The organism is Streptomyces sp. NBC_01454, from assembly GCF_036227565.1.
Taxonomy (GTDB): Bacteria; Actinomycetota; Actinomycetes; order Streptomycetales; family Streptomycetaceae; genus Streptomyces.
This window is the reverse complement of sequence record NZ_CP109460.1, coordinates 3,476,959-3,533,154: the sequence shown is the minus strand read 5'-3', so window position 1 is coordinate 3,533,154 and position 56,196 is coordinate 3,476,959. Positions and strand designations below refer to the sequence as shown.

The 56,196-nt window shown below is 71.8% G+C and carries 51 protein-coding genes and 1 pseudogene (2 of these 52 cut by a window edge); 28 read left to right on the top strand and 24 right to left on the bottom strand.

The genetic code is table 11. The annotated features are described in order from the left end of the window. Nucleotides 1–1,067, bottom strand: the 5' portion of a protein-coding gene (locus OIU81_RS15435; protein ID WP_329148082.1) for an NADH-quinone oxidoreductase subunit D. 76 nt of this gene lie to the left of the window's left edge; 1,067 of the gene's 1,143 nt are visible here — the first part of the coding sequence; the start codon lies at nt 1,065–1,067; its stop codon lies beyond the left edge, outside the window. Between the two features lie 44 nt (nt 1,068–1,111). Beyond that, nucleotides 1,112–2,134 carry an SAM-dependent methyltransferase gene (locus OIU81_RS15430; protein WP_329155178.1) on the bottom strand — a complete coding sequence of 341 codons (1,023 nt, stop codon included), beginning with the start codon at nt 2,132–2,134 and terminating at the stop codon, nt 1,112–1,114. Nucleotides 2,135–2,307: 173 nt separating this feature from the next. On the opposite strand from OIU81_RS15430, the gene OIU81_RS15425 reads away from it, so the two are divergent. Both OIU81_RS15425 and OIU81_RS15420 read left to right on the top strand, forming a co-directional pair. Then, entirely contained in the window at nt 2,308–3,513 is a 1,206-nt protein-coding gene (locus OIU81_RS15425; protein WP_329148079.1) for a sensor histidine kinase, read from the top strand. Nucleotides 3,514–3,668: 155 nt separating this feature from the next. Then, on the top strand, nt 3,669–4,367 hold the full coding sequence (locus OIU81_RS15420) for a response regulator transcription factor (protein WP_329148077.1): 699 nt from the start codon (nt 3,669–3,671) through the stop codon (nt 4,365–4,367). 82 nt (nt 4,368–4,449) lie between these two features. Here the strand turns inward: OIU81_RS15420 and OIU81_RS15415 are convergent, their stop codons facing one another. Further along, nucleotides 4,450–5,559, bottom strand: coding sequence for a DUF5937 family protein (locus OIU81_RS15415; protein ID WP_329148075.1), 1,110 nt, complete (start codon nt 5,557–5,559; stop codon nt 4,450–4,452). Between the two features lie 100 nt (nt 5,560–5,659). Here OIU81_RS15415 and OIU81_RS15410 point away from each other — a divergent pair, with 100 nt between their 5' ends. Then, nucleotides 5,660–5,926: a hypothetical protein gene (locus tag OIU81_RS15410; protein ID WP_329148073.1), complete on the top strand. Its 267-nt coding sequence runs from the start codon at nt 5,660–5,662 to the stop codon at nt 5,924–5,926. Nucleotides 5,927–6,180: 254 nt separating this feature from the next. Here OIU81_RS15410 and OIU81_RS15405 read toward each other — a convergent pair whose 3' ends face one another. Continuing rightward, entirely contained in the window at nt 6,181–7,410 is a 1,230-nt protein-coding gene (locus tag OIU81_RS15405; protein ID WP_443073995.1) for a threonine aldolase family protein, read from the bottom strand. A gap of 343 nt (nt 7,411–7,753) precedes the next feature. On the opposite strand from OIU81_RS15405, the gene OIU81_RS15400 reads away from it, so the two are divergent. From OIU81_RS15400 to OIU81_RS15355, 10 genes are all read left to right on the top strand, one after another. Further along, a complete protein-coding gene (locus OIU81_RS15400; protein WP_329148071.1) occupies nt 7,754–8,731 on the top strand; it encodes a Rossmann-like and DUF2520 domain-containing protein in 978 nt (325 codons plus the stop codon). Between the two features lie 23 nt (nt 8,732–8,754). Then, complete coding sequence (gene panC / locus OIU81_RS15395; RefSeq protein WP_329155173.1) at nt 8,755–9,909, top strand: pantoate--beta-alanine ligase; 1,155 nt, start codon at nt 8,755–8,757, stop codon at nt 9,907–9,909. After that, the gene (locus OIU81_RS15390; RefSeq protein WP_329148069.1) at nt 9,906–11,681 is read left to right on the top strand and encodes an L-aspartate oxidase; all 1,776 of its coding nucleotides are present in this window, start codon (nt 9,906–9,908) and stop codon (nt 11,679–11,681) included. Before panC ends, OIU81_RS15390 begins: the two co-directional genes overlap by 4 nt. A 68-nt stretch (nt 11,682–11,749) precedes the next feature. Further along, entirely contained in the window at nt 11,750–12,814 is a 1,065-nt protein-coding gene (gene nadC / locus OIU81_RS15385; RefSeq protein WP_329148067.1) for a carboxylating nicotinate-nucleotide diphosphorylase, read from the top strand. Nucleotides 12,815–12,819: 5 nt separating this feature from the next. Then, entirely contained in the window at nt 12,820–13,617 is a 798-nt protein-coding gene (locus tag OIU81_RS15380) for a type III pantothenate kinase (RefSeq protein WP_329148063.1), read from the top strand. A gap of 186 nt (nt 13,618–13,803) precedes the next feature. After that, nucleotides 13,804–14,433 (top strand): hypothetical protein, encoded by a 630-nt coding sequence (locus tag OIU81_RS15375; RefSeq protein WP_329155172.1) that lies wholly within the window; start codon nt 13,804–13,806, stop codon nt 14,431–14,433. Between the two features lie 48 nt (nt 14,434–14,481). After that, nucleotides 14,482–14,658, top strand: a complete 177-nt coding sequence (locus OIU81_RS15370) for a hypothetical protein (protein WP_329148062.1) — start codon at nt 14,482–14,484, stop codon at nt 14,656–14,658. A 169-nt stretch (nt 14,659–14,827) separates the two neighbouring features. Further along, nucleotides 14,828–15,307, top strand: a complete 480-nt coding sequence (locus tag OIU81_RS15365) for a BlaI/MecI/CopY family transcriptional regulator (RefSeq protein ID WP_443074143.1) — start codon at nt 14,828–14,830, stop codon at nt 15,305–15,307. Between the two features lie 9 nt (nt 15,308–15,316). Next, the gene (locus tag OIU81_RS15360; RefSeq protein ID WP_329148058.1) at nt 15,317–15,835 is read left to right on the top strand and encodes an amino-acid N-acetyltransferase; all 519 of its coding nucleotides are present in this window, start codon (nt 15,317–15,319) and stop codon (nt 15,833–15,835) included. Nucleotides 15,836–15,991: 156 nt separating this feature from the next. After that, entirely contained in the window at nt 15,992–16,330 is a 339-nt protein-coding gene (locus OIU81_RS15355; RefSeq protein ID WP_006604017.1) for a histone-like nucleoid-structuring protein Lsr2, read from the top strand. Here the strand turns inward: OIU81_RS15355 and OIU81_RS15350 are convergent. Next, entirely contained in the window at nt 16,261–16,875 is a 615-nt protein-coding gene (locus OIU81_RS15350; RefSeq protein ID WP_329155170.1) for an SCO3374 family protein, read from the bottom strand. The two genes, OIU81_RS15355 and OIU81_RS15350, sit on opposite strands and share 70 nt — an antisense overlap. Before the next feature lie 564 nt (nt 16,876–17,439). Here OIU81_RS15350 and OIU81_RS15345 point away from each other — a divergent pair. Then, nucleotides 17,440–19,965: an ATP-dependent Clp protease ATP-binding subunit gene (locus OIU81_RS15345; protein WP_329148056.1), complete on the top strand. Its 2,526-nt coding sequence runs from the start codon at nt 17,440–17,442 to the stop codon at nt 19,963–19,965. A 99-nt stretch (nt 19,966–20,064) separates the two neighbouring features. Here OIU81_RS15345 and OIU81_RS15340 read toward each other — a convergent pair whose 3' ends face one another. Next, the gene (locus OIU81_RS15340; protein ID WP_329148054.1) at nt 20,065–23,301 is read right to left on the bottom strand and encodes an NACHT domain-containing protein; all 3,237 of its coding nucleotides are present in this window, start codon (nt 23,299–23,301) and stop codon (nt 20,065–20,067) included. A gap of 628 nt (nt 23,302–23,929) precedes the next feature. On the opposite strand from OIU81_RS15340, the gene OIU81_RS15335 reads away from it, so the two are divergent. After that, entirely contained in the window at nt 23,930–24,601 is a 672-nt protein-coding gene (locus OIU81_RS15335; RefSeq protein WP_329148052.1) for a M23 family metallopeptidase, read from the top strand. On the opposite strand, the gene OIU81_RS15330 is transcribed toward OIU81_RS15335, so the two are convergent. Next, nucleotides 24,583–25,194 (bottom strand): TetR/AcrR family transcriptional regulator, encoded by a 612-nt coding sequence (locus tag OIU81_RS15330; protein WP_329148050.1) that lies wholly within the window; start codon nt 25,192–25,194, stop codon nt 24,583–24,585. The genes OIU81_RS15335 and OIU81_RS15330 overlap by 19 nt on opposite strands. A 141-nt stretch (nt 25,195–25,335) precedes the next feature. On the opposite strand from OIU81_RS15330, the gene OIU81_RS15325 reads away from it, so the two are divergent. Further along, nucleotides 25,336–26,976: an MDR family MFS transporter gene (locus OIU81_RS15325; RefSeq protein WP_329148048.1), complete on the top strand. Its 1,641-nt coding sequence runs from the start codon at nt 25,336–25,338 to the stop codon at nt 26,974–26,976. A gap of 140 nt (nt 26,977–27,116) precedes the next feature. On the opposite strand, the gene cseC is transcribed toward OIU81_RS15325, so the two are convergent. The 5 genes from cseC to OIU81_RS15300 form a co-directional block, all read right to left on the bottom strand. Further along, nucleotides 27,117–28,421, bottom strand: a complete 1,305-nt coding sequence (gene cseC, locus OIU81_RS15320) for a two-component system sensor histidine kinase CseC (RefSeq protein ID WP_329148046.1) — start codon at nt 28,419–28,421, stop codon at nt 27,117–27,119. A gap of 8 nt (nt 28,422–28,429) precedes the next feature. Next, nucleotides 28,430–29,140 (bottom strand): two-component system response regulator CseB, encoded by a 711-nt coding sequence (cseB, locus tag OIU81_RS15315; protein ID WP_329148043.1) that lies wholly within the window; start codon nt 29,138–29,140, stop codon nt 28,430–28,432. Nucleotides 29,141–29,149: 9 nt separating this feature from the next. Further along, nucleotides 29,150–29,743 carry a hypothetical protein gene (locus OIU81_RS15310; protein ID WP_329331139.1) on the bottom strand — a complete coding sequence of 198 codons (594 nt, stop codon included), beginning with the start codon at nt 29,741–29,743 and terminating at the stop codon, nt 29,150–29,152. 253 nt (nt 29,744–29,996) lie between these two features. Then, a complete protein-coding gene (locus tag OIU81_RS15305; protein WP_388087667.1) occupies nt 29,997–30,608 on the bottom strand; it encodes a SigE family RNA polymerase sigma factor in 612 nt (203 codons plus the stop codon). Nucleotides 30,609–30,990: 382 nt separating this feature from the next. Beyond that, nucleotides 30,991–31,950, bottom strand: a complete 960-nt coding sequence (locus tag OIU81_RS15300) for an A/G-specific adenine glycosylase (RefSeq protein WP_329148037.1) — start codon at nt 31,948–31,950, stop codon at nt 30,991–30,993. A 192-nt stretch (nt 31,951–32,142) separates the two neighbouring features. On the opposite strand from OIU81_RS15300, the gene OIU81_RS15295 reads away from it, so the two are divergent. The 3 genes from OIU81_RS15295 to OIU81_RS15285 all read left to right on the top strand — a co-directional run bounded on the left by OIU81_RS15295 (nt 32,143) and on the right by OIU81_RS15285 (nt 34,834). Then, entirely contained in the window at nt 32,143–32,661 is a 519-nt protein-coding gene (locus tag OIU81_RS15295; protein WP_329148036.1) for a pyridoxamine 5'-phosphate oxidase family protein, read from the top strand. Nucleotides 32,662–32,912: 251 nt separating this feature from the next. Beyond that, nucleotides 32,913–33,713, top strand: a complete 801-nt coding sequence (locus OIU81_RS15290) for a hypothetical protein (RefSeq protein WP_329148034.1) — start codon at nt 32,913–32,915, stop codon at nt 33,711–33,713. Between the two features lie 137 nt (nt 33,714–33,850). Further along, a complete protein-coding gene (locus OIU81_RS15285; protein ID WP_329148032.1) occupies nt 33,851–34,834 on the top strand; it encodes an SDR family oxidoreductase in 984 nt (327 codons plus the stop codon). Nucleotides 34,835–34,870: 36 nt separating this feature from the next. On the opposite strand, the gene disA is transcribed toward OIU81_RS15285, so the two are convergent. Together disA and radA are read right to left on the bottom strand one after the other, a co-directional pair. Continuing rightward, nucleotides 34,871–35,995 carry a DNA integrity scanning diadenylate cyclase DisA gene (disA, locus tag OIU81_RS15280; RefSeq protein ID WP_329148030.1) on the bottom strand — a complete coding sequence of 375 codons (1,125 nt, stop codon included), beginning with the start codon at nt 35,993–35,995 and terminating at the stop codon, nt 34,871–34,873. A gap of 124 nt (nt 35,996–36,119) precedes the next feature. Then, nucleotides 36,120–37,532, bottom strand: coding sequence for a DNA repair protein RadA (radA, locus tag OIU81_RS15275; protein ID WP_329148028.1), 1,413 nt, complete (start codon nt 37,530–37,532; stop codon nt 36,120–36,122). Nucleotides 37,533–37,772: 240 nt separating this feature from the next. On the opposite strand from radA, the gene OIU81_RS15270 reads away from it, so the two are divergent. After that, nucleotides 37,773–39,560, top strand: a complete 1,788-nt coding sequence (locus OIU81_RS15270) for an RNA polymerase sigma factor (protein WP_329148026.1) — start codon at nt 37,773–37,775, stop codon at nt 39,558–39,560. A gap of 46 nt (nt 39,561–39,606) precedes the next feature. Here OIU81_RS15270 and OIU81_RS15265 read toward each other — a convergent pair whose 3' ends face one another. After that, nucleotides 39,607–40,467 (bottom strand): hypothetical protein, encoded by an 861-nt coding sequence (locus tag OIU81_RS15265; protein WP_329148025.1) that lies wholly within the window; start codon nt 40,465–40,467, stop codon nt 39,607–39,609. A 75-nt stretch (nt 40,468–40,542) separates the two neighbouring features. Here OIU81_RS15265 and OIU81_RS15260 point away from each other — a divergent pair, with 75 nt between their 5' ends. From OIU81_RS15260 to ilvD, 4 genes are all read left to right on the top strand, one after another. After that, a complete protein-coding gene (locus OIU81_RS15260; protein WP_329148023.1) occupies nt 40,543–41,469 on the top strand; it encodes a Ppx/GppA phosphatase family protein in 927 nt (308 codons plus the stop codon). 111 nt (nt 41,470–41,580) lie between these two features. After that, nucleotides 41,581–42,405: a sugar phosphate isomerase/epimerase family protein gene (locus tag OIU81_RS15255; protein ID WP_329148021.1), complete on the top strand. Its 825-nt coding sequence runs from the start codon at nt 41,581–41,583 to the stop codon at nt 42,403–42,405. Then, nucleotides 42,402–43,061 carry a TetR/AcrR family transcriptional regulator gene (locus OIU81_RS15250; RefSeq protein WP_329148019.1) on the top strand — a complete coding sequence of 220 codons (660 nt, stop codon included), beginning with the start codon at nt 42,402–42,404 and terminating at the stop codon, nt 43,059–43,061. Before OIU81_RS15255 ends, OIU81_RS15250 begins: the two co-directional genes overlap by 4 nt. Before the next feature lie 270 nt (nt 43,062–43,331). Further along, nucleotides 43,332–45,182 (top strand): dihydroxy-acid dehydratase, encoded by a 1,851-nt coding sequence (ilvD, locus tag OIU81_RS15245; protein ID WP_329148017.1) that lies wholly within the window; start codon nt 43,332–43,334, stop codon nt 45,180–45,182. Between the two features lie 85 nt (nt 45,183–45,267). Here ilvD and OIU81_RS15240 read toward each other — a convergent pair whose 3' ends face one another. The 6 genes and pseudogenes from OIU81_RS15240 to OIU81_RS15215 form a co-directional block, all read right to left on the bottom strand. Next, nucleotides 45,268–45,819: a hypothetical protein gene (locus tag OIU81_RS15240; RefSeq protein WP_329148016.1), complete on the bottom strand. Its 552-nt coding sequence runs from the start codon at nt 45,817–45,819 to the stop codon at nt 45,268–45,270. A gap of 10 nt (nt 45,820–45,829) precedes the next feature. After that, nucleotides 45,830–47,425, bottom strand: a complete 1,596-nt coding sequence (locus tag OIU81_RS15235) for an alpha/beta hydrolase (protein WP_329148014.1) — start codon at nt 47,423–47,425, stop codon at nt 45,830–45,832. Between the two features lie 3 nt (nt 47,426–47,428). Next, entirely contained in the window at nt 47,429–48,007 is a 579-nt protein-coding gene (locus OIU81_RS15230; protein ID WP_329148013.1) for a type VII secretion target, read from the bottom strand. 138 nt (nt 48,008–48,145) lie between these two features. Next, nucleotides 48,146–48,350: pseudogene (locus tag OIU81_RS15225) on the bottom strand (DUF397 domain-containing protein). Between the two features lie 157 nt (nt 48,351–48,507). Continuing rightward, nucleotides 48,508–48,720, bottom strand: coding sequence for a DUF397 domain-containing protein (locus tag OIU81_RS15220; RefSeq protein WP_329148010.1), 213 nt, complete (start codon nt 48,718–48,720; stop codon nt 48,508–48,510). After that, on the bottom strand, nt 48,702–49,544 hold the full coding sequence (locus OIU81_RS15215) for a helix-turn-helix domain-containing protein (RefSeq protein ID WP_329148008.1): 843 nt from the start codon (nt 49,542–49,544) through the stop codon (nt 48,702–48,704). Before OIU81_RS15215 ends, OIU81_RS15220 begins: the two co-directional genes overlap by 19 nt. A 170-nt stretch (nt 49,545–49,714) precedes the next feature. Here OIU81_RS15215 and OIU81_RS15210 point away from each other — a divergent pair, with 170 nt between their 5' ends. Further along, the gene (locus tag OIU81_RS15210; protein WP_329148007.1) at nt 49,715–49,939 is read left to right on the top strand and encodes a hypothetical protein; all 225 of its coding nucleotides are present in this window, start codon (nt 49,715–49,717) and stop codon (nt 49,937–49,939) included. Between the two features lie 160 nt (nt 49,940–50,099). On the opposite strand, the gene OIU81_RS15205 is transcribed toward OIU81_RS15210, so the two are convergent. After that, entirely contained in the window at nt 50,100–52,295 is a 2,196-nt protein-coding gene (locus OIU81_RS15205) for a serine/threonine-protein kinase (RefSeq protein ID WP_329148004.1), read from the bottom strand. Nucleotides 52,296–52,529: 234 nt separating this feature from the next. On the opposite strand from OIU81_RS15205, the gene OIU81_RS15200 reads away from it, so the two are divergent. Both OIU81_RS15200 and OIU81_RS15195 read left to right on the top strand, forming a co-directional pair. Then, nucleotides 52,530–52,847: a peptidase gene (locus tag OIU81_RS15200; RefSeq protein WP_329148003.1), complete on the top strand. Its 318-nt coding sequence runs from the start codon at nt 52,530–52,532 to the stop codon at nt 52,845–52,847. A 92-nt stretch (nt 52,848–52,939) separates the two neighbouring features. After that, nucleotides 52,940–53,497, top strand: a complete 558-nt coding sequence (locus OIU81_RS15195) for a hypothetical protein (protein WP_329148001.1) — start codon at nt 52,940–52,942, stop codon at nt 53,495–53,497. Nucleotides 53,498–53,530: 33 nt separating this feature from the next. Here the strand turns inward: OIU81_RS15195 and OIU81_RS15190 are convergent, their stop codons facing one another. After that, entirely contained in the window at nt 53,531–54,514 is a 984-nt protein-coding gene (locus OIU81_RS15190) for a hypothetical protein (protein WP_329147998.1), read from the bottom strand. A gap of 8 nt (nt 54,515–54,522) precedes the next feature. Continuing rightward, complete coding sequence (locus tag OIU81_RS15185; protein ID WP_329147996.1) at nt 54,523–55,272, bottom strand: TetR/AcrR family transcriptional regulator; 750 nt, start codon at nt 55,270–55,272, stop codon at nt 54,523–54,525. Nucleotides 55,273–55,368: 96 nt separating this feature from the next. Between OIU81_RS15185 and OIU81_RS15180 the strand changes: the two genes are divergently transcribed. Then, on the top strand, nt 55,369–56,196 hold the 5' portion of the coding sequence (locus tag OIU81_RS15180) for a class I SAM-dependent methyltransferase (RefSeq protein ID WP_329147994.1). It continues 33 nt past the right edge of the window; 828 of the gene's 861 nt are visible here — the first part of the coding sequence; it begins with the start codon at nt 55,369–55,371; its stop codon lies off the right edge, out of view.

The window sequence follows — 56,196 nt, the reverse complement described above, 5'->3', positions numbered from 1 at the left end:
AGCAGCTCCACCAGCGCCTGGATGTTGTTGAAGGACGCCGAGCGCAGCTTGAGGCGGTAGGGCGTCTTCTCGCCCTTGGAGACGAGGTAATAGCCGTTGATGCCCAGGGGGTTCTCGGTCCAGGCGTACGTCGCGCCCTCGGGGGCCTTCAGCACCTTCGGCAGACGCTGATTCACCGGCCCCGGCGGCAGCTCCGCGATCCGGTCCAGGCAGGCGTCCGCGAGATCGAGCGCGTTGTGGCTCTGCTCCAGCAGGCACTCGAAGCGGGCCAGACAGTCGCCCTCCCCGCGGGTGACGACCTTCAGCGTGGACTGCAGCTCCCCGTAAGCCAGATACGGCTCGTCGCGCCGCAGATCGAAGTCCACGCCGGAGGCACGGGCGATCGGTCCGGAGACGCCGTACCCGTGCACCGTCTCCGGCGCGAGCACACCGACCCCGCGGGTACGGCCGCGGAAGATCTCGTTGCCCAGGACCAGATTGTCGAAGACGTCCATGCGGGAGCGCACCTCGGCGACGGCGTGCCGGGCCCGGCCCAGCCAGCCCGCCGGCAGGTCCTCCTTGAGGCCGCCGACGCGGTTGAACATGTAGTGCATCCGGCCGCCGGAGATCTCCTCCATGACGGCCTGGAGCTCCTCCCGCTCCCGGAAGGCATGGAAGACGGGCGTGATGCCGCCGAGTTCCAGGGGGTAGGAGCCGAGGAACATCAGATGGTTCAGCACGCGGTTCAGCTCGGCGAGCAGCGTCCGCAACCAGACGGCGCGCTCGGGCACCTCCATGCCCAGCATCCGCTCGACGGCCAGCACCACGCCCAGCTCGTTGGAGAACGCCGACAGCCAGTCGTGCCGGTTGGCGAGCATGATGATCTGGCGGTAGTCGCGCGCCTCGAAGAGCTTCTCGGCGCCGCGGTGCATGTAGCCGATCACCGGCTCGGCGTGCTGGATGCGCTCGCCGTCCAGGACCAGGCGCAGCCGCAGCACGCCGTGCGTCGAGGGATGCTGCGGGCCGATGTTCAGCACCATGTCGGTGCTCTCGGCCGCGCCGCCGATGCCGACCGTCGTCTCCGTCATGGGAACAGTCTCGCAGGACGCCCTGACGGCGGACCCCGGAGCCCTCAGCCGTCCCACTCCCTGAGAAGCCCCGCGTACGCGCCGCCCACCGGCTCCACCAGCCAGCCGAAGCCGCCGAGGCCGCCCGGATCCGTCAGCTCCGCCGCCGCCCCGGCCGTGCTGAGGGCCCGTACGTACCCCGCCGGGTCGGCGGCGGCCAGCGTGAGCGGCGGGCGCCGGCCGTCCACGCCCAGGGCGTGCAGCGCCTCGCGCTGGGTCAGCCGCTCCGCCCGCGGCCCGGCACAGGAGTCCAGCGCCACATGCGCCGTGATGTCGCAGCTGCCGTCCGGCACGGGAGGCACCTCACGGCCGTCACGGAAGCCGGTGAGCGTGCCGAAGGGCGGACGGTCGTCCCGCTCGTGCGCATAGTCGGCGGCGACCGCCAGCCCGGCGCGCAGCGTGCCCACGGCCCGCGCCCAGGCCTCGTCCCGGGGACGGCCGATCTCGGCGCGCAGCCCGGGGGAGGCGGCGGAGTCCGGGGCCGGCGGCCACCAGCGGCCCAGCCATTCCGCGTCCGCGCCGTCCACCGGCCCGCCCAGCCGCTCCGTGCCGTCGGCCCGTACCAGCACCCGGCGCGGCACCCCGTCCGCATCCGTCTCGACGACATCGACCGGCACGTTGTCGAGCCACTCGTTCGCGAACAGCAGCCCGCTGACCGAGCCCGGCACGGGCAGCTCGCCGTGCCAGCCGATCCGCGGATCGAGGCCCTCGGGGCGCGCGGCGCGCTCGACCGCGTACGGACGCAGCCGGGCCGCCACCTCGCCCGGCAGCGCGGCCAGCACCCCCGTCAGCAGCTCACCGCGCCCCGCGCCCACATCGACCAGCGCCAGCTCCGCGGGATGACCGAGCGCCGCGTCGACCCGGCACAGCAGGGTGGCGACGGCGCCCGCGTAGAGCGGGGAGACATGCACCGACGTCCGGAAGTGCCCGGCCGGTCCGGGGCCCCCGGCCCGGGTGTAGAAGCCCTCGCCCGGGCCGTACAGCGCCCGCTCCGTGGCCTCGCGCCACCCGCACCACTCGTTCCTCATCTGCCCCACGCTACGGGCCCGCACCGGCCGCCCGTACGGGAAGCCGCGCAGGTGGGGCCGCTGCCCGCCGCAGGTGGCGAGCCGGATCTCCACCTTGGGGAGTAGACCCGCCGCAACAGGATCGCTCCTCCGGTTGACCCGTACACCTATACAGGCTGCCTACGCTGGGTTACGTGCAGCGTCTCTACGACTTCCTCCGCAGACACCCGACGGGAGTGGACTCCTTCTGGGCGGTCGTGCTCCTCGGGTTCAGCAGCCTGCCGCTCGTGCTCGACGGTGTCGGAAGCATGCACCTGGCCGCAACCGTGCTCTTCACCCTGGGCCTCTGCCTGGTGGTGGCGCTGCGCCGCAAGGCCCCCGTGAAGATGCTGCTGCTGACGGCCGCCATCGGCGTGGGGCAACTGATCGTCGGCGTCAAGCCCAACCTCAGCGACTTCGGGATGCTCGTGATCGCCTACACCGTGGCGTCCGCACCTGCCGCCCCCCGCTGGGCCTCCCGCTGTGCCCTGGCCGGTGCCGTCGTCGGTCCCGCCCTGTCGTTCTGGCGTTATTCGGGTGACGACGGCCAGTCGCTGAGGATGAGCATCCTCTCCGCCGTCCTGCTCACCGTGCCGTTCATCCTGGCCTGGGTGCTCGGCGACTCCATGCGCACCCGCCGCGCCTACTGGGCGCAGCTGGAGGAGCGGGCCGCACGGCTGGAGAAGGAGCGCGAGGCACAGTCCCGGATCGCGGTCGCGGCCGAGCGCGCCCGTATCGCCCGCGAACTGCACGATGTCGTCGCCCACAACGTCTCGGTGATGGTCGTCCAGGCCGACGGCGCCGCGTACGTCCTCGACGCCGCCCCCGAACAGACCCGGCAGGCCCTGGAGACGATCTCCGGCACGGGGCGCCAGGCGCTGGCCGAGATGCGCCGGCTGCTCGGGGTCCTGCGCACCGGCGAACAGTCCGAGAGCGGCGAATATGTGCCGCAGCCCGGCGTCGAGCAGCTCAGCGACCTCATGGACCAGGTGCGCGGCGCGGGGCTGCCGGTCGACTTCCGGGTCGAGGGCGAGCCGCGGGAGCTGCCCAGCAGCGTGGAGCTGACCGTCTACCGCATCGCCCAGGAAGCCCTCACCAACACCCGCAAACACGGCGGCCCCCACGTCCGCGCGACCGTCCGCGTCTCCTACCGGGACGAGGACCTCGAACTCCTCGTCGAGGACGACGGACGCGGCGCGCAGCAGGAGTGCTACGAGGAGGGCGGCGCGGACGGCCTTGGCCACGGCCTGATCGGCATGCGGGAACGCGTCGGCATGGTCGGCGGCAGCCTGACCGCGGGGCCACGGCCGGGCGGCGGCTTCCGGATCGTCGCCGTACTCCCGCTCAAACCCGCCCGATGAACGCCACCGCGCCCCTGCCTCCCCGGTACGGCCCCCGGGCCGGCCCCGACGACCACCACCGCCCCCCACCACACCGCTCCGCCCCACCCCACCACACCGCTCCGTACGCCCCGCCCCGTCCCGCCCCCGCCCGTGCACGAAGGGAACCCCCTGCCATGACCATCCGAGTGATGCTCGTCGACGACCAGGTGCTGCTGCGCACCGGATTCCGGATGGTGCTGGCCGCACAGCCGGACATGGAAGTCGTCGCGGAGGCGGGGAACGGGGTGGAGGCGCTGGAGGTACTGCGCGCCACCCAGGTCGACGTGATCCTCATGGACGTCCGTATGCCGCATCTGGACGGGGTGGAGACCACCCGCCGGATCTGCGCCGGCGGACAGCCGGAAGGCGGCCCGAAGGTGCTCATCCTGACCACCTTCGACCTGGACGAATACGCCTTCTCCGCGCTGAAGGCCGGGGCCAGCGGCTTCATGCTCAAGGACGTGCCGCCCGGTGACCTGCTCGCCGCGATCCGTGCCGTGCAGAGCGGCGACGCGGTCGTCGCCCCGTCCACCACCCGCCGGCTCCTCGACCGCTTCACGCCGATGCTGCCCGCCAGCTCCGCCGAGCCCTCCCGGCCCGAGCTGGGACGGCTGACGGACCGGGAGCGGGAGGTGCTGCTGCTGGTCGCCCAGGGCCTGTCGAACGGGGAGATCGCGGCGCGGCTGGTTCTCTCCGAGGCCACGGTCAAGACGCATGTGGGCCGCATCCTCACCAAGCTGAACCTCCGGGACCGCGTCCAGGCGGTGGTTCTCGCCTACGAGACGGGAGTGGTGCGGGCCGGGGGAGCGGGGGCTCAGGGGGAGCGGGGCTGATCCGGCTCGGGGGCGTGGGGGAGAGCGGGGACCGGTCCGGGGACCGGTCCGGGGGCTGCTCCGGCTCGGTGCCGGCCCGGCCTCAACGCAGTACGCCCTCAAGGAAGTCGCTGCCCAGCCTGGCCACCGTCTGGAGATTCAGCTGGTGCAGTACATAGCGCCCACGGCGCCGCGTCTGGATCAGCCCGGCCTTCTTCAGCGTGGCGATGTGCCGTGACACCTCCGGCGGGGTGATCCCGTACGCGTGCGCCAGCTCCCCCGTCGTATGCGGCCCCCGCGACAGCGAACGGCACAGCTGCATCCGCATCGGATGCGCCAGGGCCTCCAGCCGCTGCTGCACCAGCTCCAGTGCGGCCGGCGCCGGCAACTCCGTTCCGGCGACCGGGTACTGGAGCACCGGGCGCCATCCCGGGGCATGGCTGAACAGCAGATGCGGCCAGCCGAACGACGTCGGCAGGAAGGTGACGCCCGGATCCGCGGGGTTCGCGAACGCCGTCGTACGCCCTTGGGCCAGCTTGTCGACCAGGATGCGGGTGGCGCCGCCGCCGTCCCGGTCGACCTCCAGGGTCAGCGCGCGCGAGGTCTCGGACAGCGTCTCGGCCAGGCCCTTGTGGCGCAGCAGTTCGGTCTTGTGCCGGGCGTCGGCCGCCAGCTGGATGCCCACCCGGCGCCAGATGTCCCCGAAGAACGCCTCCTCGCAGTCCTCGAACAGCCGGCGCAGCCACCGCCGCAGGCCGTCGGGATCGGTGAGCATCCGGTCGGTGAAGGCCGCCTGCCGAGGGCCGCGTGCGGCGGCCATCTCCCGTACCCGCGCCCGCTCGTCCGGGTCGACCAGGGGCGAGGGCGTGCAGCGGGTGTAGGACGCCGAGCAGGTGATCTCGAACGCCGCGGCCACGAACCGTTCGTCGTCGATGGTGTCCAGCTCGTCCAGCTCCCCGGCCAGCGTCGCCCCGGGCCGGGCCGGCAGCAGGATGTCGGAGCGGGAGGAGCGCCACAGGAAGTCCGCCTCGCACAGCCGGTCGGCGAGGTCGGTGTGCAGTGCCGCGGTGGTGGCGGTGACCCAGCCGTGCAGCCCGGGGTGGTGCCCGGGCTCGGACAGCGCGTGCAGCGCGGCGCCCAGTTCCGCCAGCGGGGACGGGGAGAAGACGACGCGCTCCGGCGGGAGCCCGGTGATGTCGATGACGTTGGCCATGCGCACATCATGCGCGAGCGCGCCACCTGCGCGAACGTCGATTGACGGCTCTGGTCAATCGACGCGCGGCGGGCCGGGGGAGCGCCGCACAGTGAGGGACATGAACGCCGCCCAGCAGCACCTTCTCGACACCTACCGCGCCACCCGACGAGGCGAGGCCACCCCGCCCGCCCCGGGCACGCACACCGTCCGCACCGCACACGAGATCCGCCAGTGGTACCGCTTCCGGGCCGTCGTCACCGACCCCACCGACCGGCTCGCGGGCCGGCTCGCGAGCCGGGCGAGGCGATACGCACGAGGGGTGGGGCGGCGGGGACGTGCGGCGGCGGGTGCGGTGCAGCGGGTCGTTCGTCTGCTGCATGTGTAGGGGGAGGGGTGCGCCGGCGCAGCCGTGCCGTCACCTGTCGGCCTCCTCCCGTCCCCCGCCTCCCCCCCCGGGGGGCCCGCCCCCCCGCCTCCCCTCACCCCCCGCCGGCCTCACCCCGTCCAGCCCAGCCCAGCCCAACCCCGCACGCCCCCGCCAGGCCGAGCTCAGCCCAGCCCAGCCCAGCCCCCTCACCCCACCCCACGGGCCCAACCCCCGCCACGCTCAACCCAGTCGGCCCCCCCGACGCCCTCGGCCTAAACGCGCTCCTCCCTCACGCGTTCCACGAATGCCACGAACTCCCCGACCGCCGCGCGTACTTCTCCCGCCGTCCACTCCACGGCGGAGGCGGATATCGTCAGCTCCGTGATCGCCACCCCGGGTGGGCCGCCGAGGGTCGGCTCGGACCACCAGCGGAACAGTGTGGTCCCGGTTTCCTCCGCCTGGCGTACGGCGGCCTCGTTCAGCAGCTCGGGCGGGTGCGGGAGCCACACCTGGAACTGATGGGTGTGCGGCACCTCCGGATGCACCCGGAACCACGGCACACCGGCACCGGCCAGGCCCTCGCCCAGCGCGCGGGCCACGGTCTTCGCGTGCGCCACGTACTCCGGCAGCCGGGGCAGCTCACGGTCCAGGCCGGTCAGGGCGGTCAGGGCGGCCGGCCACTGCTGGAACAGCTGGCCGCCGTACCGGTGCCGCCAGGCCCGCGCCTCGTCGATGAAGTCCTCGGTGCCCGCGAGCGCGGCGCCCGATATGCCGTTCAGCGTCTTGTAGAAGGAGACGTACACGCTGTCCGCGAGGGCCGCGATCTCCGGGAGCGAGCGGCCGAAGTGCGGGCCGCACTCCCACAGCCGGGCGCCGTCGAAGTGCACCACCGCATCACGGTCCCGCGCCGCTGCCACGACCGCGGTCAGCTCGTCCCATGTCGGCAGGACGAATCCGGCATCGCGCAGCGGCAGTTCGAGTGCGAGCGTGCCGAACGGCTCGGCCAGGCCGGATATCTCCGCGGCGGTCGGCGGCCGCGCGGCGCTCGTCGGATGCACCATGCGCAGCCCGCTGACCGCCGCATAGGCATCGCGCTCGTGCACCTCCATGTGCGACATCGGATGGCCGGCGACCGTGGCGTTGCCCGTTCGCCCCGCCCAGCAGCGCAGCGCGACCTGCTGGGCCATCGTGCCGGTCGGGAAGAAGGCGGCCGCCTCGGTGCCCAGGGCGTCGGCGGTCCGGCGCTCCAGCTCGCCGATGATGCTGTCGTCGTTGCCGTAGACGTCGGTCCAGCCGTCCAGGTCGTAGGCGGCCGGGGCGTCGGCCGTCAGGCGGTCCAGCCGGTCGCGGATCGTCTTGGCCCCTCCCGCGCTGCCGGCCAGCACGCGCTTCGAGGCCCGGATCGCCGCGAACATCCGCTCCCGCTCGACCGCGGGGCCACGCGCCGCGGCCGGAGCGCCGCCCGGGACGTCCCCCCTGCCGCCGGCTGATCCACTCCGCACGGCCCCAGGGATCGAACTGTCCCGCGCCTGCCCGCCCGAGCCCTCCCCCACAGCGTCCGGTGAGCCCCCGCCCGCGCTCCCCGCGCCGTCCTTGCTTGCGTTTCCCATACGCCTCACACGCCCCCTACCTGGTATTTCTCCGCGCTGTCGTTTCGTGCGTTTCGCGCGGCGTCGCACTGATCATTGCCCAGCCCGGCGCGGGCCCGCGACCCCTGTGGATAACTCGTGTGCGAGACCCCGTCTCACCTTGTGCACAACTCTGAAGGCCGCCGGAAACACTCGCGTAGCATGGCGAAGAATCGTCCGGTACCCCCCGCGGACTGGAACGGAAGGCCATCGCCGCGTGAATGCACACCCACCCACCGAGGCCCAGGACCGACCCGCCCGGCTGACCGTCGGAGTCGTCGGCGCCGGCCGTGTCGGGCCCGCCCTCGCCGCCGCGTTGCAGCTCGCGGGGCATCGCCCGGTTGCCGTGTCGGGAGTCTCCGACGCCTCCGTGCGCCGCGCCGCCGAGCTGCTGCCCGACGTTCCGCTGGTCACCCCCGCCGAGGTGTTCGCCCGCGCCGACCTCGTCTTGCTGACCGTCCCCGACGACGCCCTGGCCGGCCTGGTGAGCGGCCTCGCGGAGACCGGCGCCGTGCGGCCCGGCCAGCTGCTGGTGCACACCTCCGGGCGGTACGGCACCGCGGTGCTGGACCCGGCCACCCGCGCCGGGGCCCTGCCGCTGGCCCTGCATCCGGCGATGACCTTCACCGGCACCTCCGTGGACGTCCAGCGGCTGGCCGGCTGCTCGTTCGGGGTGACCTCGCCCGACGAGCTGCGGATGGCGGCGGAAGCGCTGGTCATCGAGATGGGCGGGGAGCCCGAGTGGATCGCGGAATCGGCCCGTCCGCTCTATCACGCGGCGCTCGCCATCGGCGCGAACCATCTGGTCACGCTCGTCGCCCAGGCCATGGAGCTGCTGCACGACGCGGGGGTGCAGGCCCCCGACCGAATGCTGGGCCCGCTGCTCGGCGCCGCCCTGGACAACGCGCTCCGGTCCGGTGACGCCGCGCTGACCGGCCCGGTCGCCCGGGGCGACGCCGGCACCGTCGCCGTCCATATCGCCGAGCTGCGCCGGCACGCACCGCAGAGCGTCGCCGGCTACCTCGCCATGGCCCGGACGACCGCGGACCGCGCGCTGTCCCACGGTCTGCTCAAGCCCGAACTGGCCGAGGACCTGCTCGATGTCCTCGCCGGCTCCGACGACGGTTCCGGCACCGCCCCCGGCTCCAGGGGCCCGGGCCCCGACGCCGCCGGCCCCGGGGGAGGCGACCGGTGAAGCACCAGGAACCGCAGCCGCCCATGGACCCGGCCCTCCCCGCCGAGCAGGCCCGGCCCGGCCCCGGCCACCTCCTCCACACCGCCGCGGCCCTGCGCGATCTGCCCCGCCGCTCCGGTGGCGAGCGCGCGGTCGTGATGACCATGGGCGCGCTGCACGAGGGCCACGCCACCCTGATCCGCGCCGCCCGCCGCCGCGTCGGCCCCCAGGGGCAGGTCGTCGTCACGGTCTTCGTCAATCCGCTGCAGTTCGGCGCCGGCGAGGACCTGGACCGCTATCCGCGCACCCTGGAGGCGGATGTCGAACTGGCGGCCGCGGCCGGTGCGGACGTGGTCTTCGCGCCGTCCGCCGACGAGGTCTACCCGGGCGGGGAACCGCAGATCCGGATCGCCGCCGGCCCCATGGGCGGCCTCCTGGAGGGCGCCAGCCGCCCCGGTCACTTCGACGGCGTCCTGACCGTCGTCGCCAAGCTGCTGCATCTGACCGCCCCGGACTGCGCGTTCTACGGGCAGAAGGACGCCCAGCAGCTCGCGGTCATCACGAGGATGGCCGCCGACCTCAACTTCCCCGTCGAGATCGTCGGTGTCCCCACGGTCCGCGAGGAGGACGGGCTCGCCCTGTCCAGCCGTAACCGCTACCTCTCCGCCCCGGAGCGGCACACCGCGCTCGCGCTGTCGGGGGCGCTGTTCGCGGCCCGCGACCGGCTCGCCGCCGAGGAGGCGCTGCGCGCCCGCGCCGCCTGCGCCGGCCACCCCGCCCAGGACCGCGCGGCGGCCCTGGCCGCCCTCGGCGAGGACCGGGCCGCCGCCGACGCGCACGCCGTCGCCTACGCCGCCGCGGTGCCCCCGCACGGGCCCTCGGTGGCACGCGCCGCGGCCCGCGCGGTGCTGGAGGACGCGGCCCTGCTCGACCCGCCGCTGGCGCTCGACTATCTGGCGCTGGTCGATCCGTGCGACTTCACCGAGGTCCCGGACTCCTACGAGGGCGAGGCCATCCTGGCCGTCGCCGCCAAGGTCGGCACCACCCGGCTCATCGACAACATCCGTCTCCTCTTCGGGGCCCGGGACACCACGCCCGCCGACGCGGGCGGAGCCACCCCGCACACCGCCGGCTCCGGCCCGCCCGCCGAAGACCCGGCCGCCTCCCACCACCACGGCCCCCTCGGAGCGAGCAGATGACCGCCACCGGAACAGGTACCGGACCCGGACCCCTCCCGGGCACCGGCATACGTCTGACGGCCCCCGCCCCCGGCTGGTCCATCGAGGCCGACGTCGTCGTCGTGGGCTCCGGGGTGGCCGGGCTGACCGCCGCGCTGCGCTGCGCCGCGGCCGGCCGCCGGACCGTCGTCGTCACCAAGGCCCGCCTGGACGACGGCTCCACCCGCTGGGCGCAGGGCGGTATCGCCGCGGCGCTCGGCGAGGGCGACACCCCCGAGCAGCATCTGGCCGACACCCTCGTGGCGGGCGCCGGACTGTGCGACGAGGAGGCCGTGCGGGCCCTGGTCACCGAGGGCCCCGACGCCGTCCACCGCCTCATCCGGACCGGCGCGCGCTTCGACACCGCACCGGACAGCGAGGAGATCGCGCTCACCCGCGAAGGCGGCCACCACCGCCGCCGTATCGCGCACGCCGGCGGCGACGCCACCGGGGCGGAGATCTCCCGCGCGCTCGTCGAGGCGGTCCGCGCCGCCGGCCTGCGCACCGTCGAGAACGCCCTGGTCCTCGACCTGCTCACGGACGCCGACGGCCATGCCTGCGGGGTCACCCTGCACGTGATGGGGGAGGGCCAGCACGACGGCGTCGGGGCCGTGCACGCCCCGGCGGTGGTGCTCGCCACCGGCGGCATGGGGCAGGTCTTCTCCGCGACCACCAACCCGCCGGTCTCCACCGGCGACGGGGTGGCGCTGGCGCTGCGCGCCGGCGCGGAGGTCTCCGACCTGGAATTCGTCCAGTTCCACCCCACCGTCCTGTATCTGGGCCCGGAAGCCGAGGGCCAGCAGCCGCTGATCTCCGAGGCCGTGCGGGGCGAGGGCGCCCATCTCGTCGACGCCGGCGGGACCCGCTTCATGGTGGGGCAGCACGAACTCGCCGAACTGGCGCCGCGCGACATCGTCGCCAAGGCGATCACGCGCCGGGCGCACGAACAGGGCGCCGAGCACATGTATCTGGACGGCCGGCACTTCGGCGCGCAGATGTGGGAGAGCCGCTTCCCGACCATCCTCGCCGCCTGCCGCAGCCATGGCCTCGACCCGGTCAGCGAGCCGATACCGGTCGCCCCGGCCGCGCACTACGCCTCCGGCGGCGTGCGCACCGATCTGCGCGGGCGCACCACCGTCCCCGGCCTCTACGCCTGCGGAGAGGTCGCCTGCACCGGCGTGCACGGTGCCAACCGTCTCGCCTCCAACTCCCTCCTGGAGGGCCTGGTCTTCGCGGAGCGGATCGCCGCGGACATCGCCGGAGGCCCCGCAACGCGCCCCGCCCCGGCGCCCGGGGCACACCCCGCGCCGGCGCCCGCGCCCCGTACCACCCTCCCACTCCTCGCCCCCGAGACCCGCGGTGCCGTGCAGCGGATCATGACCGCCGGTGCCGGGGTGCTGCGCAGCGCCGAGAGCCTCGCGCAGGCCGCCGCCGCCCTCGACCGCCTTCACCGCGAGGCGACGGAGACGAGCGCCCAGGCTTCCGCGCACAAGGCCCCCGAGCCCGGCGTGGAAGCATGGGAAGCCACCAACCTCCTGTGCGTCGCACGGGTACTGGTCGCCGCGGCACAGCGCCGTACGGAGACCCGCGGCTGCCATTGGCGCGAGGACCACCCGGAGCGGGACGATGCCTCCTGGCGCCGGCACTTCCGCATCACCCTGGGTGCGGACCGGGCGCTGGCCCTCCGTACGACGGAGACCGCCGGATTCCCGCCGACCGCCGACGACGGCCCCCGGGCCACCGCCACCCCGTAACCACCGATCGACCGCAACGACAGACCCCCGGGGTACCCCACCCCCCTCCCCGAATACGGAGCCACCCCGTGAGCAGCACCCGCGACGACCTCCCCCTCCTTCAGATCGGCGGGCCCACCGGCGACACCCCCGGCGGTGGCTGCGGCGACGCCTGCGGCTGCGGCGGCGACGACGGCTCGTATGAACTCGACCCGCTGAGCTGCGGCCTGGATCCCGATCTGGCCGCGCTCCTGGTGGCCGCCGGGCTCGACCCCGTGCAGGTCGAGGACATCGCCCACCTCGCCCTCGAGGAGGACCTCGACCAGGGCGTGGACGTCACGACCGTGGCGACCGTCCCCGAAGACGCCGTCGCCACCGGCGACTTCACCGCCCGTGAGGCCGGTACGGTCGCCGGGCTGCGGATCGCCGAGGCGGTGCTGTCCATGGTGTGCACCGCCGAGTTCGCCGTCGAGCGGCACGTCGAGGACGGCGACCGGGTCGAGGCCGGCACCCCGCTGCTGAGCGTCACCACCCGCACCCGCGATCTGCTCACCGCCGAGCGCAGCGCGCTGAACCTCCTGTGCCGCCTGTCGGGCATCGCGACCACGACCCGGCGCTGGGCGGACGCGCTGGAGGGGACCAAGGCCAAGGTCCGCGACACCCGCAAGACGACGCCGGGGCTGCGCGCCCTGGAGAAGTTCGCGGTGCGCTGCGGCGGCGGCGTCAACCACCGGATGTCGCTGTCGGACGCGGCGCTGATCAAGGACAACCACGTGGTCGCGGCCGGTGGCGTGGCCGCGGCCTTCCAGGCCGTACGGACCGAGTTCCCCGGGGTGCCCATCGAGGTGGAGGTCGACCGCCTCGACCAGATCCCGCCGATCCTCGCCCAGGGCGCCGACCTGATCCTGCTGGACAACTTCACGCCGGAGCAGACCCGCGAGGCCGTCGAGCTGGTCGCCGGCCGCGCCATGCTGGAGTCGTCGGGCCGGCTGACGCTCGACAACGCCCGGCCCTACGCCGAGACCGGCGTCGACTACCTCGCGGTGGGGGCGCTCACGCACTCCTCCCCGATCCTCGACATCGGCCTCGACCTGCGCGAGGACGCGGACCACGCGGCGCTCGCCCCGGACACCGCCGCGCGCGAGGACGGCTGACCACCATGCTGTTGACCATCGACGTGGGCAACACCCACTCCGTCCTCGGCCTGTTCGACGGCGAGGAGATCGTCGAGCACTGGCGGATCTCCACCGACGCCCGCCGCACCGCCGACGAGCTCGCCGTCCTGCTCCAGGGCCTGATGGGGATGCATCCGCTGCTCGGCGACGACCTGGGCGACGGCATCGAGGGCATCTCGATCTGCTCCACGGTGCCCTCCGTGCTCCACGAGCTGCGCGAGGTCACCCGCCGCTACTACGGCGACGTCCCGGCCGTCCTGGTGGAGCCGGGCGTCAAGACCGGCGTGCCGATCCTCATGGACAACCCCAAGGAGGTCGGCGCCGACCGGATCATCAACGCCCTGGCGGCCGTCGAGCTCTACGGCGGTCCCGCGGTGGTCGTCGACTTCGGCACGGCCACCACCTTCGACGCGGTCAGCGCGCGCGGTGAGTACGTCGGCGGCGTGATCGCGCCGGGCATCGAGATCTCCGTCGACGCGCTGGGCGTCAAGGGCGCCCAGCTCCGCAAGATCGAACTGGCCCGGCCGCGCAGCGTCATCGGCAAGAACACCGTCGAGGCCATGCAGTCCGGCATCCTCTACGGCTTCGCGGGCCAGGTCGACGGTGTGGTGCAGCGAATGGCACGGGAGCTGGCCGACGACCCGGAGGAGGTGACCGTGATCGCCACCGGCGGGCTGGCCCCGATGGTGCTCGGTGAGTCGTCGGTGATCGACGCGCACGAGCCGTGGCTCACCCTCATCGGTCTGCGGCTGGTCTACGAGCGCAATATCGCCCGCTCGTAATCGCTCGCTCGTAGGGGAGCGGCGCCCGTCCGCCGCGGGTCCCCGGCCGGTCCTCGCCGGCCGGCGGTACGCCGAGCGCCCGGTGGCGCGGCTCGCTGCCGCGCCACCGTTCACGAATTAAGCGGCTTTTGTCGAAATCGGTCGTAAAGTCGCCATATGCCAATGCCAAACGGAACCCGCGGCGGCATGGCGTTCAGCGCCGATGAGTTGCGTGTGCTCCGTCGCGCCCTCGCCCATGCCCTTGAGTCGACGTCCCACCCCGCCCCGCTCCAGGCCCCCGTGCCCGAGTGGTCACAGGACATCCAGGAATATCTCCGGCTGGCCGAGGCGGTGGACGAGGCGGTCCGCGAAAGCGGCCGGCTGCGCGCCTTCCTCCTCGCCGACCTCGCCCGATACCGCGAAGCCCTGCCCGGCTCGGCGGTCGGCTACCTCGCGCAGCTGACCGAGGCGCTGGCCGCGGGGCACGTCCCCGGGCCCGACGACCTCGCCGCCCTGCGCGACCTGAGCGCCCGGCCGGCCACGATGGCCGAATGCGAACGCCGCAAAGCCCTGCTGCGGCACTGCGAGCAGCTGGCCGAGCACTCCGTACGGGCCCGGCTGCGCGCGCTCCCGGGCGGCCGCTCGGCGGCCCTCGACGGGCGGGAGCGCGAGCCCGACCGGGAGCCGAAACCGGACCGCAAACCGGAACGCAAACCGGAACCCGCCCCGTCGCCGCAGCCGAAGACGCCCCGTCCGGACCGGCCGATCCCCACGCCGGGCGAGGTCTTCCCGCCCCGCCGGAAGCCGGCCCCGCCCCCCGAGAGCCGTACCGCCTGAGCGCTGCGTACTCTCGAAGGGTCACATTCCTGAAGGAGGCCGAACGGCATGGATTACGTCGCAGCGCTGCTCCCGCCCGTAGTGATGGCCGTGGCCTTCACCGCTCTGATCGTGACCATGGTCAAGAGCCAGGGCGGGGCGAACAAGTCCAAGGAGGACGCCGCCGTGGACGCCGTGCTGGCCCGCGCCGAGTCCGCCCAGGAGCCCCGGGGGCACGGCGCCTGAGCCCCCGCCGCCATTCGGCGGCCCGCACGCACGGTACGACCCGGGAAACACCGTCCCGGGTCGTACTCCTTTTTCCGGCACAAACGCCACGAGATCAACGGGCATTCACGACATCTCCCACTATTCTTCTTGTGTGCCGAGACGCTTGGGTGATCTGGAAGACGCGGTCATGACGCGGGTCTGGGAGTGGAACCGCCCGGTCACCGTTCGCGAAGTCCTGGAAGATCTGCAGAAGGAACGGTCGATCGCCTACACCACGGTCATGACCGTATTGGACAACCTCCACCAGAAGGGCTGGGTGCGCCGCGAAGCAGAAGGCCGCGCCTATCGATATGAGGCGGTCTCCACTCGCGCCGCCTACGCGGCCGCACTGATGAACGAGGCATGGTCCGCCAGTGACAACCCCGGGGCCGCCCTTGTGGCCTTCTTCGGCATGATGTCGCCGGAACAGCGCCAGGCCTTGCGCGATGCCGTGCGGATGGTGGAAGTCGACGAGCCGGCGGAAGGCGCGGAACAACAGGCACAACAGGCACAAGAGGCCGCGCCGGCGGAAGTGGACCGCGCGCAAGCGGCACCGCAAGCAGCCGGGGAAGCCGGATCCGCCGAAGGGGATGAACCCGGGGCGAACGCCACCGGCAAGGGGCGATAGCGTCCCCGCATGCCTCCGCATTCAAAAGGCCTCACCGTGCGCCGCGCCAGGACCAGCGATGTTCCGGCCGTGCGCCGCCTCATCGACGCCTACTCACGTGACGGGATCCTGCTCGACAAAGCCACCGTCACGCTTTACGAGGACATCCAGGAGTTCTGGGTCGCCGAGCGCGACGAAGACGCCGAGGTCGTGGGCTGCGGGGCGCTCCACGTCATGTGGGAAGACCTGGCGGAGGTCCGCACGCTGGCCGTGGATCCGCGGCTCAAGGGGTCGGGAGTCGGCCATCAGGTCCTGGACAAGCTGGTGCGCACCGCGAGCTGGCTGGGAGTGCGGCGCATTTTCTGTCTCACCTTCGAAGTCGACTTCTTCACCAAGCACGGCTTCGTGGAGATCGGCGATGCCCCGGTAGACGGTGATGTCTACAGTGAGCTGCTGCGTTCCTATGACGAGGGCGTTGCGGAGTTCCTGGGCCTCGAACGAGTGAAGCCGAACACCCTGGGTAACAGCCGGATGCTTCTGCACCTGTGAGGAGTGTTCTATGTCCGAATCGCTCCCCTATCTCATGGGTACGGAAGCATGCGTTCCCCGGTCTGTGGGCAAGTGAACCCTACCCAAGGGTTTGTGTTTTTCCCGGAAAAGCGGTTTGCTTTCCGTCGTAATCCGCATTCGATGAAAGGGAAACCGGTGGCACAGAAGGTTCAGGTTCTTCTTGTCGACGACCTCAACGGTGGCGAGGCGGACGAGACGGTGACGTTCGCTCTCGACGGCAAGTCCTACGAGATCGACCTCTCCGACAGCAACGCCCAGAAGCTTCGCGAGTCGCTTGCCGACTTCGTGAAGGCGGGTCGCCGTACCGGTGGCCGCGCTTCTTCCGGTCGTGGCAAGTCCCGTGCGGCGGCTTCCGGCGGCAGCCAGGACACCGCGAAGATCCGCGCGTGGGCGAAGGAGAACGGCTACAACGTCAATGACCGTGGCCGGGTCCCCGCCGACATTCGCGAGGCATTTGAGAAGGCCAACGGCTGATCGCCGTACGCGCGGTCCGATTGGGCATTACCAGCACGCACCAACCGGGCACGGTGGCACTCGGTGGCCGCTGCGCTCACGAGCCGTACGAGGTCGGGGGCGCCTCCGACGTCCCTGATTCCTGCTCCCGGCCCCGTGGTGGGCAGGGAATTCTCCGCCTCGTACCCGGGTCGGGGAGGTCGCACCCACCCCGCGGCCTCCCTCGAACCGAATCCGTATGACAGTGCTGGGCCGGTGGGGAACGCCGGTGCGGGCATCCGGTCTCCGGTCCCACGCGCCGTAAGATCCGGCGCGAGCGCACCCCACTCCAGCCATTCCAGGATTCCCGGGAGTTCCTCGGCGCCGCCGGCTGCGATGAAGATGAGCAATTTCGGCCGATTACCCGGCCGATTCCCGTCGCGTCCGGTCCGAAGCAGTGCCACCGGGCCGGTACACGGCAGCCGGCGGAGTACGGCGTACCCCGCATCGGCGGGCATCTCCAGGAGATCGAAGCGCAGCCCCGCCAGCAGTTCCACCGGATCCCCTCCGGTGGTCGGCCAGCCCATTTCCTCCTCGTACCACCGTCGGACGGTGGCGAGGGGGCTGCGGGGGCGCGGAAGCACGCGGGCCATGCCCGGTGCAACTGCCGAAATGCCAGGAAGTTACGCTGTGTAGAGGTATGGATACGTTCCGTTTCCACCTGAGGCGTGCGGAGGGGTGTGCGGTGGCGTGCGGATGTTCGCCCGTAGCGGATGGAAGCGGCTCACGCCGCATGGAGTGTCCGTGGCAGCGGGTAAGACAGTCTCAGTGGGAAGAGACCGTGTGACCGGCGCCCGAGGCGATACGCCCCGGCCGGTGGCCGGCGGCGGACGGCGTGTCGGCACCCGGCGCGTTCGCCACGGGCGTAGTGGCAGAGGGCGTATATGCCTGGCCTGCGGGAACATCGTCTCGCACCATCGAGTTGGAGCAGATGTCAGCTGTTCGGCAGTAAATTTCCCCGCCGGAGCGGGGGTGATCCGGACGGGTGTCGGCAGTTGGAATGAGCTGTCCCGCCCCGCGGGACTAGCATGCGGAAGGACAGGGAGGGGACCGACCCCTAACTGCCTGACCGCTCTGAGGAGCGATTAACGATGTTCGAGAGGTTCACCGACCGCGCGCGGCGGGTTGTCGTCCTGGCTCAGGAAGAAGCCCGGATGCTCAACCACAACTACATCGGCACCGAGCACATTCTCCTGGGCCTGATCCATGAGGGTGAGGGTGTCGCCGCTAAGGCCCTGGAGAGCCTCGGGATTTCGCTCGAGGCGGTCCGCCAGCAGGTGGAGGAGATCATCGGGCAGGGCCAGCAGGCCCCGTCCGGGCACATTCCCTTCACCCCCCGTGCCAAGAAGGTCCTGGAGCTGTCGCTCCGCGAGGCCCTCCAGCTCGGCCACAATTACATCGGTACGGAGCACATCCTGCTCGGCCTGATCCGCGAGGGCGAGGGCGTCGCCGCCCAGGTCCTGGTGAAGCTGGGCGCCGATCTGAACCGGGTGCGGCAGCAGGTCATCCAGCTGCTCTCCGGATACCAGGGCAAGGAGGCCGCCACGGCCGGCGGCCCCGCCGAGGGCACGCCCTCGACCTCCCTCGTCCTGGACCAGTTCGGCCGCAACCTGACGCAGGCCGCTCGCGAGACCAAGCTCGACCCGGTCATCGGGCGCGAGAAGGAAATCGAGCGGGTCATGCAGGTGCTGTCCCGCCGTACCAAGAACAACCCGGTCCTCATCGGCGAGCCCGGCGTCGGCAAGACGGCGGTCGTCGAGGGCCTGGCGCAGGCCATCGTCAAGGGCGAGGTGCCCGAGACCCTCAAGGACAAGCACCTCTACACCCTCGACCTCGGTGCCCTGGTCGCCGGCTCCCGCTACCGCGGTGACTTCGAGGAGCGCCTGAAGAAGGTCCTCAAGGAGATCCGCACCCGCGGCGACATCATCCTGTTCATCGACGAGCTCCACACCCTGGTGGGTGCGGGCGCCGCCGAGGGCGCGATCGACGCCGCGAGCATCCTCAAGCCCATGCTGGCGCGAGGCGAGCTGCAGACCATCGGTGCCACCACGCTCGACGAGTACCGCAAGCACCTGGAGAAGGACGCGGCCCTGGAGCGCCGCTTCCAGCCGATCCAGGTCGCGGAGCCGTCGCTGCCGCACACCATCGAGATCCTCAAGGGTCTGCGGGACCGTTACGAAGCGCACCACCGCGTGTCCATCACGGACTCCGCGCTGGTCGCCGCCGCGACGCTCGCCGACCGCTACATCTCCGACCGCTTCCTGCCGGACAAGGCGATCGACCTGATCGACGAGGCCGGCTCCCGGATGCGCATCCGCCGGATGACCGCGCCGCCGGACCTGCGCGAATTCGACGAGAAGATCGCCGATGTGCGCCGGGAGAAGGAGTCCGCGATCGACTCGCAGGACTTCGAGATGGCCGCGGGCCTGCGCGACAAGGAGAAGCAGCTCCTGGCCGCGAAGGCAAAGCGGGAGAAGGAGTGGAAGGCCGGCGACATGGATGTCGTCGCCGAGGTGGACGAGGAGCTGATCGCCGAGGTTCTGGCGACGGCCACCGGTATCCCGGTCTTCAAGCTCACCGAGGAGGAGTCCTCCCGGCTGCTGCGGATGGAAGACGAGCTGCACAAGCGCGTCATCGGCCAGAAGGACGCCATCAAGGCGCTCTCCCAGGCCATCCGCCGTACCCGCGCCGGCCTGAAGGACCCCAAGCGTCCCGGCGGCTCGTTCATCTTCGCCGGTCCGTCCGGTGTCGGTAAGACCGAGCTGTCCAAGACGCTCGCGGAGTTCCTCTTCGGCGACGAGGACGCGCTGATCTCCCTCGACATGTCGGAGTTCAGCGAGAAGCACACGGTCTCGCGGCTGTTCGGTTCGCCTCCCGGCTACGTCGGCTACGAAGAGGGCGGCCAGCTCACCGAGAAGGTGCGCCGCAAGCCGTTCTCCGTCGTGCTCTTCGACGAGGTCGAGAAGGCCCACCCGGACATCTTCAACTCGCTGCTGCAGATCCTGGAGGACGGTCGCCTGACCGACTCCCAGGGCCGGGTCGTGGACTTCAAGAACACGGTCATCATCATGACGACCAACCTCGGCACCCGGGACATCTCCAAGGGCTTCAACCTCGGCTTCGCGGCCCAGGGCGACAGCAAGTCCAGCTACGAGCGGATGAAGAACAAGGTCAACGAAGAGCTCAAGCAGCACTTCCGCCCCGAGTTCCTCAACCGTGTGGACGACACCGTCGTCTTCCACCAGCTGACCGAGGAAGACATCATCCAGATCGTCGACCTCATGATCGCCAAGGTGGACGAGCGGCTCAAGGACCGCGACATGGGCATCGAGCTCAGCAGCGAGGCCAAGTCGCTTCTGGCCAAGCGCGGGTACGACCCGGTGCTCGGCGCCCGTCCGCTGCGCCGCACGATCCAGCGCGAGATCGAGGACGCCCTCTCGGAGAAGATCCTCTTCAGCGAGCTGCGTCCGGGCCACATCGTGGTCGTCGACGTCGAGGGCGAGGGTGAGACCGCCAAGTTCACCTTCCGCGGCGAGGAGAAGTCCGCACTGCCGGACGCCCCGCCGATCGAGTCCGCGACCGGCGGCTCGGGCCCCAACCTGAGCAAGGACGCGTAAGGCACCGCGCGCCGCGCGTACCTCTCGCACGGGAACTGCCCCGGAACCGTTTCGCACGGGTCCGGGGCAGTTTTGTGTGGGGCGGGTTACCCGGGCTGCCTAGGCGCGAGGGCGGGGGTAGCGGGTGAGGGTGACGTGCGGCGGGAGGACGAGGGTGGGCTCCGGGCGGAGGTAGGAGAGGGTGAGCTCCTGGAGGTCGGGCAGGTCCGTCAGTGGGGGGAGAGCGATCGGGGCGTCGATCGTTCCGTAGAGCTGGATCTTCCGGACGCGAGGAAAGGCCGGGAGAGCCGATGCCAGTGCATGGCTCAGATCGGCGGCGGGGCGCCGTTCAGGGTTGACGAGACTCAGGGTCTCCACCCGGGGCAGCTGGAGGCCGGGGGGAATGCGCAGGGCGGCGCCTTCTTCGGCCAGGCCGAAGGAGAACTCCTTCAGCGCGGGGAGCAGGGCGAGCGCACGCCATTGGTCCTCGGCGAAGTCGCTGCTGATGCGGTGCAGCCAGAGGCTTTCCAGGCGCGGCCAGGAGGTCACGCGGGTGAAGCCGGAACCGATCGGGTGGCCGAGCGACAGGCTGGTCAGCGGGGCGCGGGCGGGGAGCGCGGCCAGCTCGTCGGGGAGCTCGGCGAAAATCAGCAAGTGCCGTGTGTGGCACAGCGCGTCGAGCCCTTGGGGAACCGTGGTGCCGGCCGGCCCGGAGATGCTCAGCGTGTGCAGCGGCAGATCCCTGAGGGGAGCGAGGCTCTCCACCGAGGGGCAGTTGCGGAGCAGTAGTGACTCGAGTGCGGGGAACTCCCGGAGGAACGCCAAGTCGGTGAGCGCGGGATTGTCGGAGAGTGCCAGGTGGGTGAGGCGGTCGCCGTTCAGCGAGGCGACGAGTTCATGGCCGCTGAACGGGCCGGAGACCTCGGTGCGGGGCCGGCCTCCCAGGGTCTTCAGGGCGCGCAGTTCCGGGGTGGTGCCGACACAGACGGTGGTCGTGGGGGAGAGGTGCCGGACGACCTCGTCCGCATAGCATTCGGTGTCGAAATGGCTCCAGGAGTGGCCGAGTTGGGACCGGGCTCCCACAGCGGTGTGATGACGGAAGCCCTTCATGACCTCCAGCGCCGCGTCCGTGCCGATGAGCGCGGCGGTGGCCACGACCTCCTGGGCCTCGTCGCCCGCCAGTCCCTCCGGGCCCGGTAGCAGTTCCAGGACCAGCGGTCCCACCGCGGCGAGCAGTTGCGACTCCTCTCGGGTGCGTGGCGGCAGGATCGCCCCGGCGCGCGTGTGCACCTCCGCCCGTACCCGCGGGTCCAGCTCCGTGGCGTGTTCCAGGCAGGCCATCGCGAGCAGATGGATGCGCAGGCGGGCGGCGTCGTCCTGGAGGTGGTCGCCCCGGGCCAGCAACTCCGTGAGGATCTCCGCCCGTTCCCGCGGCCGGGCATGGGCCACGGCCATCCGGATCACGTCCTCCCACTGGGAGTCCCCCGCATGCGCCACCAGCAGCCCGATGTCCCCGTCCTCGACGGCTGCCTTGGCGCCGAGGTAATCCTGGAAGGTCCGGTGGACGAAGTCGACCGAGCCGGGGGCCGGTTCGCGGAGCAGGCCGCTGCGCAGCAGCAGATGGCGGAAAACCGCCGCTGCGTCGCCCTGCCCGGCCGCGGCGGGTACGGCCGGCAGCGCCTCGCCGACGAGCCGCTCCGCCCGCTCCCGGTCGAGTTCGGTACGCCCGTTGCGGATCAGCCAGTAGGCGAGCCGCTGGAGGAGTTGGATCTGCGGCTCCTCGCTCAGCTCGATGCCCGTGGGGGCGCCCATGTCGCGTTCGCGGTCGCGGCGGGAGAGCAGCATGCCCAGGGCCGCGTCGTACAGCTCCTTGCGGCCGGTGGGCAGATAGCCGCGGCGGTCGCGGTGCAGGGCGCAGATCAGGCCGCACATGAGGGGGTTGGTGGCGAGCCGGGCGAGGTCCTGCTTGGTGTGGACGGCGCAGAGCAGGGACTGCTCGTAGGCGTCGAGGCGTTCGGGGTCGTCGGCGTCGCAGCGGGCCGCGGTGTGCCAGCGGCCGATGAAGGCGGCGACCTCGGTGCGGCTCATGGGGGAGAGCGTCAGCTCGCCGAAGCCGTCGGAGGCGAGCCAGTCGTCGCGTACGGCGGAGGGGCGGGAGGTGACCATCCACAGGTTGCCGGGGAAGGCGTCGAGCAGGTCGCGCAGCCAGCGGCGGGTCAGCTCGCGCTCCCGCTCGGGGATCTCGTCGAGGCCGTCGACCAGGAGGAGCGCCCGACCGGAGGCCAGTACGCGGTCCGCCCAGCCGGCCGGCTGCGATCCGGAGACCGGGCAGCCGACGGCTTCGAGGAAGCGGCCGGGGGCGGGCAGGGCGGCGCCCTCGCGGGTGAGGGTGCGCAGGGGGAGGACGAAGGGGATGCGGCCGTAGAGGTGGGGGAGGGCCGTTTCGCCCGGAGCCTTGGTGCAGGAGACGGCCAGCCACTGGACGAGGGTGCTCTTGCCGGAGCCGGCGACGCCGCGCAGCAGGACCCGGTCGCGGCCGGCCAGGGCCTGGTCTGCGGGGACGGGGAGGGGGACGACCGGGCAGGTACGGGGGCCGCCCTCCTCGTCCCAGGGGGCGCCGGCGGTGACCTCGCGGGCCGGGGCCGCCGTCGCCTCCAGGCTCATGTACGCCGCATCGAGCGGCCACCGGTCCGGCGAGTGGGCGAGGTCGATCCCGTAGATGGTGAGCCGGCCATGCTTGCGGGCGACGTACGTCAGATAGTCGCGCTCGAACGCGGCGTCCGCGGCCCGCGGGGACGGGTGCCATGCGAGGAACTCGTCGATGCGCGTGATCAGACTGTCCAGACTCCGGCTCTGCTGGACCAGGGTGCGGGCCACGAAGGCCGACCGCTGGGTGAAGAAGTGCACGATGTGCAGGCAGGCCGTGCCGAGCAGGGTGCCGTGCAGCAGCGCGCCGTCCCGGGAGAGGCCGCGGACGGCCTGCGGGCTCGCCGCCTCCAGGCGTTCGGCGAGGGCGGTGGCGCCCAGGCGGACGGCCTGGACGTCGTCCAGGTCGAGGTCGCCGAGGCCGTGCAGCGTGGTGGCCAGCGCATCGGCCACCGCCCGCTCCTCGTCCGCGGCCACGGGGCGCTCGCCGGGCCCGGCGGTCCGTACGGCCCGGGCCACCAGCTCCGCCGCGATCTTGTGCAGGTCCTGGTCGGACAGGGTCCGCTGCTCGCCCTGGAAGCTGACCAGCCCGGAGATCCGTACCGGTTTCGCCACCAGGCCGGCGCCCGGCCCCTCCTTGACGAAGAGCTTCCTGACGAGGGGTGCGACCACGCCGGAGGCGAGTCGGACACCCAGTGCTGACGGGTCCATCGTGCGATCCGCCCTCCCCCGTGGCCGGTGCTGTCGTCCGGCCAGGCTAGAGCGGCCGTCGGTGCGGCGGGTGGGGTTCGGCCAGGCGCCCGCGCGGGATGGCGGCACGGCGCGGAAAGCTGTGGCGCCGGTCACGGAATTCGCCCCCGTATTGCCGGACGAATTGCTTTCCGGCGGGCCGCGAGTAACCCGCGTCACAGCATTCCGAGTAGCCCAGGTCACAGCGAAAAGGTATTTGATCTTGCCTGTCGGTGACATGGCGCACAGGCGATTTTGGCCCTACTAAAGATATTAGGGGAGGCCGGGGGCGGCGGTTCGGGGGTTTCGGGGGGCGCGGGTGCGGGGTGAGGGCGAGGTAAGGGCCGGGCTGGGGGGCGCCCGTGCAATGAAGGGGTAAAGGACCTGTTCAGACAGGCTCCGCAAGACATCGACCGCATCCGAGATGTCCTAATTTGGCGGTTTCGTGCGGTGTTCGGGCGCGGGGTCAAGGGCCGGATTTGACCGGCCTTTGATACGGGCTCGGTTAGTAGGAAGGCCCCTTGGCGGGGCGGCGCAGGCGGGTTACCAAGGAATGGCAACCCCGGTCCGCAGCCGGGAAGCCAATCAATTCTCTGGAGGGAAAACCCGCATGTCCAAGTTCACCGCTCTCCGCAATTCGAAGAAGTCCGCGCTGCGCAATCGCGCCGCCGTCGTGGCCGCCGGTATCGGCGTGACCGCCGCGCTGGGTGCCGGTATCGCCACCGCCGCCGACGCGGGTCTGCAGCACCTCGCCTCGGGTGTCGGTTCCACCGTCACCGCGCAGGCCGACGCGCAGGTCAAGTCCGTCGCCGACGCCAAGGCCACCGCGGCCAAGGCGAAGAAGGACGCGGCCAAGAAGGCCGACGCCTGGGTCAAGCCGGTCGCCAAGTACACCCTGGGCGAGCCCTTCGGCATCGCCGGCAGCCACTGGTCGCACAAGCACAGTGGTCAGGACTTCGTCGTGCCGACCGGCACCCAGGTCAAGGCCGTCCACAAGGGCACCGTCGTCAAGGCCGGCCCCTGGGGCGGCGGCGACGGCCCGGCGTACGGCAACGCCATCGTGATCCAGCACGAGAACGGCATGTACACCCAGTACGCCCACCTGTCACAGATCCAGGTGCAGGTCGGCCAGCAGGTCGGCACCGGCCAGAACATCGGCCTGTCCGGCAGCACGGGTAACTCCACCGGCCCCCACCTGCACTTCGAGGTCCGCACCGGCCCCAACTACGGGTCGGGCATCGAGCCGACCGGATTCCTGCGGGCTCACGGCGACGCCGTCTGAGCTGAGTCCGGCCGGGCTGGCCGGCGGCTCGGCGGGTTTGCCGCCGTGACCAGTTCTGTGGCGACCTCGAGGATGGCCTTGCGCTTCTCCTCGGGGTCGCCCTCCACGTGCTGCATCGCGAACATGCCCGCGTGCATCGAGAACAGCGCCGTGACGCAGCGCACCTGATCCGCCAGCTCCGACTCGGGCTCCTTCAGGAGGTCGCAGAGCGTCAGCATCCGCTCCTTGAAGCGCTCGCCGATGCTCAGCTCGCGCACCGCGGCCTGGTTCTCCTGCATGAAACGGAAGAGGGGTTCGGCCGACCGCAGCGCCTCGCTGTAGCGGCGGATGATCTCCTGCTTGGTCTCCAGGGTGCGCGGCTGTTCCCCGGCCCAGGCCACCAGGTCGTCGATGGGCCTGGTCAGGTCCTGGAACAGGCTGATGACGATGTCTTCCTTGGTCTTGAAGTGGTAGTACAGCGCCGCCTTCGTGACCTCCAGCTTTTCCGCGATCTCGCGCAGCGAGGTCTTCTCGTAGCCGTGTTCGGAGAACAGCTCCAGAGCGACGTCCTGAATGCGCTGGTGGGTGTTCCCCCTGCGCCCTTGTGTGCTCATGGTGCTCTCCTGCGTCGTCGGTACTGGTCAGAGGGCTGCCCGGTCGGGCCGGAGAGAAACTTACTTGACGCCCGGCAAGTTGGCCGCCTACCTTCTTCACTGTACTGAACTAGCCGGGCGGCAAGTAAGTGGGAGTGAGTAATGGGGAAGTCGCGCTCTGCGACCCCGACGGGGGACGGACGGATACCGGCGTCGACGGGAAGACCGGACGCCGCACAGCACACGGGGGACAAGCAGCCGGCCAGCGTGCGGGTGGTGCTCTTCGCGCTGATGATCGCGATGTTGCTCGCGATGCTGGACAACATGATCGTCGGCACCGCGATGCCGACGATCGTCGGTGAACTGGGCGGGATGGACCACCTGTCCTGGGTGGTGACCGCGTACACGCTCGCGACCGCGGCCTCGACGCCGATCTGGGGCAAGCTCGGCGACATGTACGGACGCAAGGGCGTCTTCCTGTCGTCGATCGTGCTCTTCCTGATCGGCTCCGCGCTGTCCGGCATGGCGCAGGACATGGGGCAGCTGATCGGCTTCCGCGCGGTGCAGGGTCTGGGCGCGGGCGGTCTGATGGTCGGCGTCATGGCGATCATCGGCGAGCTGATTCCGCCGCGGGAGCGCGGCAAGTACCAGGGCATGATGGCCGGTGTCATGGCCGTCGCGATGATCGGCGGACCGCTGGTCGGCGGCAGCATCACCGACCACCTCGGCTGGCGCTGGAGCTTCTACATCAACCTGCCGCTCGGTGCGATCGCGCTGGTCATGGTGACCGCGGTGCTGCATCTGCCGAAGAAGCGGTCGCAGACCCGGATCGACTACGCCGGCGCCGCGCTGCTCACCCTGGGCATCACCTCGCTGGTGCTGATCACCACCTGGGGCGGCACCGAGTACGACTGGCTGTCCGGCCAGATCATCGGCCTCGGGGCGCTCGGCGTCGTGGCGCTCGCCCTCTTCGTGGTGGTGGAGCGCAAGGTCGGCGAGCCGGTGCTGCCGCTGCACATCTTCCGTAACGGCAACTTCGCGCTGGTCACCCTGATCGGCTTCCTGGTCGGCTTCGTGATGTTCGGGTCGATGACGTTCCTGCCGCTGTTCCAGCAGACCGTGCAGAACGCCTCGGCCACCAACTCCGGTCTGCTGCTGCTGCCGATGCTGCTCGCGATGATGGCCGTGTCGCTGTTCGCCGGGCGGGTGACCACCCGGACCGGCAAGTACAAGATCTTCGTCGTGGTCGGCGGCGGCCTGATCACCGCGGGCCTGGCGCTGCTGTCCCTGATGGACACCGGCACCACCCGCTTCACGTCGGGTCTCTACATGGCGGTGCTCGGCGCCGGTATGGGCTTCCTGATGCAGACCACGATGCTGATCGCGCAGAACAGCGTCGAGATGAAGGACCTGGGCGTCGGCTCGTCCTCCGCGACCCTCTTCCGCACGATCGGCGGCTCCTTCGGCGTCGCGATCTTCGGTGCGATCTTCACCCACCAGGTGCAGACCACGATGGCCGAGCGGATCGGCGCGGCCGGCGCGAAGATGACCGGCGGCGGGGCCCAGATGGACCCGAAGGGGCTGGCCAAGCTCCCGCCGGCGATCAAGGACGCGTACGACCACGCGGTGGCCACCGGCACCCACCACGTCTTCCTGTGGGGCGCGGTGATCAGCATTGTGGGCTTCGCCGCGGCCTGGTTCCTCAAGGAGGTGCCGCTGCGCGGCGCCCCGACACCGACTGCCGAGAGCCCGGAGGGTGGGGACGCTCCGGTGGACCGGATGGCGATGGCGGAGACCGTCTGACCCGGTCCCAGTTCTCGGCCACAGCGGCCCCGGCAGAAGTCTGCCGGGGGCCGCTGTGCTGGTTCCGGGCCGGGCCGTGCAGGGCGCGGGACGCCGTGGACCGCCGGGCCCGGGGCCCGGCAAGACCGGCGCCGCCTTCGTCAGCGGTCGGGAAGCTGGATGACGGGGAAGCTGCCCGTGTTGGTGGGCGCGTTCTCCGGGAGCCAGAGGACGGAGACGGCGCCGGTCGAGCCGTCGGTGAGCTCATCGGCGTTGCGGAAGGTGAGGCGGGCGCCCAGGACGCGGGCCTGGCCGGCCGCGATGGTCAGGCCCAGGCCGTGGCCGCGGCCGGCCCGGTCGCTGCTGCCGGTGCGGAAGCGGCTCGGGCCCTCCCGCAGCAGCGCCTCGGGGAAGCCCGCACCGTGGTCGCGGACCCGCAGGACCCGGCCCTCGACGGTGACCTCGATCGGCGGCCGGCCGTGCCGGGCGGCATTGGCGATGAGGTTGCCGAGGATCCGCTCCAGGCGGCGCGGGTCGGTGGTGACGTCGGCATCCCGCGCGATCTCGACGATGATGCCGGGGTCGAGGGCGTGCACCCGGCGGGAGACGAATTCGCCGAGCACCACGTCCTGCAGCTCGGCGCGCTCCGCATGGCCGTCCAGCCGGGCCACTTCCAGGACGTCCTCGACGAGGGTGCGCAGCGCCTGCGCCCGGTCGCGGACCAGCTCGGAGGGGCGGCCGGGCGGCAGCAGCTCGGCGGCGGTCAGCAGCCCGGTGACGGGGGTGCGCAGCTCGTGCGCGATATCGGCGGTGACCCGCCGCTCGGCCTCGATGCGCTCCTGGAGGGCGTCGGACATGGCGTCCACGGCCCAGGCCAGATCGTCGGTCTCATCGCGCACCCGCCCGCTGCCGACCTCGTCGCGGATACGGACCGAGGTGTCGCCGTCGGCGAGCTTCCCGGCGGCCGCGGCGGCCTTCCGCAGCCGCTGCGAGAGCCGTCCGCCGACGAGGACGCCCAGCGCACATCCGCCGACCACCACCGCGGTCGAGCCGATGACCAGCGCCTGGTCCAGGTCGTCCAGGACGGTGAAGCGGTTGGGGGACCGCTTGTGGACGGAGAGCACCCGGCCGTTGCCGAGCGGGGCGGCGGCCCACACGTCGGGGGCGGCCTCCCCGGTGTCGTCGAGGTAGGTGGCGCGCTTGTCCTTGGCGACCTCGTCCCGCAGCGGCTCCGGCAGCTCCGGATCGTTGATCTTGGCGCCGAACTGCAGCCGGTTGGTCGACTCGAAGATCCGCTGAGTCAGGTCGAGCAGCTCGATCTGATCATCGCGGCTGCTGTCGAGCATGGAGTGCCGGGCGGCGTTGTGCACGACAAGGCTCAGCGCGATCGCGACCAGCGCTCCCACGAGCGCGATCGCGGCACTGAGCTTCCATCTCAGCCCCGTCCGCAGGGCCAGCCTGACCACCGGCGGTGTCAGCCTCTCAGCTTGTATCCGAAGCCGCGGACCGTCTCGATCCGGTCCTGGCCGATCTTGCCGCGCAACCGCTGGACATGGACGTCCACGACCCGGGTGTCACCGCCCCAGCCGTAGTCCCAGACCCGCTCCAGCAGCCGGTCGCGCGAGAGGACGGTACCCGGTGCGTGGGAGAACTCCAGCAGCAGCCGCATCTCGGTCGGCGTCAGCGCGACGTTCTCGCCGCCTTTGCGGACCTCCATGCCCTCGGTGTCGACCTCCAGATCGCCGAAGCGCAGCAGCGTCTCGGCGGGGTCGTCCGCCTCCGTGCGGACGGCCGCGGCGCCGTCCGGGCCGCTGGCGTGGCCGAAGCGGCGCAGCACGGCGCGGATCCGGGCGACCAGCACCGCGCCGTCGAACGGCTTGGTGACGTAGTCGTCGGCGCCGGCCTCCAGGCCGAGCACCACGTCGATGGAGTCGGCGCGCGCCGACAGCATGATCACGGGGACCGTCGACTCATCGCGGATCCGCCGGCACAGGCTGACACCGTCCAGCCCCGGCACCATCACATCGAGCAGCGCGATGTCCGGGCGGTTGGCGCGGAACGCCTCCAGGCCCGCGAGCCCGTCGGGCATCGCGGTGACCGCGAAGCCGTCCCGCTCCAGTGCGAGCTGGGTGGCTTCGCGGATGACGTCGTCGTCCTCGACGAAGAGCACGTGAGTCTCGGCCATGCGGTTGTCTCAACCCTCCGATTCCGTGCCGTCGTCCGGCGTGGCCTTGTTGTAGTCCGTGTGGGAGCTGGTGTGCTCGGTGAAGCGGCCGTTCTTCCAGCGGTAGCTGGTCACGTCCTCTCCGGAAGGGCAGCACACCTTGTCACGGGCGGCGTAGGTCTGTCGGGAGACCTCCAGCTCGCCCTTGTTGATCCCCGCGTACACCGACGGCTGTTCATTGGCGTACACCTCGTCGTACCCGCCCTTCGCGCCACCGTGCTTGCGGTAGACGTAGGAGCCGATGCCGACGGAGTCCGCGCAGGTCATGACGTTGACGATGATATCGGGGGACGAGCTGCCGGTCAGGGACGCATAGGTCACCTCGACCGGGTACGCGTCGGCGGCGCACGGCTTGTAGAGGGTCTTCTTCACATACGCGCCGACCTTGGGGTCACCCCGCAGCAGCTGGATCGCGTTGACCTTCTTGCCCTTGGGGGCCGAGGTCGGGGTGGGGGTGGTGTTCACCGCACCCTTGGGAGCGGGGGTGGTGCCGGCCGACCCCTCGGTGCGCACGCCCTCGCCGCCGGGATTGCATCCGGCCAGCAAAAGGCCGACGGCGGCCACTCCTGCCGTGGCCGCGCCGCCTTTGGTCAACCCCGTTCTGGTCAACCTGTTCCTGGACAATCCGCTCCCGCTCACCGTGCTGCTCGCACAGCTGCTGTTCCCGCTGCTGTTCCTGATGTGATTGTCGCGCGTACAGCTGGGAGCCGTAAGGCACCCGCCGATGTGTCCGCTTTGTTTGATAACGCCATGATGGTGCGTGTACGCCGCGCCGTGCGGTGCGTCGTGCGGTGCGTCACGGGCCGTGCGCCGCCGGTCAGGCCGCGCACCGCTCCTGCCCCCGCCCCCGCTCGCCGCGCTCCAGCATCCGGGCATCGATGTCACGCATCTGCAGCTCCTGGCGCAGCCGCGCCAGGGCGCGGTGCAGGGTGCTCTTCACGGTACCCGTGGACATGCCGAGCGCCGCCGCGGTCTCCTCCGTGCTCATCTGCTCCCAGTGTCGCAGCACGACGACGCTGCGCTGCTTGGGCGCCAGCACCCCGAGGATGTCCATCAGCAGGGCGCGGTCGGCGCGCTGCTCGGCGCCGTCGTCCACGCTCGCGTCCGGAAGCTGCTCGGTGGGCACCTCCTCCAGCTTGCGCGCCCGCCACCACTCGGTCCGCGTGTTGATCATGACGCGGCGGAGGTAGGCGTCGGCCAGCGACTTGTCCGCGATGCCGTCCCAGCGGCCGTAGGTGCGCACCAGTGCCGTCTGCAGGAGGTCCTGGGCGTCGACCGGGTCGGGTACCAGACGCCGGGCGCTCCGCAGCAGTGCCTCCTGCCGCGTCCGCACGTACTCTTCGAAGTCCAGTACCTTGCCGCCGCTGGTCGCCATATCGACGCCTCCGATCCGCTTTCGATTCCCCACGTTGACCGTGCTGGCGGTCATCTCCAGCACGTGAGGGAGACGCTACGGAGGGGGTGTTGCGGCGTAGTGTGCGTCGGCACCACAGCGGATGCACGGAAAACCCTCGGTTGTGTAACAGCCCGCGAGGGGTCATACCTCGGACGGAGCGCGGGTTCCCGGGCGTCATACTCCGGGGGGAGAAGCGCCCCGCCGGAAGGTCTAGGGGCTGTGACGGCGCGGCAACCGGCCCGCGAGAGGGCCTTCTTCAGGGCACATTCCAGCGCTTTTCGGTCATCGCGCCCGGAAAGATCCGGGCAATGCACCCTGAAAGATGAGACGAAGTCAGATTCGGTTGCCCGGAAACGCGAGACGCGGCCGCCGAAGCGGCCGCGCCCCTGTGCATCTTTGAACGGTGACCGCCGGGCTACGTCAGTGGCAGCCGGTAGCGGCCACCGCCGAGCGGCTCCACCAGACCGTCCGAGACCAGCCCGTCGAGTGCCCGGGCCCGCTGCACCGGCTCGTCCCACACCGCGTCCAGCACCTGCTGCGGCACCGGTGTGACCGCCTCGCGCAGCACGGCGAGCAGCTTGCCGCGCACCTGCCGGTCGGTACCGGCGTACGTCTGGATGCGCCGCGGCGGACCGTCGTGTGCCGGAGACCCGGCCTGCCGCCAGGCGCACTGCGCCGCGATCGGGCAGCGGCCGCACTCCGGCGAGCGCGCCGTGCACAACAGCGCACCCAGCTCCATCGTGGCCGCCGCCCAGCGCGCCGCCAGCTGCTCGTCCTCGGGCAGCAGGGCGCGGGCGAGCTTGCGCTCCGCCGCGGTGGTGGCGTTCGGCGGGAACTGACGGCCGGCCACCGCGCGGGCGAACACCCGGCGCACATTGGTGTCCAGCACCGCGTGCCGCTGCCCGTAGGCGAAGGAGGCGACCGCCGCGGCGGTGTACTCGCCGACGCCGGGCAGCGCCAGCAGCTGGGCGTGCTCGCGCGGCACGTCACCGCCGTGCCGCTCCTGTATGGCGGAGGCGGCGGCGTGCAGACGCAGGGCGCGGCGCGGGTAGCCGAGGCGGCCCCAGGCGCGCACCGCTTCGCCCGGCGCCTCGGCGGCCAGGTCGGCGGGGCGCGGCCAGCGGGCCAGCCACTGCTCGTAGACCGGCAGCACTCTGCTGACCGGGGTCTGCTGCAGCATGAACTCGCTCACCATCACACCCCAGGCGCCCGCCTCGGGGCGGCGCCAGGGCAGATCGCGGGCGTGCTCGTCGAACCAGTCGGTGACCGGGCCGTGCAGCGCGGTCCCGTCGGCGGCTCCCGCGGCCGCGTCGGCGGCGGGGGCGGTCTCGGCGGCGGCGGTCGTGGCAGTGGTGGTGACAGGCGTCGAAGTCATGGCACTGCCGATCCTGGCACGTCGGGGGGCGCCCGGGAAACGCGCCGGGCCCGCCCCGCCGCGCGTCCACCCGCGCGCAGGACGGCCGGGGGTGCACGGGTGGCGGTTACCGGCGGTATGCGGTAGCCGGTGCTGCGCCCGGGGCGGGGGCCCGGCGCGCGCCGGCCGGTCCCGCCGGGCGAGGATGCGGTCATGGCGGAAAAGACCGGTGCGGAAATCACAAACGGTACGGGCGGGTCGGCCTGCCCGGAGGCGATCCGGCGGGCGCTCGGCGCGCACACGACGATGACGCTGGCGTACACGGATGAGGACGGGCCGCAGGCCTGCGCGGTGCTCTACGCGGCCGACGCGGCGGGCGGCGGGGCGGCCGGCGCCGGGCCGGTGCTCTATTTCGTCACCGCGACCACCACGCGCCACGGCCGGGCGCTGGCTGCCCCCGGCGCCCGGGCCGCGTTCACGGCGCAGCGGGACGGCCAGGAGTGGAGCGGGCTGACCGGGCTTCAGGGCCGGGGCCGCTGCCGCGTCCTGGCCGGCGCCGAGCGGGCCGCGGGCCGGCAGGTCTATCTCGCGCGCTTCCCCTTCGTCGCCGGGAGCGAGCGGCTGCGCGGCGCCCTGGAGCGGACCTCGCTGTGGGAGCTGCGCCCCGACTGGCTGCGGCTGATCGACAACGGTCAGGGCTTCGGGCACAAGGAGGAGTGGTCGCGGGGGTGAGGCCGGGTGCCCGGGACGTGGGGGGTGAGGCCGGGCGCCCCGCGCCTCCCGGCCCGGTTTCCCTCCGGGGTGGCCCCGCGCCCGGGCGTTCATGATCAACTGCCGTACGGGACCGGCCCCAACGGGGCATCGCGCCCATTCGGGAGGTAACCGCGGCCGGGCTGCCGTCTCCGGGCCGATGATGAGAAAAGTTGCACCGGATGCGGCGGGTACTGGCCAGTGCGGCTGCCGATCTCTCGTAGAGTTTCCGCGTGGGATCACTGCGCAATCCGATCGGGCCGCTTCCCTCCTCCATCTACTGGCGGCGGAGGGCCGTTGCGCTGGCCACCGTCGTCCTGCTCGCCCTTCTGGTGGTGTGGGCCCTCAACTTGGGCCGGGGTGGCGGCGGGAGCGGCGACGAGGGCAAGGGGCCGCACGGACAGGGACCCGCGACGTCCATCACCCCCGGCCCCTCCGGCAGTGGCCCCGCGATCAGCGAAAAACCGGGCGGACGCGGGGAGTCGGGCAGCGGCGGCTCGGGCTCCGGCGGCTCCGGTTCGGCGGGTGGCGAGGACGACGCCTCCGGTGGCGGTGCCGGCTCCGGCGGCTCCGGTGGCGGGCCGATCGGCCAGGGCTCCGGCGCGAATGCCGTCGAGGCGGGCACCTCCCTCCCCAACTGTGTCGCCGACAAGGCCGAGTTGGTCCTGCGCAGCGTCAAGCACTCCTACCCGCCGGGCACCGAGCCGAAGTTCGAGCTGACGGTCAAGAACGCGGCCGGTACGGCCTGCAAGGTGGACCTCGGGAAGAAGGCCGCGGTGCTCACCATCACCGACAGCGCGGGCGACGACCGCGTGTGGGCCTCGAACGACTGCCCGTCGGGCACCGCGCCCGCGCTGCTGAAGGTGCCGGCCAAGGGTGCGGTACAGCGCACCGTCGTCTGGGACCGGCGGGCCAGCGGTCCGCAGTGTGCGACGCCGAGTTCGGCCATGGTGCCGTCCGGCACCTACCGGATCGAGGCCGAGGTCCCGGGGCTGGACCCGGCCCATACGTCATTCGTGCTGGCCAAGGGCTGACGGCCCGGACGGTCGCCGGCACGGGCGGGCCCGCCGGAATGATCCGGGAGCCCGCCCTCCGCTTGTTTCGCCCAGAGTGATTCCGCCGAGAGCGTGCAGCCCTGGCCCCGGCCACCGGCGTCCGGCACAGTCGCCTCATGAAGCTACTGATGCTGGGCGGTACGGAGTTCGTCGGCCGGGCGGTCACCGAGGCGGCGGTGGCGCGGGGGTGGCAGGTCACGGTCTTCCACCGCGGCAACCACGCACCGCCGGCGGGCGTGACGGCCCTGCACGGCGACCGCACGACCGCGGCCGGGCTCGCGGCCCTGGAGAACGGCAGCTGGGACGCCGTCGTCGACACCTGGAGCAAAGCCCCCTCGGCGGTGCGGGACACGGCGCGGCTGCTGGCCGGCCGCACCGGGCGCTATGCCTATGTCTCCACCCGCTCCGTGTACGCCCATCCGGCCCCGTGCGGGCTCGACGAGGACGGGCCGCTGGTCGCCGGATCCGCCGACGACACGACGTCCGACGACTACGCGACGGCCAAGCGGGGCGGTGAACTGGCCGCGACCGAGGCGTTCGGGGACCGGGCGCTGCTGGTCCGCGCGGGACTGATCCTCGGGCCGTACGAGAACCTCGGGCGGCTGCCGTGGTGGCTGGGCCGGATGGCCCGCGGCGGCCCGGTCCTCGCGCCGGGGCCGCGGGAGCTGGCGCTGCAGTACATCGACGCCCGCGATCTCGCCGAGTGGACCCTCGGCGCCCTGGAGTCCGGGCTCGGCGGGGCGTACAACCTGGTCAGCGAGGCCGGGCACGCCACGATGGGCGAGCTGTTGGAGAGCTGTGCGCGGGTCACCGGCGCGGACGCGGAACTGCGCTGGACCGCCCCCGAGGACATCCTCGCCGCCGGTATCGAGCCCTGGACCGAGCTGCCGGTCTGGCTGGCGCCCGGTCAACTGCGGGACGCGCTCTACGGCACCGACGTGTCCAGGGCCCTGGCGACCGGGCTGCGCTGCCGGCCCGTCGGCGAAACGGTCGCCGACACCTGGGCCTGGCTGCGGTCCCTCGGCGGCACCGCGCCCCAGCGCGCGGACCGGCCGCTGCTCGGCCTGGCTCCGGAGAAGGAGGCGGCGGTGCTGGGATAGCGGCGACGCGCTCCGGGCGGCCGGGGTCGGCGCAGGCTAGACGTACCGCTCCAGGATCGACGACTCGGCAAGGCGCGACAGGCCCTCGCGGACCGAGCGGGCGCGGGTCTCGCCGACGCCGTCCACGGTCTGGAGGTCGTCGACGCTGGCCGCGAGGAGCTTTTGCAGACCGCCGAAGTGGTCGACGAGGCGCTCGATGACCGTGCCGGGCAGCCGGGGCACCTTCGCCAGCAGGCGGAAGCCGCGCGGCGAGACCGCGGAGTCCAGCGTCTCGGGCGAGCCGCTGTAGCCCAGCGCGCGGGCCACGGTGGGGAGTTCGAGCAGCTCGGTGTGGCTGAGCGCGTCCAGCTCGGCGAGCGCCTCGGCGACCGTGCGCGAGCGCTTGGCGGTCGGCTCGGGGACATAGTCGCGCACGACCAGCTCCCGCTCCGGCTCCACGCCGGCGATCAGTTCCTCCAGCTGGAGGGCGAGCAGCCGGCCGTCGGTGCCGAGCTCGACGACGTACTCGGCGATCTCGGTGGCGATCCGGCGGACCATCTCCAGGCGCTGGGCGACCGCGGAGACATCGCGGACCGTGACCAAGTCCTCGATCTCCAGGGCGGAGAGGGTGCCGGCGACCTCGTCCAGCCGGAGCTTGTAGCGCTCCAGGGTGGCCAGCGCCTGGTTGGCACGGGAGAGGATCGCGGCCGATTCCTCCAGGACGCGGCGTTCGCCGTCCACGTAGAGGGCGATCAGGCGCATCGACTGGCTGACCGAGACGACCGGGAAACCGGCCTGGATCGAGACGCGCTGGGCGGTGCGGTGACGGGTGCCGGTCTCCTCCGTCGGGATGGAGGCGTCCGGGACCAGCTGCACACCGGCCCGCAGGATCTTGGTGATGTCCTTGTCGAGGACCAGCGCACCGTCGAGCTTGCACAGCTCACGCAGCCGCGTGGCGGTGAACTCGACGTCCAGCACGAATCCGCCGGTACACATGGATTCGACGGTCTTGTCGAAGCCCAGCACGATCAGTCCGCCCGTATTGCCGCGGAGGATGCGCTCCAGACCGTCGCGCAGGGCCCTGCCGGGCGCGACGGCGCTCAGCGTGGCGCGCATCAGGCTCTCGGTGCCGGAACTGCCACCGGCCCTGCCGGGAGTCGATGCCCGGTCGTTGGCTGCCACTGCACTCCTCCGTCGCAAGGTCTGTCGGTCCGCAGGCCGCCCGGCCGTGCTGTGGTTGACGTACCAGCGGAGCGTACGCGGCCGACTGGCAATTCTGCGGTGACGGGCGAGACCAGGGCAAAGTCTACCGGCGTGCGCCCTCTTCCTGTGGGGCCTCCCGGCGTACCCGCTTGGGCAGGACGCTCAGGGCCTCCCCGACATTGGCCACCTCCAGTACCCGCATGCCGTCGGGGATCTTGCCGGGGTCGCTGGGAACCAGGGCGTGGGTGAAGCCGAGCCGGGCCGCCTCGGACAGCCGGCGCTGGACGCCGGTGACCCTTCGGACCTCGCCCGCGAGGCCGACCTCGCCGATGGCGACGAGGTTCTTCGGCAGCGGGGTGTCACTGGCGGCGCTGGCCAGGGCGAGGGCCACGGCGAGGTCCGCGGCGGGCTCGGTCAGCTTCACCCCGCCCACCGTCGCGCTGTAGATGTCGCGCTTGCCCAGGGCGGTGATCCGGCCGCGCTGCTCCAGAACGGCGAGCATCATCGAGACCCGGGAGGTCTCCAGCCCGGAGGTCGTGCGCCGCGGGGAGGGGATCTGGGAGTCGACGGTCAGTGCCTGGACCTCGGCGACCAGCGGGCGGCGGCCCTCCAGCGTCACCGTCAGGCAGGTGCCGGGCACCGGCTCGGCGCGGCGGGTCAGGAACAGGCCCGAGGGGTCGGCGAGGCCGGTGATCCCTTCGTCGTGCAGCTCGAAGCAGCCGACCTCGTCGGTGGTGCCGTAGCGGTTCTTGACGCCGCGGACCAGGCGCAGCCGGGCGTGCCGGTCGCCCTCGAAGTGCAGGACGACATCGACGAGATGCTCCAGCAGGCGGGGGCCGGCGATGGCGCCGTCCTTGGTGACATGGCCCACCAGGAGGGTGGACATGCCGCGTTCCTTGGAGGCGCGGATCAGGGCGCCGGCCACCTCGCGGACCTGGGCCATGCCGCCGGGCGCCCCCTCGATCTCGGGGGAGGCGACGGTCTGCACCGAGTCCAGGACCAGCAGTGACGGCTTGACCGTGTCCAGATGACCGAGCACCGTCGACAGATCGGTTTCGGCCGCCAGATACAGATGGTCGTCGAGGGCGCCGATGCGGTCGGCGCGCAGCCGCACCTGGCTCGCGGACTCCTCGCCCGTGACATACAGCGTGCGGTGGGCCTCGGAGGCGGCCTTGGCGGCGACGTCCAGCAGCAGGGTGGACTTGCCGACGCCGGGTTCGCCGGCCAGCAGCACCACGGCGCCCGGCACCAGCCCGCCGCCCAGGACGCGGTCCAGCTCGTCCACGCCCGTGGAGCGGGCGGTGGCCTGCCGGCCGTCGACCTCGCCGATGGGCACGGCGGCCGTGGTGACCCGGCCGGGCGCGGTCGTGCGCACCGCCGGGGCGCCGCCGAACTCCTCGACCGTGCCCCATGCCTGGCACTCGGGGCAGCGGCCGAGCCACTTCGCGGTGGTCCAGCCGCATTCGGTGCAGCGGTAGGAGGGACGCTCCTTGCCCGACGATTTACGCGTTGCCATGGGGTCACCGTAACGGCGGGGTCCGACAGTGCGTTCCCGAGAGTGCGGGGAGGACCCGGGCAGCCGGGCAGCCGTGACCGGGGAGCCGCCGGTGGCACCGGAGAGTGGTCTGCGCGCAGTGCGCCAGCCGCGGAATGGCTGATTCGTGTCCTCTTTTGAGGGATCTGGTCACCCGTAAGGGTTAAAAGTGGCCAACGCGAGCAAGCCTGGCTGCATCATCCGCCTACCGTCGCCGGGGTGATGAGCAGGCCCGAGCACCCCACGCACTCCACCGGCGCACACCGGTCGCGCGGCGACGCGCAGCGCCGGAGCCGGCCGCAGTCCGACCGGCGGCCCGACCCGGACACCCCGGACGCGCCGCGCTCCGCGGACACCCACGATGGCTACGAGCCCTTCCTGGACGGGCTGTTCACCTACTGCCTCTCCGTGCTGTGCGCACACGACGCGGCGATCGCGGTGCTCGGCGAGGTGCTCGCGCTCGCCGACCGGCACCACCACCGGCGCCCCGCCGACCCCGCGCTGCACCGCTCCTGGCTCTACGCCCTGGCCCGCTGGTCCTGTCTGTGCCGGCTCGCCGAGCGGACCGGGCCCGGAGGCCGCAATCCGGACACCAAGCGGCGCGACACCGCGACGCCGGACGCCGAGGCCGCCCGCGACGCCGAGCTGCGGCAGCGTGAACTCGCCGCGCTGGCCTGGCCGGAGGCCGCCGGCACCACCCCCGAGCAGCGGGAGGCGCTGGAGCTCTCGGTGCGCCATCAGCTCTCGGCCGACGAGGTCGCCGCGGTGCTCGGGGCCGACCCGGTCGCCACCCGCGCGCTGCTGGCCGCCGCGTCCTGCGAGGTCGAACGGACCCGCGCGGCGCTGGCCGTCGTGGAGTCCGGCCGCTGCCGTGAGGTCGCGCAGCTGGCGGGCGACACCCAGGTGCTGCTGGGCCCGGCGCTCAGCCGGGAGCTGGTGCGCCATGTCGACCACTGCACGGTGTGCCGGCGCACCGCCGAGCGGGCCACCGCCCCCGGCGCCTGGCCCGGTACCGCGCCGGTGGACCGGGGCGCGCTGCCACTGGTCCCCGCGCCCCGCGAGGCCGTCCTCGGTGCGCTGGCGGCGGCCCGGCGCGCCAAGTCGGGCCGGGCGAAGGGGATGCCCGGTGCGGGACGCGGCGGCCGGGCAGGTGGGGCAAACGGTTCTCCTCGCTATGACCGCAGCGGATTCCCCGTCGGCCCCCCGACGGACCGGGTGGCCCGCCGGCGCCGGCTGCGCAGCCGGGCGCTGACCACCACCGTGGTCGCCACCGTCGTCGCGGCGCCCGTACTGGCCCTGTGGGCGGCGTACCACAGCACACCGGCCACCGGCGAGGCGGCGGACGACTCGCCCGCGGTGACGGCCAGCGAATCCCACACCGGGGAGCGGATGGGCGGCCGCCCGTACGAGAACGCCGGCAACGCCCGGACGACGCCCGGACCCGGCTTCACCACCGGCGACGGCTCGCACGATGTCTCCGTCGAGGTGATCAGCGCGAGCGCCGGCCCGGGGCGGACGGGCGGGCCGGACGGCCGGCCGGAGTCGGCGGGCCGGCTGACGGTCGCCGCGCAGCCGAGCGGCCGCACCACGGTGATCACGCTCAGCGCCTCGGGCGCCCACCCCGTGCGCTGGCACGCCGCCGCGGGCGCGGCCTGGCTGCAGATGAGTCATACGGCGGGCTCGCTGCGGCCGGGGCAGTCCACCACGATCACGGTCTACATCGACCACGACCGGGAGCCCGTGGGCCACTGGCGGGCCCGGATCGCCATCGAACCCGGCAACACCGCCGTCACGATGGAGGGCTACGGCGCGACCGGTCCCGCTCCGGGCCCGCAGCGTCCGACGCCCGCGCACCCCAGGCCGCGGCCGACCCGGCCGTCCGCGACACCGACACCCACGCCGACCCCGCCGGCTCCGACGCCCACCGCCACGTCCGGGACGCCGACACCCACGCCGACCAGGCCCGCACCGGGCTCCACGCCCTCCAGCACCACCCGCCCCGCCCGCTGAGCGCACACCGGGGCCCGCCGGATCCCGCGGCGGCCCCGGCGCGCGCTCACTCCTGCCGCTGCGGCGCCGGGTCCGCCGGATGGGGCGCCATCGGCAGCGTCGCCGCCAGCCGCTCCTCGCACAGCTCGACGAGCTTGGCGTAGCCCTTCTTGCCCATCAGCTCGGTCAGCTCCGGCTTGTACGAGACGTACACCGGGTCGCCCGCGCCGTGCGCCGAGGTCGCCGACGTGCACCACCAGTGCAGGTCGTGGCCGCCGGGGCCCCAGCCGCGCCGGTCGTACTCCCCGATCGTCACCTGGAGGATCTGGGTGTCGTCGGGCCGGTCGATCCAGTCGTAGGTACGCCGCACCGGCAGCTGCCAGCAGACGTCCGGCTTGGTCTCCAGGGGCTCGCGGCCCTCGCGCAGCGCGAGGATGTGCAGCGAGCAGCCCGCGCCGGCCGCGAAGCCGGGGCGGTTCTGGAAGATGCAGGAGCCCTGCCAGCGCCGGGTCTGCCGGTCGCCGTCCTCGTCCTCCTCGGTCCAGCCGGTCGTGGTGCCCACGTCGTGGTGCTGCCACAGGTCGGGCGTGAGCCGTGCCACATGCTGCGCGACCCGCTCCTCGTCCTCCTCGTCCGAGAAGTGCGCCCCGAGCGTGCAGCAGCCGTCGTCCGCCCGGCCGGCCTGGATGCCCTGGCAGCCGCTGCCGAAGATGCAGGTCCAGCGGGAGGTCAGCCAGGTCAGGTCGCAGCGGAAGATTTGCTCGTCGTCGGCCGGGTCGGGGAAGGTGACCCAGGCGCGGGCGAAGTCGAGGCCGACCTCGTCGGCCCCGGCCCCGCCCGGGGACCGCGCCTCCTGGGCCGCCTGAGCGCGCCGCTTATCTTCCTTCTTCAGCGCTTTTTCGTGCTTCGCCTTTTTCGTCTTAGCCACGACTCCAGCGTAAGGCGAGCGGCGGCGGGCACCGCGCCGACAGGAGTGTCCGCCGCGCGCAGTAGGTTTCCCCGTATGAGACTCGGTGTCCTCGATGTGGGTTCGAATACGGTCCATCTCCTGGTGGTGGACGCACACCCGGGCGCGCGCCCGCTGCCCGCCTATTCGCACAAGGCGGAGCTGCGCCTTGCCGAACTCCTCGACGAGCGCGGCGCGATAAGCGAGGACGGGGTGGAGCGGCTGGTGGCCACCGTGCAGGAGGCGCTGCAGGTCGCCGAGGACAAGGGCGTCGAGAGCGTGCTGCCGTTCGCCACCTCCGCCGTCCGCGAGGCCACCAACGGCGAAGAGGTGCTGCGCCGGGTCGGCGCGGAGACCGAGGTCGAGCTCCAGGTGCTCTCCGGCGAGGACGAGGCGCGGCTCACCTTCCTCGCCGCCCGCCGCTGGCTGGGCTGGTCCGCGGGCCGGCTGCTGGTGCTGGACATCGGCGGCGGCTCGCTGGAGATCGCCTATGGCCTCGACGAGGACCCGGACGCGGCGGTGTCGCTGCCGCTGGGCGCCGGCCGGCTGACCGCGGGCGATCTGCCCGGCGATCCGCCGGACGCCGAGGACGTCCGCACGCTGCGCCGCCGGGTGCGCGCCGAGATCGCCAAGGTGGTGAGCGAATTCACCCGCTACGGCACACCCGACCGTGTCGTCGGCACGTCCAAGACCTTCCGGCAGCTGGCCCGGATCGCGGGCGCCGCGCGCTCGGCGGAGGGGCTGTACGTCCAGCGGGAACTCACCCGTAAGAAGCTGGAGGAGTGGGTGCCGCGGCTGGCCGCGATGCCCGCGCAGGAACGCAGCACGCTGCCCGGTGTGTCCGACGGGCGCTCGCGGCAGCTGCTGGCCGGGGCGCTGGTGGCCGAGGCGGCGATGGACCTGTTCGGGGTCGAGACGCTGGAGATCTGCCCGTGGGCGCTGCGCGAGGGGGTCATCCTGCGGCGGCTGGACCACCTGCCGTAGGGCGTGTCTTCCGGATCGCCCCGGGGCCGCGGCCCGCACGTCCCCGGCGGCGGGCCACGGCCGTCCGGACCTCGTGCCCCGTGCACAGCACCGGCCCGTACGCTGTCCCTCGTGACAGAGCCAGTGGTGCGCATCCCGGATGCGAAGGTCGCGCTGTCCACGGCCTCGGTGTATCCGGAGTCGACGGCGACGGCCTTCGAGATCGCCGCACGCCTCGGCTACGACGGCGTCGAGGTCATGGTGTGGACCGACCCGGTCAGCCAGGACATCGACGCGCTGCGCCGGCTCTCGGACTACCACGGCGTGCCGGTGCTGGCCGTGCACGCACCGTGTCTGCTGATCACCCAGCGGGTGTGGTCCACCGATCCGTGGGTCAAGCTCCAGCGGGCCCGCAGCGCCGCGGAGAAGCTGGGTGCCTCGACGGTGGTCGTGCACCCGCCGTTCCGCTGGCAGCGCAGCTATGCGCGGGAGTTCGTCCGCGGGGTGTGGCGGATGGAGCACGAGACGGATGTGAAGTTCGCCGTCGAGAACATGTACCCGTGGCGCTACCGGGACCGCGAGATGCTGGCGTACGCCCCGGACTGGGACCCCACCAACGACGACTACCGGCACTTCACGGTCGACCTCTCGCACACCGCCACCGCCCGCAACGACGCGGTGGAGATGATGCAGCGGATGGGCGACCGGCTGGCGCATGTGCATCTGGCCGACGGCAACGGCTCCGCCAAGGACGAACATCTGGTGCCGGGCCGCGGCAGCCAGCCCTGTGCCCAGGTGCTGGAGCGGCTGGCGGCCACCGGGTTCGACGGCCATGTGGTCGTCGAGGTCAACACCCGCCGGGCGATGTCCGCCGCCGAACGCGAGGCGGACCTGGCCGAGGCGCTGGCCTTCACCCGCCTCCACCTCGCCTCGCCGACCTGGGTCCCGGGCTCGTGAGCGGCGGCGCCGACGGGCCGGACGACGCGTCCCCGGAGCCCGGTACGCCGCCTCCGCCGGCCCGCCGCCGGGGCCGTCCCGCCCGGGCCGCCGCCGAGGCCGGTCCCGGCGCCCGGGAACGGATCCTGGCCGCGGCCCGTACGGAGTTCGCCGAGCGCGGCTACGACAAGACCTCGATGCGCCGGATCGCCAAGGCGGCCGAGGTGGACTCCGCGCTGGTGCACCACTACTTCGGCACCAAGGAACAGGTCTTCGCGGCCGCCATCGAGCTGACCTTCGCCCCCGCGCTGACCATGCCCGACGCCCTCGCGGGCGGCGGTGCGGACGTGGGTGAGCGGATGGCCCGCTTCATGTTCGGCATCTGGGAGAACCCGGTCAGCCGGCAGCCGCTGCTGGCGATCATGCGTTCCGCGCTGACCAACGACACCGCGGCGGCCGTGCTGCGCGGGCTGATCGAACGCCGGATGCTCCAGCGGGTGGCCGGCGAACTCGACGTGCCCGACCCGGAGTTCCGGGCGCAGCTGGCCGCCGGTCACCTCATCGGGATCGCGATGCTGCGCTATGTGATCAAGATGGACCCGGTCGCCTCCGCGGACACGGAGGAGATCATCGCGATGGTCGCCCCCGCCCTCCAGCGGTACCTGACGCAGTCGTGATCCAGCCTTGACGCCCGCGTTCTGACCCTGCCCTGACAAGCCCCGCGCGCGCCGGTCCGCGGCCTCCGGTACGCCCGTGACCTGCGCGAACGCCCGCCGCCCCGGTGTCCGCACTCCGGGCAGCCGTCTCACATCCCGGAGTGGCTGTCCAGATCTTGGATCAGGGGCGTAACCTCGACTGGAGCCTATATATGACGCCACCCGGTACGTGGCACGGGTCAGTACCGGCGCAGGCGGTCATACGGACGTAATCCCGAGGGAGTGACCATCGTGCCCGAGCTGAGGTCCCGCACCGTTACCCATGGCCGCAACATGGCCGGCGCCCGAGCCCTTATGCAGGCATCCGGGGTAGCGCGCGAGGACTTCGGCAAGCCGATCGTCGCGGTCGCCAACAGCTTCACCGAGTTCGTGCCCGGCCACACCCACCTCCAGCCGGTCGGCCGGATCGTCTCCGAGGCGATCCACGCGGCGGGCGGCATCGCGCGCGAGTTCAACACCATCGCGGTCGACGACGGCATCGCCATGGGCCACGGCGGCATGCTCTACAGCCTGCCCTCGCGCGACCTGATCGCCGACTCCGTCGAGTACATGGTCGAGGCGCACTGCGCGGACGCGCTGATCTGCATCTCCAACTGCGACAAGATCACCCCGGGCATGCTGATGGCCGCGATGCGGCTCAACATCCCGACCGTCTTCGTCTCCGGCGGCCCGATGGAGTCCGGCAAGGCGACGCTGGTCGACGGCACCGTCCGCACCCTCGACCTGGTCGACGCGATCTCGGACGCCGTCAACGACAAGATCTCGGACGAGGACATCCTCCGCATCGAGGAGAACGCCTGCCCGACCTGCGGCTCCTGTTCCGGCATGTTCACCGCCAACTCGATGAACTGCCTGACCGAGGCGATCGGCCTCTCGCTGCCCGGCAACGGCTCCGTGCTCGCCACCCACACCGCCCGCAGGGCGCTGTACGAGAACGCCGGCCGGACCGTCGTCGAGATCACCAAGCGCCACTACGAGCAGGACGACCACACCGTCCTGCCGCGCAACATCGGCACCCGCGCCTCCTTCGAGAACGCCATGGCCCTGGACATCGCCATGGGCGGCTCGACGAACACGATCCTGCATCTGCTCGCCGCGGCCCAGGAAGCCGGCCTCAGCTTCGACCTGGACGACATCAACGCGGTCTCGCGCCGGGTGCCCTGCCTGGCGAAGGTCGCGCCGAACGTCGCGCCGGGCGGCACGTACTACATGGAGGACGTGCACCGGGCCGGCGGCATCCCCGCCATCCTCGGCGAGCTCTACCGCGCCGGGATGCTCAACGAGGACGTGCACACCGTGCACAGTTCCTCCATCGACGAGTGGCTCAAGACCTGGGACGTGCGCGGCGGTTCGCCGTCCGACGAGGCCGTCGAGCTGTGGCACGCGGCCCCCGGCTGCAAGCGCTCGGCGACCGCCTTCTCCCAGTCCGAGCGCTGGGACACCCTCGATGTCGACGCCGAGGGCGGCTGCATCCGCGACCTGGCGCACGCCTACTCCGTCGACGGCGGTCTGGCGGTCCTCAAGGGCAATCTGGCCGAGGACGGCTGCGTGGTGAAGACCGCCGGCGTCGACGAGTCCATCTGGACCTTCGAGGGCCCGGCCGTGGTCTGCGAGTCGCAGGAGGAGGCCGTCGACAAGATCCTCAAGAAGCAGATCAAGGAGGGCGACGTCGTCGTCATCCGCTACGAGGGCCCCAAGGGCGGCCCCGGTATGCAGGAGATGCTCTACCCGACGTCCTTCCTCAAGGGCCGCGGCCTGGGCAAGGCCTGCGCCCTGGTCACCGACGGCCGCTTCTCCGGCGGCACGTCCGGCCTGTCCATCGGCCACGCCTCTCCCGAGGCGGCATCCGGCGGCACCATCGCCCTCGTCGAGGACGGCGACCGCATCAAGATCGACATCCCGAACCGCACCATCGAACTCCTCGTCGGCGACGTGGAGTTGGAGTCCCGCCGGCTGGCCCTGGAAGGCGTCTACGCCCCCAAGCACCGCGAACGCAAGGTCTCGCAGGCCCTGCGCGCCTACGCGGCCATGGCCACCAGCGCCGACAAGGGCGCGGTCCGCGACGTGAGCAAGCTGGGCTGAGGCCCCGCACGCACGAAGCAGTGAGAAGGCTCCCGTCATCCGGCGGGGGCCTTCTCACTGTGTGCCACGGCGGCCCGTGCGTGTCTCAGAACTTCTGCTGGGTGGCCCCGGGGGGCAGGAAGCAGGGGGTGCTGACGGACAGGCGGAGGGTGTTGGGGGGCTTCACGGTGTCGGCAATGAGATCAAAGTTCTCTCCGGCATGGTGACCGTAGAGAATGGCCCGCGGGTGCTCTTCGTAGTCGGTGACCTTGACTCCCGCATGCTTCTCAAGCGCCATCCGGAGTTTGCGGAGGGTCGAAGCGTGATCTTCCCGTGGAAGGTTGGCGTACACGGTATACGTCAGGGTGTACCGGCCATCGTCCGCCACCTCATCATTTTGGCCGACGCAGTCCTCGAAGTGCGTGAAGGGGCCGAATTTACTGCCTATCTTGACTTCCGCATAGTGGGCCATGGTCGAGGTGTATTGCTTCGCCCAAGTCAATGATTGCTCACGGCTTTTACGCGGCAGCGCCTTGTTGGGGTCGTTGGATTGCTGAGACATGCAGGCTCCGGTGAGCAAGATGACTGAGGTGGCCAATGCGATCAGGCGGGTTCGCCTAAAGGGTTTGATCGTCACCTCAGAGTGAATTTTCTCCAAGGGTTGGTCCTCACATATCGACGGGGGTGGGTGGTGCCTTCTTCGGCTCAAAACCTGCAATGATTGCCCCCTGATTGGCGAGACTCTTGCTGTGGTCGTCCCAGTAGCCGCTGTGCCCATGGGTATCGGTCACGAACCGGGTGCCGCCGAAGGCCTGTGTGTTCGGGTCGGGGCCAAGCGTCAAGTCCTGTGCTTGACTGATGGGGTCGTCGTCGGCGATTCCCGTGTAGAAGTGGTGGGGATCGACGTGGAGGTCGGATGCGCTGCCGACTGTCATACCCGGACTGCCGACGACGGAAATACTGTCGGCGTCGAGCCCGTTGCCACCGGCATCCGCGTCGCCCACAACCGAGGCACCATAGCTGTGCCCCAGCACGGTCATGTGCGCACGATCCGCCCCCTCATGTGAGGCGCGCAGGCCGTGGGTGAAATTCCGCAAATCCGGTGCGGCATCGTCAGCCCGGCCGGTGCCGGCCACGGCGAGATTCGGTGCATCGGTGCTGGGAATTTCAGGAGCGTCGTAACCGAGCCAGTAGACCATCGAGGTGTTCGCCGATGGATCGGCATCGCCAGCGGCTCGCTGCAGTTTCTCGATCCGTGACAGCTGGCCCCCGGTCGAGTCCATCGTCGTGGCCGTGCCGGGCACCTGCACCCCGACATTGTCAGCGGTGTCCGGGTTTCCCATGGCGATGACGGCTTTACCGTCGTCGAAGTCATCGAAGTCGAGAAGGTAGAGCTTCTTGTTGCCCGTTGCGCCGTCACGCTTGTCGAGTTCCGCCTTCAGAACCTCAAGGTTGTGACGGTCCTCCGGGATACCGGGGATGGCCTGGTCGCTGCCGCTGACGAAGTTGAGTTCCTGATCGAGTGCGAGCCGGTTCGCATCGTCGCGGACGGTGCTCGGCAGGCCGTTCGCCTTGCCGATCCGCTCCGGGTACATGGTGGCGTACTCCTGGCGAGACGCGTCGTCGAGGCCCTTCCACCAAGCGGCGGCGTCCTTGGGGTCCTTGGGGATCTGCGGCCCGTTGACGCCCAGGTCCTTCATGGCTTGTTGGCTGTCGCCCGCGGACTCGGCGGCCATGTGCTTGTTGGTGCGGTCCATGATCTCGCCACGCAGTTCCCCCAGTGCGTGATGACCGTCGTCGCTGGCCTTCCTCGCATCCTTGACCGCGGTGTCGATCTCCTCCTGGAAGTGCTTCATCCGTTCCAGCTTGTTCTGCGCTTCCCCCGGCGACTCGCCCACTTCGCAGGAAGCCTCTCCGACGGCCCCGGAGTCGTCGATGACGAATCCCTCGGATTCCGCGCTCCGCACCGCGTTGCGTAAGTCCGTCTGTGCCTGCTCCATACGAAACCGAACCGTGTCGATCGCCTTCGAGATGGTCATCGACTCGGTGCGGACCACATTGATGCGCATCTCGATGTCCTCAAGAAACGTCAGCGCGGCCTTGGCGTCGTCCCCTTGCCAGGATGCATGCAGCGGACCGGTCACCTTCGTACGGTGCTGGTCGAATGCGCTGTCCATCTCCCGCGATACCCGCTGCCAGGAGTCGGCGGCAGCCGTCATGTCCGCGAAGTCCTGCTTCAGCAGACGTGCGTAGTCGGAAGCCATCACTTATCCAAAGGGGTTGTCGTCGGTGTGCCGCGGTGTGGCTCCACGGCCGGGCTCCGTGAGCGCCTCGCCCGGGTCGTACACGGGCATGGCCGGCCTGGCGCGCATCATGTCGTCCGTGCTGGGCGACGGCGTACCGGGTGGCGGCGGCTGGTACTCGCCGACGGCATCCCGGACCTGGTCGTTGCCACGGTCACCCGGGTGCGGCAGCCCGGCGTACACCGTGGAGCCGGGCCCGCTTCCCGAGGCGGGGGCCGACATGATCACACCCACCTTGTCCCCGTTGAAGTCCTCGAAGTCCTGGTCAACCATGTCCTCGTTCCAGTCATGGTTGTCGGCGGTGTCGCGGAGGTTGGCGGCGCCTTGCAGCAGGCGCTTGTGCAGGCCGTCGAGAGCGGGCTGCCAGGTCTCACTCACCATGTGCAGGGCCGCGGCGACGGACCACCCCTTGGCGGAATCCGCAGCGGTACCGGTCTCGCTGACGGCCTTGTCGCTGGGTTTCTTGATGTCTTCGGCGATGCTGCCCTGGGCGTGCGCGGATGCGCGTAATTCGCCGGGCTGAACCGACATCGTGCTGGACACTTAGAGCCCCTTCCCCGTAACTCTGTGCGAAGGGGAACGCTATCAAGCGAGCCGTCGCGGGGCCGGTAGAGCTACGACTTCGGCTCGTGTGTGGGGCGGGCGCGCCCTCGTCGGCAGCCTGCCGTGACGTCGAATCCCTTACGGTGCGCCCTGCTTCACGGCCGTGACGAAGGACGTCCAGGCCGTCGCCTCGAAGGTGAGGGTGGGGCCTTGGGGGGTCCTTGCTGTCGCGGACGGGGACGAGGGCGGGGAGGTTGTCGGCTACCTCGATGCAGGCGCCGCCGTCCGGGTTGCTGTGGGTGCTCTTGCGCCAGGTGGCGGTGGTCAGGTCGATGGATCGCATGGCGCTTCCTCCTCGTGGGCGCTCAATGGGGCCTGTCGTTGAGCGAGTTCAGCAGGGAGGGTGCGGCGAGGGAAGGTCGTGCTCGGACAACGGCCCCCGTCGCGGGCGAGCGACGGGGGCCGGTCTGTGGGGCGGTCCTTCAGGGGCCGGGGGTGCGTTAGGCGCTGGGGAGCCGCCCACTCTTCACGGCGGCGACGAAGGACGACCAGGCGGGCGCCTTGAAGAGGAGGGCGGGGCCTTGGGGGTCCTTGCTGTCGCGGACGGGGGTGGCGGCGGGGAAGTCGTCGGAGATCTCGATGCACTCTCCGCCGTCCTGGTTGCTGTAGGTGCTCTTGCGCCAGGTCACGGTGCTCAGATCGATGGATCGCATGGCACTTCCTCCAACATCTGCTTGACGAACTTCCGTGACTCGACCGGGGAAAGGGCTAGGTCACGGACCAGATCGTAGCTGAGCTGAAGTCGTTCGGTTGCTGCCGCTTCCTGGACAAGTTCGCCCGAATAACCGGTCTCCACCCATGCCACAGTGCGACCGTCAGGAAGCCGTAGAAACATGGTGTGGGTGTTCGTCAGGGCGTGGAGACCGGCTTCCTGCCTGACGACCTGAATCATGACGTTTCGTCGTTCTCCCATGTCCAGCAAGTGCTCCAGCTGCTTCTGCCACTCATTGGCATCCTCCAAGGGTGTGCGCAACACAGCCTCGGACAGGATGGCGCGGAATCGAGGTGCGTCATCGCCATCCAGCAACTCGCGGCGTCCTATCCGCGCCTCCACCTGCCGCGTCAGCTCTTCTCCCATGATGCCGCCCGCCGAGAGCAACGCGTGTGCGTAGCCTTCCGTCTGGAGCAGGCCAGGGAGGACGCTCACCGCATAGTGCCAAAGACTCACCGCCTCAGCTTCCAAGGCCATGTACCGCCGGTACCGCTCCTTGAACTGCGCAGGATCCCCCGCCGCCAGTTCCCACAGCGTCAGCAGCAGGTCCGGCAGGCCGTAGTAATGGTCCAGCGCCTGTGCGACCTCGGGGCTGCCGATCGTCTGGCCGCTCTCCATCTTGCCGAAGAGGGACCAGTCCCAGCCCAGGGCGTCGCCGAGCTGCCGCAGGGTGTCGCCCTTCTTGGCGCGCAGTAATCGCAGCTCGTCGGCGAACCGTTGGCGCGGCTCCTGGCTCCGGCCGGTGATTGCTCGTCGCGGCGGCATGGTGACCTCCTCCGTGGAAGGTGTGGAACTAGCGGTGTGGGGTGGTGAAATACGGCCCGCAAGCGGCATTCGCGCCTTTTCCGGGTCCATCCTCGTAACGGCCGGAACACACACGGTAGTGGCGCTCCGGGGGTATCGGACAGGGAAAACGGCAGACGGGAGCGGTACGGATGACGACGGAACGACGGGCGGTGGCCGACGCGAGGAACGAGGCCGAGGCGGCCTGCGGCGAGCTGGCCGCCGTGCTCAAGCAGACCGGCATCGTGCTGCCGTCGCTGGCCGTCGACCCGGTGACGTTCGGCTATGAACCGCCGCGCGTGCTGGTCGAGTTGGGGCGCTGCAACGTGGAGACGACCCGCAAGCTCATCGCGGTGCTCCAGAGGGCGATCCGGTGAGCGAGGGCGCCCCGTACGTCTCGCCGGCCTGCCATGTCGGCAGGCATCCCGGATGCACCAAGGGCAGCCCCGGGCCCGAGACCGCCGCGGCCGTCCCCGGGGTGCGGCGCGAGTGCTGCGTGTGTCGCTGTCATGCGGTGGGCGGCGGCGGGCCCGGCCGTCACCAGCCCGCCGGGTCCCCGGACGCCGCCGAGAAGATGCTGCCGTCCGGCGCCGCCGCGTAGACGCGGCCGTGCCGGGCGTCCACCAACGGGGCCGGCAGCGCTTCCACGAACCCGTTGTGGCGGCCGTTCATCCGGGGCGGCGTCTGGCCCAGCAGCTCGCCGGAGCGGGTGTCGACCGCGAGCAGCCGTCCGTCCGCCGCGGTGAAATACAGCCGGCCGCCGCTCACCACCGGTGCCGAACCCCGGCTGACGGAGGTCTCGGTGTCCCAGGTCCGTGCGCCGACGGACTGCAGCGCACCGCCCTCGGCCAGCAGGTACACCGATTCGCCGCGCACGACGGCCAGGGCCCCGTCCAGCGGTGCGGTGAGCTTGAGGCGCCGGGTGTGCCCGGTGGCCGGGTCGTAACGGAGGACGGCGGTGGTGCGGTAGGACAACGTCGGGTCGGTGACGGTCAGATAGAGCGCCCCGGACGTACCGGGCCCGGCCACGGCGAGCAGCCCGGGGAGCCGGTGTGACCAGCGGACCCTGCCGTGGGCCGGGTCGATGGCGGTGACCTGGGTGCCGGTGCCGTCGGGGGTGTTCTCGGCCGCGTAGGCGGTGTGCGGGTCGCCGAACGCGGTGAAGGCGGGCAGGGCGTGGCCCGTGAAGCGCTGGTGCCAGAGCTGCCGGTGGGTCGCGCTGTCCAGCGCGGTGACGGTGCCGTCCGCCGCCGTCAGCAGCACCTGGTCCCCGACGATCCGGGCCCCGCCCTCGTACCCGGAGATGTCCTTGGTCCAGCGGGTGGCGCCCTTGCCGTCGGCCGACGGGTCCAGCGCCGTCAGTCGCTCGGCGTCGGCGGAGAAGACGTACAGCAGTCCGCCGGAGAGCGCCGGCGGGGTGGGTGAGGCGGCGTTCTTGAGGGAGTTCTTGCCGGTGGCGGCGTCGTCCTTGCGCCGCCATGCGACCTGGCCGGTGCCCGGGGCGAGCCGGGCGGCGAGCACGCCGGGCTGGCCGCAGAAGACGGCGCCCGAGCCGGTGGTGCAGAACGGCAGCTCGGCGGCGTGGCCCCGGGGGCGCTTGACGAGCGTGGTGTGCCACGGGCGGAAGTCGGCTTGGTCGGCGTACGACGGCCGGGTCTGCAGCGCGGGGTCCTGGCTGTCGCCCGCCGAGGCCAGCGCCCGGATGCCGGTGAAGGTGCCGGCGCCGGTGACGACCAGGGCGAGGGCGGCCCACAGCGGCCAGCGGCGGGTGCGGGCGGTGCGGGGGCGTGCGGTGCGGCGAGGGCCGGCGGGGTTGTCGGGGGCGGCGGCGCGGACGTGCGTCGTCTCGGGGCGTGGGGAGGCAGCCGCGGCCCGTTCCGCCGGCGTGGGCGGCCGTGCGTCCGCCGGTGCGTGCGTGCGCAGCAGCTCCATCAGCGCGTCCGGTGTCGGGCGGTCCGCGGGGTCCTTCGCCAGGCAGCCCTCGATCAGTGGCGCCAACTCCTCGGGCACGCCCGCCAGATCGGCCTCGTCGTGGACCACCTGGTAGGCGACGATGTACGGGCTCTCCGAGTCGAACGGCCCCCGCCCGGTCGCGGCGTGCACCAGCACCGAGCCCAGCGCGAAGACATCCGCGGCGGGCCCCACCTCGCGCGGGCGCTGGAACTGCTCCGGCGCCATGAACGGCGGCGTACCGATCAATTTGCCGGTCTCGGTGCGCATTTCACTGTCGGACGGGCGCGAGATTCCGAAGTCGATGACTTTGGGACCGTCCGCGGCCAGCAGCACATTTCCCGGCTTGAGATCGCGGTGCACCACTCCGGCGCGGTGGATGTCGCGCAGCGCCTCGGCGAGTCCGGCGGCCAGCTGCCGCACCTCGCCGGGCACCATCGGGCCACTCCGCTTCACCTGGTCCGAGAGCGTCGGACCGGGAATGTGAAGGGTCGCCATCCACGGTCGCTCGGCGTCCGGATCGGCATCGACGACGGGCGCCGTGAAGGCCCCGCTGACCCGCCGCGCGGCTGCCACCTCCTGCCGGAACCGCCCGCGGAACTCCGGGTCCTGGGCGAATTCGGCATGGATGACCTTGACCGCCAGGGTCAGTCCGGACGTGGAGCGCGCCAGATGCACCACGCCCATTCCGCCGGAGCCCAGGCGGGCTTCCAGACGGTATTGCCCGGCGTATTCCGGATGCTCCGCTTCCGGGCCCGGCCCGGAATCGCGCAGCGCTGGCATGGATCCACCCCCGTGTCATTCCCCTTGCCATGCGGTCGCAGGTGCGACGCGCGGAGCTTAGTCGATAGCGCGTGCGAGTTGAACGAGGCTTGCTAGCGTGCGCGTTGCGCCACCGAGGCGCACAGCCCCGGCGAACTGTCACCGTGAACCGTGACGGTGAACCGCCGGGCGAGCTGTCACGGCGGGCTTCGCCGCCGCGGCACAAGAGATCAGCATCCAACGGGGGAATGAGAGATGACCACACAGGATCAGCAGAGCGCACGGGAGCCGGCCGACGAGCAGGCGCTCGCCGCGGCGGGCGGCCTCGACTTCCCGCTCGCGCCGGGCTACCGCGTCAAGGTCCGCCAGGGCCCGAGCACCGACGCACTCGTCGTCCGCACACTGGCCGAGGGCGCCCGGGTGCAGATCCGCTGCCAGCGGCACGGTCAGCGGGTGAGCGGCCCGTACGGCACCTCGGACATCTGGGACAACGTCGCGCCCGGCCAGTACATCTCCGACACGTACGTCCACACGGGCAGCAGCGGCATGGTCGCCCCGCTCTGCACGTCCTGACCCGGTCCGCCGCGCCCCGGGCCGCATGCCCGCAGGCCGGTCCGCCGCGCCCGCAGGCCCCTGCGCCGCGCCCCACCGGGGATAATCGGGCCATGAGCGAGCAGCAGAGACCCACCGCGGATCCGGGGCAGGGCGACGGCCGGGAGTCCGGCGAGGCGGAGCGCGGCGGCCCGGAGCCGGAGCGGATCCGGTTCTTCGGCACCACCTGGGTCCGGCACGACGGTGGCTACGGCCTGCGCCGGGCCGGGGTCGCGGTGGGCTCGTTCGCGCTGATCGCGGCCGGTGGGGCGGTGCTGCGCCTCGCGTTCCAGGGCTTGGAGACGGCAGCCGTGGGCTCGTTCGTCGGCACGCTCGTCGTCGTCGGCATCGCCGTGTGCAGCGCCCTGGCCTTCCGCCAGACCTGGGCGGGCTTCACCGGCGGCCCCGGCCCGTCCGCACTGCGCGCGGCCGACAGTTCCGGTCAGGGCCTGATGCTCATCGGTTTCCTCGGCTCGCTGCTCGCCTACTTCTGCCGCAGTCTCGTCGAGGCTCCCGGGGAGACGCGGTACCGCGTCGAGTACGAAGCGGCGCGCGAGCGGTTCGAGCGCCGCCGCGGCGCCCGTACCGGCAACCCGGCCGCCCGCAAGCCCGGGGCCAAGAAGCGCCGTTGAGCGAGCGCCGCCGCGGCCCGCGGGGCGGGTGGCTCAGCCCTGCGCGTCCTTGTCGTCGCCGCCCCCGGTCTCCTCGCCGTCCCTCGCGTACCGGGCGGCCATCGTGTGGAACACCTCCCGCGGCTCCCAGTGCGTCTCGTCGAGCATCCGCACCACCCCGTACGAGGTGAGGTCCGCACCCTTGAGTGTCTTGAAGCCCGCGAAGGTGAACCACAGCGCGGTGTCCACGCCCTCCTCCTCGAAGATGTCCAGCAGCTCGGTGAGGTAGCGCACCTGCTCGCTCTCGTCCGGCACCGCCCCCGCCGGCGGCTGCCAGGCCAGCCCGCCCCGCTCGCCCGCGCCGCGGTAGGCGCAGGTGCCGAACTCGGTCACCGCGACCGGCTTGCCGTGGCCGCGGTGCGCGCGCAGCTCGTCGCGGAACGTCGTGGCGTTGTACGCGGCCCGGTAGGCGTCCACACCGACGAGGTCGAACGGCTGCCAGTCGATGCTCTCCCAGGGGCCCGAGGCATAGCTGATCCGGCCGCCGAAGCGGGACCGGGCCACGGACGCCACCTCGGCGAGAAAGCCGTTGAGCCGCTCCTGCACCGGGCCCAGCGACACCCACCAGTCCCTGTCGGAGGAGATCATCGCCTGCAGCCGGGCGCTGTAGGTGTCCCCGGGCAGGAAGCCCGCACAGAACGCGCTCAGTTCGCACCCGGCGACGAACACCACCTCCGCCCCGCCCGCCCGTACGGCCTCGGCCCGCTCCGCGCAGTCCGCGAAGTACGGCAGCAGCTCCTCGGGGGTGAGATCGACGGGGAAGGGCGCGAACCACACCTCCAGTCCGGCCTCCGCGGCGCACTGCGCGGCGATGCTCAGCCGCTCCGGATCGCCGCCCGAGATCCGCACCGCGTCGCAGTGCAGCTCCTCCGCGATGGCCATGAGGTCCTGCCGCACCGCCTCGACGGTGAAGGTCTTCCGGGAGAGCTCCTCGCCGGGGAGGAACCCGACGTCGTAGTTGATGCCCCGTGCGCGCATACCGCGTCTCACTGCCCTCTCTGGGTTTTCCGAACGTGCTGGTTCTGCTGGTCTTCCGGGGTTTCCCGGCCGTCGCGGCCGTCGCGGCCGTCCCCCGCCGGGCTGCGCGCCCCGACGGGTCCGTGGGCGACGTCGGGTCCCTGGGCGCCGGCCGCGACGTCGTGCCCGCCGATTCCGCGGGTCAGCAGGTCGAAGGCGAGCTCGATCTCCTCGCCCAGCTGCCCGCGGGCGTCCTCCGGCGAGGTGCCGTCGGCCAGCCGACGGAAGAAGCCCTCCTGGAGGGTCACCACCGAGGCGCTGATCTGCGCCGCCGCCAACACGGCCACCCGCTCGCCGAGTTCCGCGGTCAGCGCCTGCGCCAGCCGCTGCCGCTGCTGATAGAGCAGGCTGTTGGCGGCGCTGCTCAGCGCGGGGCTGTCGAAGATCACCCGGACCCGGGAGACCAGCACCTCCGGGTCCACGCCGGTCATCGGCCCGGCGGCGAACGCCCGGAAGTGCTCCCGGAGCGCGGTCAGGGCCGTCGAGCCGGCCGTCCGTCCCGTGACGACGCCCGCCAGGTCGTCGTCCCCCACGCCCTGGAGGGCGAGCGCTTCCTTGGTCGGGAAGTAGCTGAACAGCGTCGCCTTGGCCACCTGCGCCGCCTCGGCGATCTCATTGACCGTGACCGCTTCGAAGCCCCGCTCGGCGAACAGCCGCCAGGCCGTCGCCGCGATCCGCCGCCGCGTCTCTTCCTTCTTCCGCTCACGCAATCCCGCCATGACGCCGACTGTAGCCATACCGGGTTCAAAATTAAACCGGGTCTGACTTTTTTCCCCGGCCTCCGCGCTCTCCGTGACGTGGGCAGGATGACGTGCATGCCGGAATCGCCACAGCCCCAGCGGCCCCAGCCGCCGCAGCACTTCGCGCCCGTTCCGCCCCCGGCCCATGCCACCCTGGCCCGGTCGTTCGACGCGGTGGCCGCCCAGTACGCCGCCGCCCGGCCCGGCTATCCACCGGCCCTCTTCGACGCGATCGAGGAGCTGACCGGGCAGCCACTGGCCGGCGCGCGGGTGCTGGACGCCGGGGCCGGGACGGGCATCGCCACCGGTCTGCTCGCCGCCCGCGGCGCACGGGTCACCGCCGTCGAGCCGGGCGCCGCCATGGCCGCCGAGCTGCGCGCCGCCATGGCCGCCGAGCTGCGCGCCGCCCACCCCGGCACCCCGCTCGTCCGCGCGCTCGGCGACGCGCTGCCGTTCTCCGACGACGCGGGGTTCGACCTCGTCGGCTATGCGCAGGCCTGGCACTGGACCGATCCCGCCCGGTCCGTCCCGGAAGCGCTGAGGGTGCTGCGGCCCGGCGGCGCGCTCGCCCTGTGGTGGAACATCCCCGACCCGGACGTCGGTTGGGCGGCCGCCCAGGAGGCCAGGATCGCCCGGCGGCTCCCCGAGTACCACGCCCACGGCGTCGCGCCGGAGGCCGCCGACCTGATCCGCGGCCTCGGCCTCGGACTGCGTCCGGTCACCCGCGTCCTGCACTGGACCCGGCAGGTCCCCCTCGACACCCACCTCGCGATGCTGGGCAGCCGCTCGTACTTCGCCGCCATCGGCCCCGAGGCCGCCGCCCCGGTCCTCGCGGACGAGCGGACCGCGCTGCTGGACGTCTTCCCGGACGGCATCGTCGAGGAGGCCTATGCGCTGGACGTC

What these genes read in the sequence shown, in the direction of transcription:
- OIU81_RS15430 (WP_329155178.1), bottom strand. Translation starts at nt 2,134, where the DNA reads ATGAGGAACGAGTGGTGCGGGTGGCGCGAGGCCACGGAGCGGGCGCTG.
- OIU81_RS15420 (WP_329148077.1), top strand. Translation starts at nt 3,669, where the DNA reads ATGACCATCCGAGTGATGCTCGTCGACGACCAGGTGCTGCTGCGCACC.
- OIU81_RS15415 (WP_329148075.1), bottom strand. Translation starts at nt 5,559, where the DNA reads ATGGCCAACGTCATCGACATCACCGGGCTCCCGCCGGAGCGCGTCGTC.
- OIU81_RS15410 (WP_329148073.1), top strand. Translation starts at nt 5,660, where the DNA reads ATGAACGCCGCCCAGCAGCACCTTCTCGACACCTACCGCGCCACCCGA.
- panC (WP_329155173.1), top strand. Translation starts at nt 8,755, where the DNA reads ATGGACCCGGCCCTCCCCGCCGAGCAGGCCCGGCCCGGCCCCGGCCAC.
- OIU81_RS15390 (WP_329148069.1), top strand. Translation starts at nt 9,906, where the DNA reads ATGACCGCCACCGGAACAGGTACCGGACCCGGACCCCTCCCGGGCACC.
- OIU81_RS15380 (WP_329148063.1), top strand. Translation starts at nt 12,820, where the DNA reads ATGCTGTTGACCATCGACGTGGGCAACACCCACTCCGTCCTCGGCCTG.
- OIU81_RS15375 (WP_329155172.1), top strand. Translation starts at nt 13,804, where the DNA reads ATGGCGTTCAGCGCCGATGAGTTGCGTGTGCTCCGTCGCGCCCTCGCC.
- OIU81_RS15370 (WP_329148062.1), top strand. Translation starts at nt 14,482, where the DNA reads ATGGATTACGTCGCAGCGCTGCTCCCGCCCGTAGTGATGGCCGTGGCC.
- OIU81_RS15365 (WP_443074143.1), top strand. Translation starts at nt 14,828, where the DNA reads ATGACGCGGGTCTGGGAGTGGAACCGCCCGGTCACCGTTCGCGAAGTC.
- OIU81_RS15360 (WP_329148058.1), top strand. Translation starts at nt 15,317, where the DNA reads ATGCCTCCGCATTCAAAAGGCCTCACCGTGCGCCGCGCCAGGACCAGC.
- OIU81_RS15350 (WP_329155170.1), bottom strand. Translation starts at nt 16,875, where the DNA reads ATGGGCTGGCCGACCACCGGAGGGGATCCGGTGGAACTGCTGGCGGGG.
- OIU81_RS15345 (WP_329148056.1), top strand. Translation starts at nt 17,440, where the DNA reads ATGTTCGAGAGGTTCACCGACCGCGCGCGGCGGGTTGTCGTCCTGGCT.
- OIU81_RS15340 (WP_329148054.1), bottom strand. Translation starts at nt 23,301, where the DNA reads ATGGACCCGTCAGCACTGGGTGTCCGACTCGCCTCCGGCGTGGTCGCA.
- OIU81_RS15335 (WP_329148052.1), top strand. Translation starts at nt 23,930, where the DNA reads ATGTCCAAGTTCACCGCTCTCCGCAATTCGAAGAAGTCCGCGCTGCGC.
- OIU81_RS15330 (WP_329148050.1), bottom strand. Translation starts at nt 25,194, where the DNA reads ATGAGCACACAAGGGCGCAGGGGGAACACCCACCAGCGCATTCAGGAC.
- OIU81_RS15325 (WP_329148048.1), top strand. Translation starts at nt 25,336, where the DNA reads ATGGGGAAGTCGCGCTCTGCGACCCCGACGGGGGACGGACGGATACCG.
- cseB (WP_329148043.1), bottom strand. Translation starts at nt 29,140, where the DNA reads ATGGCCGAGACTCACGTGCTCTTCGTCGAGGACGACGACGTCATCCGC.
- OIU81_RS15305 (WP_388087667.1), bottom strand. Translation starts at nt 30,608, where the DNA reads ATGACCGCCAGCACGGTCAACGTGGGGAATCGAAAGCGGATCGGAGGC.
- OIU81_RS15300 (WP_329148037.1), bottom strand. Translation starts at nt 31,950, where the DNA reads ATGACTTCGACGCCTGTCACCACCACTGCCACGACCGCCGCCGCCGAG.
- OIU81_RS15295 (WP_329148036.1), top strand. Translation starts at nt 32,143, where the DNA reads ATGGCGGAAAAGACCGGTGCGGAAATCACAAACGGTACGGGCGGGTCG.
- OIU81_RS15285 (WP_329148032.1), top strand. Translation starts at nt 33,851, where the DNA reads ATGAAGCTACTGATGCTGGGCGGTACGGAGTTCGTCGGCCGGGCGGTC.
- radA (WP_329148028.1), bottom strand. Translation starts at nt 37,532, where the DNA reads ATGGCAACGCGTAAATCGTCGGGCAAGGAGCGTCCCTCCTACCGCTGC.
- OIU81_RS15270 (WP_329148026.1), top strand. Translation starts at nt 37,773, where the DNA reads ATGAGCAGGCCCGAGCACCCCACGCACTCCACCGGCGCACACCGGTCG.
- OIU81_RS15260 (WP_329148023.1), top strand. Translation starts at nt 40,543, where the DNA reads ATGAGACTCGGTGTCCTCGATGTGGGTTCGAATACGGTCCATCTCCTG.
- OIU81_RS15235 (WP_329148014.1), bottom strand. Translation starts at nt 47,425, where the DNA reads ATGGCTTCCGACTACGCACGTCTGCTGAAGCAGGACTTCGCGGACATG.
- OIU81_RS15220 (WP_329148010.1), bottom strand. Translation starts at nt 48,720, where the DNA reads ATGCGATCCATCGATCTGAGCACCGTGACCTGGCGCAAGAGCACCTAC.
- OIU81_RS15215 (WP_329148008.1), bottom strand. Translation starts at nt 49,544, where the DNA reads ATGCCGCCGCGACGAGCAATCACCGGCCGGAGCCAGGAGCCGCGCCAA.
- OIU81_RS15210 (WP_329148007.1), top strand. Translation starts at nt 49,715, where the DNA reads ATGACGACGGAACGACGGGCGGTGGCCGACGCGAGGAACGAGGCCGAG.
- OIU81_RS15205 (WP_329148004.1), bottom strand. Translation starts at nt 52,295, where the DNA reads ATGCCAGCGCTGCGCGATTCCGGGCCGGGCCCGGAAGCGGAGCATCCG.
- OIU81_RS15200 (WP_329148003.1), top strand. Translation starts at nt 52,530, where the DNA reads ATGACCACACAGGATCAGCAGAGCGCACGGGAGCCGGCCGACGAGCAG.
- OIU81_RS15195 (WP_329148001.1), top strand. Translation starts at nt 52,940, where the DNA reads ATGAGCGAGCAGCAGAGACCCACCGCGGATCCGGGGCAGGGCGACGGC.
- OIU81_RS15190 (WP_329147998.1), bottom strand. Translation starts at nt 54,514, where the DNA reads ATGCGCGCACGGGGCATCAACTACGACGTCGGGTTCCTCCCCGGCGAG.
- OIU81_RS15185 (WP_329147996.1), bottom strand. Translation starts at nt 55,272, where the DNA reads ATGGCGGGATTGCGTGAGCGGAAGAAGGAAGAGACGCGGCGGCGGATC.